Origin of the sequence: Telluribacter roseus, from assembly GCF_017355915.2 — a bacterium.
GTDB lineage: Bacteria > Bacteroidota > Bacteroidia > Cytophagales > Spirosomataceae > Telluribacter.
This window is the reverse complement of record NZ_JAFEUV020000007.1, coordinates 288,357-330,358: the sequence shown is the minus strand read 5'-3', so window position 1 is coordinate 330,358 and position 42,002 is coordinate 288,357. Positions and strand designations below refer to the sequence as shown.

Sequence of the window (42,002 nt, the reverse complement as noted above, 5' to 3'; positions counted from 1 at the left end):
CATCAAGGCATTAATAATATGACACCCATCCAAATGGCTCAAAAACAGCATCCGCTGTGGACAAATTTTGCCCTTGCAATAACCTAGTTAACCAATACACCTACTCTCTGGAAATCGCGTACAGCGACCGGGGGCTTATCCGCTAGTACTTGTAGAAAAAATTACCTATACCAGGTAGTTGGACTAGACACGGGTATACACATATCAGGTACTTCAGAGCAGATTGAGCGTATAGGTAAGCTGTATTTTTCGAAAATAGTAAAGCCGTGCCTCTCGTACCAGGGGAAATTTTAAATGCAGATGATTTCAGCAAGACAAGTCTGTTCATTTATCTGGCTTCCGGCAGGATTTCGTCCAGTAACCAGCCTCCTATGCATTTTCCCTGGTATTGCGGCAGTACGCCTAGAAACTACAGGTGGTAGCAGATAGTATCGGGATGGTGTACTGCCAGCAGATTTTCCCACTGAAAGGCTTAGCTGATATTTCTGAAGCCAATGGCTTGCAGGATAAGTCGTAGGGATAAGGCAGGCTGGTAAGGGTCGTCTTTTTCTGATCCGCTGGCTTCGTCTGTTGTCATGAGGTAGTTGACCCTTTCATTAGTACTAAACGCGGTGGCAAGAATATCTACTACCTACTGTTTGTCCTGAGGCGTAGCCACTATCATATTAGTACATAAGCCAAGAGAATCCCTTTTATATCGAGATTCCCTTGGCAGTAAGTGAATCAATATCAGGCTTCCTTTTTGCCGTCGAACGTGAAGCCCTGAGCGTCCAGAGTAAGGCCGGTTACCTTTTGGTCGGCGTCGCGGGTAAATGTCAGAGTGGCCTGTCCGCCCGCGTCGAATTTATCAGCCGCATCTTTAACAGGCGTGAGTTCACCCTCATCGGTACCGGTACTAATCATCAGTTTGCCATCTACAACCGATATCGTAATGTACTCAAAAGGTAATCCTTCAAATTTGTACTTGCCAGCATACTGGCTCAGATCCGCCTGATCAGCGACACATACCGGGGTAGCCATGGATGAAGCCACTTCAGCAACGGGGGCCGCATAACTGGCCGACAGGGAAATTACACAAGCAAAGATTAAAACATTCTTCTTCATTCCGTTGATTGGTTTTAGATTTACGATTACAAATAAGTATAAATTCATTCAAGCCATACTCTCTCTATTCTACCTATTGTACTGACCAGTGGAGGGCGTTCTCTACCAGCCGGACAAAATGTGGGTCCTGCCATACCTTTGCATCATGGCCCATTGACGTATAGAACGTCTTCCCCTGACCTACCGTGCGGTACCAGGCCGTAGGATGGTACTTGCCCATGCCGAAGTTCGGCAGCTCAGCTACCAGCCTATCGGCTATAACTTACTACCGGAGGAGTTTACCATGTCCGAGCTGCAGAGCCTTTACGAAACAATTCTGGGGCGTAGGCTGGACCGGCGTAATTTCTACAAGCAGATCATGAACTACAGGGTGCTGGAGCGCCTGGAGAAGAGGCCTACCATTCCGGCCAGCAAAGCACCCTACCTGTACCGGTTCAATAAGGAACGCTACGAGCAATTGCTTAACGACGAAGACCTGTCGGTTGGCTAAAAAGCGGACTAGGTAGTAGTCTATAACCTACCTTGTTGGTAGTACAAAGCAAAAGCCTACCGAATATCAGTAGGCTTTTGTGCTTTATAATCCACTGCTAGGAGGATACTAATTTTAATTGATCTATATATTAAATGGCGGCGGTTCCGGTCAGGATCTTTACATCCACTGTGAATGTATCGTAAATCAGCTTGTCACCCAGGTTCTCAAAGAACGAGCCTGAGCGGTACTGCAGGCCAAACTTGGTACGGTCCACGTCAAACTTGGCCTCAGCCGATACATTGCCCTTGGCGTCCACTTTGACCTTAGCCGGGAAAGTCACACTCTGCTTCACGCCTTTGATGGTCAGATCGCCGGTAATGTCGTAGTTCTCTCCACCCTTAGGTACGGCCTTGGTGATCTTGAAGGTAGAAGCAGGAAACTTCTCCACATCAAAGAAGTCCGCTGATTTCAGGTGCGTCACCAGCCGTTGGTTAGGAGCATCCTTGCCGTCGGTGTTGGTCAGCGAGTTCATCTCAATGGTAAAATCACCTCCGGTAAGCTTACCCTTGTCTACCATCAGGGTACCATCCTGGATGTTGATGGTGCCGTAGTGCTCACCCGTTACTTTCTTGGCCAGCCAGTTGAAGGTACTGGCCTTGGTGTTTACTTTTACCGGAGTAGGCTTGGCAATGGCCGCGGTGAGTCCTACTACAAACAGGAGCATGAGCAATAGATTCGTCTTTTTCATAGACATTGTGATTGATTGGATTATGGTTAGATTGATTGAAAATTACTAATTCATGTCGCCACCGCCGCTCTTAACGTCATCATTACGAACCCCCCGGGTCTTTCTCTTCTCCACGAAGCTCATCTTGCCCAGCTTATAGCTGAAGGTCAGCTTCACGTTCTGGTTGTAGATGTTGTTGACCATGCGCTGGTTAAACAGCGGTGAGTTGAGGGTGGTAGCCATACGTACTCCGCCCAGGAAGTTATCCGTCGCCAGACCAAAGCTTCCCTTCTTATTTGCCAGTTCCTTACGTACTCCAATGGAGTACATGTAGAAGCTCGACTGGCTTCCCTGCAGCAGCACCTGATTGCCACGGTAGCCCCCGAAGGCCTGGATGCCCCAGCCGCGCGGAAGCTGCACCTGCGACTGCAGGCGTCCTCCCACTACAAAGCCCGAGTTGCTTACGGGTTCGGAGGTACCACTCAGCGACTGCTGCCTACCTTCCAGATAACTGTAGTACATATCTACCCCCCCATTGATCGTCCACTTGGGCGTCAGGAATACATTACCAAAGATATTGGCCCCAGTAGCCTGTTCGCGACCGATGTTCTGCCAGGTGGTGATTACGGCTCCCGCCAGCGTGTCGGATGGTACGGTGAGGCGCGTAATGCTGTTGTTGGTAGAGCGGTTGAACAATGAGATATTCAGGTAGGTCTTCTTGATGCTGGTGCTCAGGCTCAGTTCTATGTTATCGGTCAGTTCAGGACGTAGCATTGGATTACCAATATTGATATTCTGAGGGTTGGCCGCGTTGAAGTTGGGGTTCAGCTGCTGCAGACCCGGACGCTGGATCCGGCGGTTGTAGGCTAGTTTCAGAGTGGAACTCTTACCCAGCGACTTCGAAATGTTCAGGCTGGGTACCAGGTTGGAGTAAGCGGGTATATTGATAGTACCCAACTGATCTACGGCATCGATGGTTGTATGTTCGTAGCGGGTACCGAGCTTGAAGCTGTACTTGTTAGAGGTAGTAAGCATATAGGAAACATATCCGGCCCCTATGTTCTGGTGGTAATTCAGATAACCGGATGGGCTTCTGACATCCGACGCAAACACGCCCGATGGTCCGGCGATCTGGTAGAGAAAGTCGGAATTCACTTCGCGGAAGATGCCTTTTATCCCAAACTCGATCTGCTGGTTTTTACCAATCGGATTGACGTAGTCGGTTTGTACGGTAAGCTCGCTGTTGGTGTTGCCGTTGATATTTTTCTGACGGCTATTCAGGCTGCCTGACTCGCTGAGGAGGTCAGCCGTAAAGTTGTTGGTCAGGTTGCTGGTACTGTACAGGGTTGACACCGACCACTCCTGCCCGGGCTTGAAGGTACGGATGTAGTCTATGTTGATATCTGTCGTATTGGATAGGTCGCGGCTGTCAACGTTACGGTTGAAGGTAGAGTCGATCAGGCCGTTGCGCAGGATGTTGGTCCGGTAGTCCTGATCCCGGATGAAGTTTCGCGTGCCGAAGCTAATCCCGGCCGCCAGGGACTGGTTCTTGCCCAGTTCGTAGTCGAAGCCCAGGTTATAGCGACCAAAGAGGCCGTTGTCGTAGGCGTCGGCCGACTGTTGGGTAAGTACCCGGGTACCATTCTGGATAGCACTCTGATCCAATGATATGAAAGATTTATTGTAGAAGGCGCGACCAAAGCCACCCAGCGTTACGCCCAGCTTGCCGGTACGCAGGCTACCGTTCAGGCCCAGGTTGGAGCCCCTGAGGCCAATACCCGAGTCAATGTTCAGCGTTATGCCCTGCAGCGTTGATTTCTTGGTAATGATGTTGATGATTCCCCCCGATCCTTCGGCGTCGTACTTGGCCGAGGGAGAGGTGATTACTTCTACGGATTTGATCAGCTCAGCAGGGATCATCTTCAGAGCGTCGGCAATGCTGCTGGCTACGATGGTAGAGGGCTTGTTGTTGATCAGTACGCGGATGTTGGAGCTACCCCGCAGGCTTACGTTACCATCCAGGTCTACCGACAGCATGGGTACCTTCTTGAGTACATCCGAAGCATCGCCCCCCTGGGCAGTCAGATCCTTTTCGGCGTTGTACACCAGGCGGTCTACCTTTTCCTCGATCAGGGCCCGTTCACCCGTCACGTTCACGGCGTCAAGTTCAACGGTATTTTCCGAGAGCTTGATTACCCCCAGGTCCAGATCCTTGCCTTTCTCTACCCTGATGTTGTCAACTACTTTCTCCTTGTAGCCAATAAAGGTGATCAGCAGGCGGTACTCTCCTTCGGCTACGCGGTTAAGGGTGAATTTTCCCTTCTCGTCAGCTACGGTACCATCAATGGGCTTTTTGGAGTCTTTGTCTAACAGGGCTACGGTAGCGTACTCAACAGCTTTAGTCACGGAGGAGTCTACCACGAAGCCACTTATTTTAGAGTTGCCGCGGGGTACGTTGGCATCCATGTTGAAAGTGGTAGGGCTGGTGGCTGGGCGGCTGCGACCATTACCATCGCCAGCGGGGCGTCCACCGGGACCGCCCGGGAACTGCGCCAGGGCCAGGCCACTGGCGAGTAGAAGGATGGTGGTCAGAGGTAGTATATTTTTCATAGCAGTAAATAGATTGAAGAGATGGATAATCCATTCAGGCAGATGCTGCTACAAAACAAAATCATCTTATTGATATTGATTCAGAAATTAGACCATTCGGCTATTTTATTCGACATTCGCCCCCTTTTGTACGCTATCAGGTGTAGTAGTCAGGTATGAACCAATTTTAGATAAAAATGGACAAATAGTCGGGCAAAAAAGGGAGAACATCGCCAGTACTTCCCTTAATTGATTATATAGCCTAAACTAAAAAAGAGCACGCAGGTAGCCATTCCGACACTGCGTGCTCTTACTGGTTAAGATTACTTTACCTGCTAGGCCAGCGCTTTCCGGGCTTCACGGTCGGGATCATTGACAAGGAGAGAGGTATCATCCAGGACCATGGTCTCTCCGTTCTGAGTGGTGTAGGGCTTCCAGGCCGGTAGCCCTCCTCCGTTGGGATTGCCGGTCCGGACAAAGTTGATGAATGACTTGGCCATCTTCTCCGACAGGGCCCGGGGGCGCTTACCGCCTCCGGTGTGGGTGAGCATCAGGTCCGTATTATAGAACCAGAAACAGATGTCATCGCAGTGGAAGGCCCGCATCCGGTTATCGAACAGGGGCGGCTGCCAGCCAAACCAGGCCAGGTACACGGGCGCTTTCTGCTGGGAAGCTTTAGCATCGGCGGCGGCTACGGCATTCTTCCGGTTGGAAAGGATCAGCGCCCAGATCTCCACGGGACGGGCCTTCGGGAAGTTCTTGGCGTAGGCATCCACAATTTCACCTGATTTATCACCGAAACGTGGCTTCACTTTTTCTTTCACGTCGGCCAGCGATATGTTTTCCAGAGCAGCATCCGTACGGCTGGGGCTGAACTCATGGAAGGTAGAGCTGATGATCAGGGGAATATCAGCCGAGAAATGGCTGGCATCCCTAAAGAAAGCTTCCCCGTTCATGGTTACACCGTCGGCTACGGGTGAGAATCCCCCGCGCTGCAGGTTGAGACGTTTGGCTTCGTCGGCCATTTTCTCCACCGCGCGGTTGGCGATGTCTATGTACTGCCGCCAGGGTATCTGCTGGAGCTTGTCTACCTCACCCGGCTTCAGGCCCGCCTCTTCCATTACCTTCAGTCCCAGCTTTTCGGCGTACTCTTTATTAACTCCTGACAGCGAGCTACCACTAAGCGCCACCGCCTTATGAAACAGGCCTTTGGCCGCGGGCATGTTCATCAGCGTAGTCACCTTGGCTCCTCCTCCCGATTGACCAATGATGGTCACGTTGGTGGGATCGCCTCCAAAGTGGGCAATGTTGTTTTTGACCCATTCAAGGGCAGCTACCATATCCAGGTTCCCCACGTTACCCGATGCCGCGTGACCACCGGCTGCTTTGAGGTGGGTATAGCCCAGGGGACCGAGGCGGTGATTGAGCGAGCAGAATACTACATTACCCAGTCGGGAGAGGTTTTCGCCGTGATAGCCATCCTGCTCAATGCCATTGCCGTTGGTAAATCCACCTCCGTGCAGCCAGACTACCACCGGCCGTTTCTGGGTATCCAGCGCCGGGGTCCAGACGTTTAGTTTCAGGCAATCTTCTGACACATCGTCGTAGTTCCAGTGGTCTACAAAGGAGGCGTAGGGATTGGCGTAGCGCTTCTCCATGATCTGGGGGGCCGAGTTGCCCCACCACAAGGCCGGACGTACATCAGACCAGGGCGTAGGTTTCTGGGGAGGCATGAAGCGATTCTTACCGGAGGTATCGGCTCCGTAAGGTATTCCCAGAAACTGATGGATACCCCGCAGGATAAATCCTCTGACCTTTCCGTACTCTGTATTGGCAACAGCAATGTTGTCACCTACGAATAGTACCTGATCGTCGGCTGCCGCCTTGGCCGTTTTGGGTGGTTGAAAGCTCATGGCAGTGGCCTGCTGAGCGGCTCCCAATCCGGCTACACCTACACCCAGTGATTGTAAGAAATTCCGTCTTGATGGTTTCATGGATTGATTGTGGGATAAAGGTTATAAGAAACAATGGCTGAGGTGCGGACATTCGGCACGCTCTGATTATCAGTAAGTAGAAAGGGCTGCTTTCTTAATGTATTTTTTACAATAATTTATCCTTAAAAAAATCTGTGGTGCGTTTCCAGGCCAGTTCGGCTGCCGCTTTGTCGTAGCGGGGGGTGGTATCGTTATGGAATCCGTGGTTGGCCTTGGGGTACATATAGGCCGTATACTGCTTGCCGTGCTCCTTGAGGGAAGCCTCGTAGGCCGGCCAGCCCTCATTGACCCGCGTATCCAGCTCGGCGTAGTGCAGCAGGAGCGGAGCCTTGATGGCAGGTACATCCTCTTTGGCGGGCTGACCGCCATAAAACGGAACGGATGCGGCAAGCGTCGGAATGCGTACGGCCATCATGTTGGCCACCCATCCGCCAAAACAAAAACCTACTACTCCTACTTTGCCATTGGAGGCATTGTGCGTTTTGAGATAGTCGTAAGCTGCTATGAAGTCTTCGAGCATTTCATCCCGGTTGCGTTTGCTCTGCAGGGTACGACCTTCGTCATCAGTACCCGGATAGCCACCCAGGGGTGTCAAGGCATCCGGAGCAATCGATACAAAACCGGCCAGGGCCGCCCGGCGGGCTACGTCTTCGATGTGCGGATTGAGCCCCCGGTTTTCGTGGACCACCACAATACCACCCAGCTTTTTACTGGCATCGGCGGGCATCGAAAGTAAAGCTTTTATCGTACCACCTCCTTTGGGAGAGGGGTAGTTGACGTAGTCGGACTTAATACGGGGATCATCGGCTTTGATCTGTACGCCCCCATTGTAGTCGGGCATCAGAAAACTCATCAGGGAGGCGACTGTGATACCTCCAACAGCGTAGGTAGATAGCTTCTGGGTAAACTCCCGGCGGTCGATGCGGTCGTGGGCGTAGTCGTCATACAAGTCAAATACTTCCTGCTTGATGTCTTCTTTTTTGATTTCGCTCATGTTGGTAAGTAGTATAGGGATGTAGAAGAATGGGTGATGTGGTTACTGGATATGCGGTATATCGCGATTTCGGGTATCCTACCCCAAAGTCAGGAACGCACAGCTTTTGACAAAGCCCATTGTGAGTACTCGTTCCTTCTGCTCGATGGGGATCTCTGGACCGTGATTCATAAGTCAGGTCAGGGGGCTATCTACTGTACCACCCGAATCAGTGTTAACCTGCTAAAAGTAATCAGGGGCCTCCTGAAGAATGATGGGTAGCTGAGCCCATAAGAGCGGATACTAATAAAGGAGCCCGTGATAAGCTATCACGGGCTCCTCCAGGTATGTTCAGGTTAACTTACAGGACTAGTAGTTAACCCGGCTGCTTGACCAGGCAATTACTTCGTAAGTACCAGACGCTGTACCAGTCGCCGGGTAGCGGTACTCCACTGCACCAGGTAGACTCCCGGTGTGAGCTGGCTCAGGTCGGGCGTGTACTCGTTCATACCGGCTTGTGCCTGTACAGGTTGGAAGTACACCGGCTGGCCTGTAGCGCTCAGCACTGTCAGGGTGGCTTCCTGTGCTTCACCAGTCCATACCTGTACCTTTACCGGTCCATCGGTCGGATTGGGGCTAACCAGCAGGCGGCTTTCGGCAGGAGCCTCCGCCGAGGGAGCCGCTAGGCGGGCAGCCTGGTTGCTGTTTGGCGTTTCCAGACGGACGTTGTCCAGGTAGATCAGGTTATCACCCGAAGCCTGCGACTGTACCGTGATGCGTTTGATGCGGGCCGGATTACCCAGTTGAGACATGGGTATGACTACCTCCTGCCAGGCATTGGGCGTCGGTACGAAGGCTGCCACCTGACTCTGCTGGCCGTCGTTTTCTGCGTTGGTATATACGCCTATCTTCTTGTTGGTAGTCGCATAGATCCAGAACCGGAGCGTCGACTGCGGGGTAGGTACGAAGTGGGCATTCCGGATAATGGACCAGCCACCCCAGCCGCCGTTGTACGTGATAGAGAGAGCCTTCTCTCCCGCTTTGACCTGACTGGTACTCGAGTAGTTGCGGTTAATACCCCACGACCATTCCTGCCAGGCCCCATTCAGGGCTTCATCGTAGACCATCTCGACGGTTGAAGTGTTTGGACAAGCTACGGTTTTTACATTCAGCGGTATGCTTCTCACAGTAGTGGTACTGGCCGCCTCTTTGGCTACCACCTCGAAGTAGTACGCCGTTCCGCAGGTAAGGCCCGCTACCTCGTAGGAGGTACCGGTCACATTTCCATTGAGTAGCGTACCATCCTGATATACCTCATAGGCTGAGGCCGTAATATCGGTAGGTGCCGTCCAGTCAAGACGCAGGCTGGTCGTTGTCACCTGGCTGGCGGTCAGGTTGATGGATGGCTCCAGACGAATGTTATCAACGTAGATCAGATTCGGGTCGGATGCCTGGGCCTGAATGATCATTCGCTTGATGCGGGCCGGGTTAGCTAGCTGCGGCATCGTAATGACTACCTCCTGCCACACGTTAGGCGTAGGCTGGAACGACACGTAAGGACTCTGACCCGTTTCGTTTTCGGAGAAGGTACATACGCCAATCGTCTTGTTGGTGGTGGCATAGATCCAGAAGCGAATGGTAGTCTGTGCGGTGGTGGTGAAATGGCTGTTGCGGATGATGGACCAGCCCCCCCAGCCACTCGTATAATTGATCGCCAGGGATTTCTGGCCTACTTTGACCGGACTAGCATTGGTATAGTTAGGATTAATGCCCCAGCCCCACTCCTGCCAGTTGGCGTGCAGGGCCTCGTCGTAGATTACCTCACGGCCGTTTGGCTCAGCGGGTGGACAGGCCAGGGTAGTCGCATTCAAGGCAGTACTCGATGCCGATTTATTACCAGCCGCATCTTTGGCCAGTACCGTATACGAGTAGGTTGTACCACAGGCCAGATTGCTCACGGCCAGTGAAGTACCTGTCACGTTACCATTCAGCAGGGTACCATTCTGATATACTTCGTAGGCCACAACTCCCACGTTATCCGCAGCCCCTGTCCAGGTAAGGGTCAGGCCCGAAGCCGTCACGTTGCTGGCGGACAGGCTGGTAGGAACACCCGGCGCCTGGCTATCTCCGCACTCGGGGGTAGTTATTGTAAGCGCAGGGCTTTGGGCTGATTTATTACCCGCTGCGTCTTTGGCCAATATGGTAAAGTTGTAAGCCGTGTTGCAGCTCAGGCCGGTAACAGGGAGTGAAGTACCTGTTACATTCCCGTTGATGAGGGTACCATTCCGGTAGACCTCATAGGCCGTGACCCGTACGTTGTCCGTTGAGGCTTCCCAGGTTAGGGTCAGGCCCGTGCCGGTCAGGTTGCTGGCTGTAAGGTTGGCAGGTACTTTAGGGGCTTGGCTATCCGAACAATACAGGGTATTGACATAAATGGTGTTGCTGCTGCCTGATACATTACCAGCCTCATCGCGGGCCTTCACCGTAAAGTTATAGTTGGTCGTGCAGCTCAGGCCCGTTACATCCAGCTGATTGGTGGTCACATTCCCATCCAGCAGCGTAGTGCCCCGGTATACTTCGTACGCTTTAACGCCAATGTTATCCGTCGAAGCCGTCCAGGTCAGGCGCAGGCTGTTACCTGTCACATTGGTAGCGGTAAGGTTGGACGGAGTACTGGGAGCCTGGGTATCGGGTGTAGATTGGCCCGCCACCAGCCGCACATCGTCAATAATAAAGCTCTGAAGCTCGCCCGAACCATCCATAAAATTGATGCGCTGTATCTGAGGCACATCTCCCCATTCACTCCAGGGAATCCGTACCAGCGTCCAGGTATTGGGTTCGGCGCTGATGCGGTAGGATGAGGAAGACTCCCCCGTCTCCGTCTGATTAACAGTTACGCGTACTGGCTTTTCGGTGCCGTAGAACCAGAACTGCACGCCACCGGGATAGTTGGAAGTGCGTAGAATCTCGCTGTTACGAAGGCTCAAAGCACCCCAGGCCGCGGTAGTAGTTACCTTCAGCGAACGCTCACCCGACTTAACGGGAGCCGTGTTGGCAAAGTCCTGGGTACTGTTCCACGACCAGTTCGTAAACGTACTCTTCAGGGCATCACCGTAGATGATGTAGTCGTTGGGGCTCGGAGCCGGTGTATTAACGGTTACAGCGTTGCTCGGATTGGAGCGGTTGGCCGAGAAGTCAATGGCCTTGATCGTAAACTCGTAGGTAGTGCCGGGTGACAGCGTCGTAAGATTAAAGTACGTCTGCGGCGTTTCGGCTACTTTAGTACCGTTCTGGTAGATCTCATAAGCCGTTACGGCCCGGTTATCCACGGATCCGTTCCAGGTCAGCTTTACCGAATAGGGTGAGAGATCCGAGGCTACCAGCTGGTTAGGTGCCGTAGGCGCCTCGGTATCGGTTGGGTCCGAGGTAGGCGTCATCAGGCGGCTAAGCAGGCTGATGTAGGGGGCTTGGTTGTAGATTGCCACCTCCGTAAAAATCCAGGAGTTTTCGGGAAAGCCGGTGTTCCAGTCTTTGTATCGTTTCTGCAGGGGCTCGTTACGGATGTCCCCCTGCGTGCCGTCGTACTGGTTCATGTTGTTGGGGCCGCCCGTCAGGTAGCCCGGCGCCGGACCCCGGGGCGAGGTCAGCGCGTTGTCCCACTCGGTACCATCCGCAAACCAGGTATGGTATATCTCATTCTGCGAGTTTTCGGCTCCGTAGGCGTACATGTTCGACAGCATTACTTTACCCTGCGCATTGACCCCGTGGAACCAGTGCAGGTACTGCTCCGCTACTTCCCGGTACAGCGCCTTGTTGGACCCGTTGATATTGAAGTCCACGAAATCCATATTGACAATACCGGCGTTACCGCGTACCTGGTTGCTGCCCCAGTGGTACTGGGCATCGGCCATGTGCGCCCGGTACAGGTCGGTGCGGGCGTTGTAGTCATTGATAGAGAGTACCCCGTTCTGCACGCTCTTCATGCTGCGGATCCGGGTAGCTACCGAGGGAGTAGCCGCTGGATTGGACGCGTAGCGCAGCAGGGCTATGTGCACGTGCATGAGGTAAGGCCCCCACCATTCGTTGGCGATGGGCTGGATCTGGGAGTAATACTGATCCACAAATACTTTGTACTCCGCTTTGCCGGTGGCCTCAAACAGGTAGATAGCGGCTACTACAGCCGACTGTTTCTGGATATCTGCGGGCTTATCCGAGTCACCGGACTTGATGTTGCCGTCGTCGCAGTTGGTCTCGAAGGTAGTGAAGTAGTTGGTCGTTACTTTGGCGCGGGCAAAAGCCTGTTCAGCACGGGCGATCAGGTCCTGCGCGTAAGTGTTCAGAGCCGGAATGGTACGAAATACCGCGCCAGACACGGCGAACATGGCCGCTCCCGACAGAGTAGACGATGTACATTCGGGCAGGTAGTAGCGGGGACGCTTGTCGGCGCTGGGCGGATTGGTTTCGTTGTAGTTGTCAACGCCCACTTTCAGGAACAAGCCCCCGGTACCGGTAGCATCCTGCATCCGCTTCATAAAGTCAAGCTCCCATTTTACTTCGTCCAGTACATCCGGAATACCGTTACCCGATTCGGGAATGTTGAAGTTATCGCCAAATACCGAAGGATTCAGCCGGTACGACTCCACCAGCAGGGCTACGGGTTCCTCCGCAAAGGTTACGTACTTGTTCATATCCCCGGCGTCCATCCAGCCCCCGTGCAGGTCGCGCACGGTGGCCATGTTGCCTTTGTCGTGCCGGCTGGTTACCTGGCGGTCCTGTCCCGGCCCTTCGTGGGTGGCGGCATCCGCCCATTTGGCATCAGTAAAAGGAGTCTTTTTTTCAAAATTGATACGCTGATAGAAGTAGGTACGTACAGCAGCTTTCAGGACCTCGTTGTAGACGTGGTCGCCAATCTCGAAGCGGTAGGAGCCTACGTTGTTGCCTACGTCAAAGATGTAGTACGAACCGGGGGTATTGACCACCGAAAAGTCAAACCACCAGCCCTGATCGCCGGATGAGGCCTGAACCGTGCCGTTTTTCCAGGATTGGATAGTACCGCTGAATACCACAGCATCGTCGGCCCAGCGGCGTACCTGGTACTGGTTTTCGCCGGTACTGGCGTTAAACTTCTGATCCGCATTGGAACCAACCTGTGGATTGATGATAACTGCTACTTTGCGGGAATTCTGCAGGTACCCAAACTGATCGACCCGGATCGAACCGGTTGTGGTGGAAGGTGAAGCTAAGCTCCGGAATGCCATAAGCACCCAGACGAAAGTCCATAAAAGTTTACGTTTCATAGAAAGCAATGCCCGCACCCCGCGCGGGTATTTTTTAGTGAAAAATTTTTGATGGCTAATGCGACTGCTAATCCGGGGACTAAAAGCAGACAAACTTATAGAGTCAGGAGCGGAGAAAAAGGTTGGTATGCTACCAACGGGGATATTTAGTGAATGAACCGTGAAGAATACTGATTGAGTGGTGGTAGCTGGTCAACTAATGTATGGGGGGCTGATTGGTAATGGTTGATTAGTAGGCTTCTTTGAAGAGCTCGGAGATACTTTTCCAGCAGCCTTTCGCTCATACAGGGGATGTGAGAAGAAGTAAAAAAATAATTAAGTTACATCCATTTTGGCTCCACTTCCGTAGGTTTTGGTAAACCTTGTTCCACATTTCAATCTACATTCACCATGAGTTACATTAAAGCAGGCACTGACGCCCTGGGCAATGACATCAACGTATATTATGCTGATCTCAGCCAGGGTACCTCTTCCCAAACGGTAGTACTGATTCACGGCTGGCCGCTGAGCCACGAAATGTGGGAGTACCAGCTGACCGAACTACCTAAGCATGGCCTGCGCGTGGTCGCCTATGACCGTCGGGGGTTCGGTAAGTCCTCCAAACCCTACGGCCCCTACGACTACGATGCCCTGGCTGATGATCTCAAAGCAGTACTTGACTACCTGGACCTAACTGATGTGACGCTGGTGGGTTTTTCGATGGGAGGAGGCGAAGTAGCCCGTTACATGAGCCGTCACAACGGCCAGCGGGTAGCCAAAGCCGTACTGGTCAGTGCCGTAACGCCCTATATGCTCAAGACAGAGGATAATCCGAGTGGTGTGGATAAGGAGGTATTCGATGAGATACTCGAAAACATTCAGAAAGACCGGGCTGATTTCCTGCAGACGTTCGGTAAGCAGTTCTACGGAGTAAACCTCCTGAACCATCCGGTGAGCCAGGCGCACCTGGACGGGGATTTCTTCAGGGCGTATCTGGCCTCGCCCGTTGCGACCATCGAATGCGCCAAGGCATTTGCCATGACGGATTTTCGGGCCGACCTGACATATATCAAGGTACCTACGCTGATCATCCACGGGGATGATGACAAAACCGTACCCATCGAAGCGTCGGGAGAACAAACGGCTAAGGCTATTCCGGGAGCACAGTACACTGTATACGGTGGTGCCCCGCACGGCTTGTTCTTTACGGAGAAGGACCGGCTGAATCAGGACCTGCTCACCTTTATCAAATCCGGCAGCACTACCTCCTATTAATTGGTTTGATTAGATTAGTTGATGTTTCCCGTAAAGTAGTACCAGGTACTTGTGACTCTCTGCGGAGAGCCGCAAGTACCTGGTCGTTTTTATCAGGTACCGTCACCCGGCTACATAGTCATTTTGAAAAAGATCAGTACACCATTACCGAGCCGCTTCCTTCGCTCTCGGCATAGTACAGCCTGAGGCGGATAACGTACTCCCGGCCTTTAAGCAGTCGGATCTGGATCCGGGAGTTCAGGTTGGTGCCGCTGTCATCATCCCCGGCCAGGTACAGTTCTTCGCCGTTACTTCGTTCAAAAAGTACCATCACGGTATCCATTGTACCAAAGGTTTCGATCTTATACCTTCTGGAAATAGTCGGCTTGAATACAAAGTTCTTTTGTTCCCCCGCCTTGATATTGAGTACTTCCGACTTCGCCAGTTTCAGTTCGATGTAGTCCTTCTTAGTCAGGGGCGGATAAAACTTCTTTACGAACTCAATATCCTTGGCCGAAAGCCCACCCGCTGGCTCGATTCCATTTCTGAACTCGACGGGTTCTTTGATCAGGCCCGGACCAAAGGGGTAGTGCATGACCGAATTGGGATCATGGGTGGAGCCCTCTACCTCGCTGACGGATAGCTTCCGGATAATGTTGTGGTAGGTGGTCTCGCGGGGCCAGTTGTTGGGTGGCGCAGCCAGGGCGGCGTATACCGCCTCTTCATCCCATACGATACCCGCAAACGGGTTCTGATGTTCGTGCGGTGCCCCAAGCGTATGACCTATTTCGTGAAGCGCGGTGTCCAGCTCATTGCTGATGTCCCAGCCAAAATTCATGGTCCGTTCGTTGGGAGAAGTTACAAAGTCAATCACATCCCGCCCCACGTACGACCAGGCCCCATCTCCTTTCAGAAACCCGATCCTTATTTCTGCCTCATTTTTATCGTTGGTTTCCTCAAACTCCAGACCAATTCCCTGGCTTTTCCAGACACCAAACGCCTGTCTTACCACATTTTTCTGTGCTTCTGCGCCTTTCCAGGCAGTAGGTGAACCATCGGACGGGCCGTTGAAGAAGTAGTACCTCAGCCTGGTTCCGTTGACCCACTTCTTTCGGGATAGGAGTATTAACCTCGCCCTTACCCCGGCTACATCGGGCGGTAGTGGAGTGGGTGGTGCCGTGACCAGTGAACAGTAACGTGGCGTTTCCATGGTGTGAAATAGGATAGGATAGAGTAATGGATTGAGCTACTTCAATTTAGTCAATAAAGGGATAAGACGAATTACCACTCACTAAAATGTAAAGGCAGCGACTCGAGCCTGCTTAAGCTATGGATGGCTAACAGCTGTATATCTACTCTATTCCCCACTACCTTGCCACTACTAATTATATTTACCTGACTTCTGGTTGTATTTTTTAAACAATTTATATGTAACCGATTGTCACACGAAATTTCGGATGTAATTTTACCAGATGAAGTCCGCCACTGCCCTTTTTCTAGGTATACTGATGTTTGCAGGCAGCCTGTTTCCCCAGACAGACGTGGAGGAGGTATTCAAGATACCGGGACTCATCGTACATTACCAGTTTCACAAGCGGCAGGCGGGAGCCAACTTTGACATCTGGCAGTTTCTGGACATGCACTATAGCTCCTCTTCAGAGCATGCCAAAACACCCCACGAAGACGTCAAGATTCCGCTCTATAATCATCTGTCGACCGGCTTTGTCTTTGTAGTCACTCATCCTCAGCGACTACCGGTTCAGGAAGTGCTTCTGGACCCCGAGGTCAAAGCCTGCTTTTCTTACCAGAACCTGTATTCTTTTCAGGCTACTTCGCCGTTGCTCCACCCTCCACAGGTTGGCTAACTACTCTTACTGGATCTATGTTGTCCGGGCTTAAGGTCTTTAAGCTCCTGGACCTCTATCTGTTTTATTTTCCTTAATCAGTAGTTAGTACGTACATGTTGCATAAACTCATTCAGTTTAGCATCAAACAAAAGCTGGTGGTGGTACTGGGTATTCTGGCATTGATTGCCTGGGGTACCTATGCGCTGCGGCAGCTTCCCATTGATGCGATCCCCGATATTACCAATAATCAGGTTCAGGTCATTACTCAGGTGCCGTCGCTGGCGGCTCAGGAAACCGAGCAGTTTATTACGTTTCCGCTGGAAACTACCCTGCGCAATGTACCCGGCGTTACCGAAATCCGCTCTATTTCGCGTTTTGGCCTGTCGGTCATAACCGTTGTTTTTGAAGAATCCACGCCTACCTTCCTGGCCCGGCAGCTGGTGGCCGAGCAGCTCAAAGCGGCCGAGGGAGAGATCATGGCCGGTTCCCCCCAGATGGCTCCGGTCACGACCGGACTGGGAGAGATCTACCAGTACGTAGTGCGCCCGAAGGAAGGTTTTGAAAGCCGCTACTCGGCCACCGAATTACGTACGGTACAGGACTGGATCGTGAAGCGGCAGCTGGCCGGCGTACCCGGCGTTGTGGAGGTAAGTAGCCTGGGCGGCTTTCTGAAAGAATACGAAGTACGGATAAATCCAGAGCGGCTACGGGGCATGAACACGACCCTGACCGAGGTAGTAGATGCCCTCACGGCCAGTAATGCCAACACCGGCGGTAGCTACATCGAAAAAGGCCCGGAGGCATTTTTTATCCGCGGGGAAGGCATGGTGAAAAACCGGGATGAAATCGGCCAGATTGTCGTCAAGAACGTAGGGGCTACTCCCATACTGGTCCGTGATGTGGCCGACGTGGGCCTGGGCCATGCCGTCCGTTACGGTGCCATGACCCGCAACGGCAAGGGTGAAGTGGTGGGTGGCATTGTGCTGATGCTCAAAGGGGCCAGCTCCGAGGCCACCATCGAGGCCGTGAAGCAGCGCATTGCGCAGATCCAGAAAACCCTGCCCCCGGGTATTGAGATTGAGCCCTTCCTGGACCGGAAAGAGCTTATTGACCGGGCCATTCATACGGTGGTCAAGAACCTGCTGGAAGGAGGGCTGATCGTGATGAGCGTGTTGCTGCTCCTGCTCGGAAACTGGCGGGCCGGTCTGGTGGTCGCCTCGGTCATCCCCCTCTGTATGCTGTTTGCCCTGGGTATGATGCACGTCTTTGGCGTCTCGGCCAACCTGATGAGCCTGGGGGCCATTGATTTTGGCCTGCTGGTCGACGGAGCCGTCATCATTGTAGAAAGCATGATATTCAGCATTGTGCACACCAAGGCTTCCCGCCTGGGTACGATGGATGAGATTGCGCTGGATTCGGCCAGTCGCCTGATGCGCTCCGCGCTGTTTGGGCAGCTGATCATCCTGATTGTATACGTCCCAATCCTGTCGCTGACGGGGATCGAAGGAAAAATGTTCCGGCCCATGGCTCTGACGGTCGGCTTTGCCATTATTGGCGCCATGCTGCTGTGCGTGACCTACGTACCCATGATGGCCGCCACCCTGCTGCGCAAAGATATCCAGGAAGAAGGTACCCTGGCCGACCGGATCATGAAGGGGCTCTACCGGGGCTACGCTCCCTTACTGGAGGGAGCCCTGCGCTGGCGCCGGATGGTACTGGTTACTTCGGGAGTACTGCTCGCTGGCGCCGTAGGTTTGTTCGCTACGATGGGTGGTGAATTTATCCCGAATCTGGACGAAGGGGATATTGCCATTAGCCTGACGCTCAAGCCGGGCTCCTCCCTCACCCAGACCATCGAGACCACCCGCCGCCTAGAAACCATCCTGAAAAATGGCTTTCCGGAGGTCAGGCAGGTGATATCAAAAATCGGTACGGCCGAAATTCCCACCGATCCCATGCCCATCGAAGCCGCTGACGTGATGGTACTGCTGAAAAATCCGGATGAATGGACTACGGCCTCAACCAAGGAAGAATTGATCCAGAAAATGGAGCGGGCACTGGGGGTACTCCCGGGGCTTAATCTGGAATTTACCCAACCGATTCAGCTACGCTTCAATGAACTAATGACGGGTGTTAAATCTGACATTGCGGTGAAAATCTATGGCGAAGACCTTGATACGCTCTACACCAAAGCCAACCAGGCCGCCGCTCAGCTCAAGGACATTGAAGGGGTGGCGGATCTGAAAGTGGAGCAGATCACGGGGCTCCCCCAAATGCTGGTGCAGTACAACCGCCCCCAACTGGCCCAGTACGGGGTTTCGGTGGCCTCCCTCAACCGGACGCTGAAGGCGGCCTTTGCCGGAGAGGCCGCGGGGGTCATCTTCGAGGGTGAAAAACGTTTTGATCTGGTGGTAAGGCTGGACAGCTCCTACCGGCAGAGCATCGAAAATATCCGTCAACTCTACGTGGATCTGCCCAATGGGCAGCAGGTGCCTCTTGAACAATTGGCTTCTATCCGCTACCAGAACGCCCCCATGCAGATTTCCCGCGACAACGCCCAGCGCCGGATCACGATTGGCATTAACGTACGGGGACGGGATGTGGAGAGCCTGGTGGCCGAGATGCAGGAGAGGCTGGATAAGAACGTCCCGCTACCACCGGGCTACCGCTATACCTTCGGAGGGCAGTTCGAAAATCTGGTGAAGGCAAAGGAACGCTTAGCCATTGCGGTTCCGCTGGCCCTGGCCCTGATCGGCATCCTCCTGTTCTTCACCTTTGGCTCCGTGGAGCAGGCCCTGATGATATTCTCCGCCATTCCCCTGTCGGCCATTGGAGGCATCCTGGCGCTGTGGTTGCGTGACATGCCGTTCAGCATATCGGCAGGCGTTGGCTTTATTGCCCTGTTCGGTATTGCCGTGCTCAACGGCATCGTCCTGATCAGCTATTTCAACCAGCTGAAAGCGGAGGGAGTGACGGATGTGTTTCAGCGGGTACGGGAAGGGACCGCCGTACGGTTCCGCCCCGTGGTGATGACCGCGGCAGTGGCCTCCCTGGGCTTTTTGCCCATGGCGCTGTCTACCTCGGCGGGAGCCGAAGTTCAGAAGCCCCTGGCTACCGTAGTGATCGGGGGACTGGTATCAGCAACCCTGCTCACGCTGGTCGTACTTCCGGTCTTGTATACGCTGGTGTCGGGTCGCAAGAGCCGTCCGCCCCGCCAGGCTTCCCCAACTACTCAGCCGGCCGTACTCCATACCCTTATCTGGTTGGTCCTGGCTATTAGCGGACTCAGCGCAGCCAAGGCGCAGCCAGCTTCCATGACCGTTGATCAGGCCATTGAGAAAGCGTTACAGAATAACGGCGCAATACAGGCCGCCGGCCTGGAAATTGAGGCAGCCCGGAAAATGCTCAAAACCGCCTGGGACATTCCGGCCACGACCCTGGATTACCAGCGGGGACAGCTGCAGTCATACCCCATCGACTATACCCTGACCGTGACGCAGTCCCTCTCCCTGCCCTCGGTATACGGAGCTCAGAAACGACTCCTGCAGGCCCAGCAGGGGCTTACCCAGCGGCAGGTAGCGGTTCAGAAAACCGAACTCATCCGCCAGATCAAGCTGGCCTTCTTTCAGCTCCGGATCAGCTACGAGCGCCTGCGGCTGCTGCAGGCCCAGGACACCCTGTACCAAAAAGCCGCCCACGCGGCCTCCGTACGCTACCGGACCGGCGAAACGAATCAGCTGGAAAAGGTAACCGCCGAAACCCGACAGCGGGACATTCAGAACAGACTAGCCATCCTGCAAACGGATATTGCCGTGGGGCGCCAGACGCTGGCCATACTGCTGCAGCAGTCCGAGCCGGTGATCATTGATACTACCATAGCCCTGAAAGCAGGGTTTCCGGCGATGCAACCTACCCTGGGTACCAATCCCCAATTGGCAGTGATGCGTCAGCAGGTGGAAGCCGCCCGCCGGCAAACCGATCTGGAACGGCAACGGTTTCTGCCCGACCTACGGCTGGGGTACCTGTCCCAGTCCATCGAACGGCGCAGTGGTTTCGGGGTGTACCAGATCGGACTATCAATGCCCCTGTTCCTGGCGCCTCTGCGGGCCAGGGTGGAGGTAGCCAGGCTACAGGGAGTCATCGCCGAGCGCCAGCTTAACTACCAGCAGCACCGGCTCGGGGGGGAGCTATCCATCCGGGAACAGCAGTATGCCCAGTCGCTGGCTACGCTCACGTACTACGAAACGTCGGCACTGCCGCAGGCCAGACTCATCCTGCAGACGGCCGAAAAGAGTTACCTGAGTGGTGATATTGAGTACCTGGAGTTCGTTCAGAGTACGGCTCAGGCCTGGCAGATCCGGGAACAGTACCTGGATGCCATTCAGCAGTATAATCAGACATTAATCGAGCAGGAAGCACTGACAGGTTTTGCCCCTGTTACACCCTAATTACTTACGTTTTATGAAAACTCGTCAAATTCACTACTGGCTGACCGCGCTCTGGTCCGCGGGTCTTTGCGGATTACTCGCCTGCTCCCCCTCGGCGGATCAGCCCGTGGAGGAGGCTCAGCCCACTCTTTCTTCAACACCTCAGTCTGTTACCATCAGTGAAGCGCAATTTCGCGAAACGGGTATTGTACTGGGAGCTCCCGATACGCTGATGCTCGGTGAAACCATTCAGGCGACGGGCAAGCTGGAGGCTCCGCCAGACCACCAGGCCAGTGTACATGCACCCCTGGGCGGCTTCGTCCGCTCTACCCGCCTGATCGAGGGAGATTATGTCCGAAAAGGACAGGTACTGGCTGTACTGGAGCATCCCGATTACATCAAACTCCAGCAGGAGTACCTGCAGGCCCTGGCCCAGAGCCGGTTTGAGCGTCAGGAACTGGACCGGCAAACGGAACTGAACCGGGAAGAAGTGGGGGCCCGGCGCAAGCTGCAGCAATCTACGGCAGATGTCGAAACGTCCAAGGCACTACTTACTTCTCTGGAGGCGCAGCTGACAGCCCTGCATATTCCCCTGGAACAGCTCCGCAAAGGTACCATCAGCCGAACCATCCCGCTGCTGGCTCCTATTAGCGGCTACGTCGACCGGGTCAATCTTCGCATTGGCCAGTACGTGGGGCCTACTGACGTTCTGGTCGAGATTGTGAATAAAGAGCATTTATACCTTGAGTTACGGGTATTTGAGAAAGATATTCGTAAGGTTAAGGAGGGGCAGATGGTACGCTTTGTGATTCCCCAGCAGCAGACGGGGGAGATGCAGGCCAAAGTCTATCGGGTGGGGCAAGCCTTTGATACCGAGACCAGAACGGTACTGGTGCATGCCAACCTCATAAGTAAGGAGTTTGGAAGGCTGTTTGCCGAATCCTACGTACGGGCAACCATACTGGCGGATCAGAAATCCGTCGTGGCCCTTCCGGAAGAGGCCGTAGTGACCGAAGGCGATCGGTCGTACGTCTACGTGCGGGAGACTGGCGGCCCGGCAGGTACCTACCAGTTCAGGTTGGTACCCGTTACCGTAGGGATCACCCAGAATCGTTCAACCGAGGTTCAGCTACCCACAGACCTTGATGCCAGGGAGATTGTACGCCAGGGGGCGTACTTCATCAGTGCCGAGCGCGCCAAGCAGGCCGGCTGATGGTGAGGTAACGGTTAAGGATCTGATTAGTATAGGCTACCGGGGGCAGGCATGTTTAAAAAACTGCTGTCTGTACCCGGTAGCTTATTTTGTTTTCTTGGTCTATAAGCACCTGTTTGACTTTGTATGCGTTACACATGCGCCTGTAAATTATTACATTAGAATCGCTTACTTTGCCGCTTCTTTTCAGGATGATGGACGTTCATTCTAAAAATCAGGTATCATAAATAAGCTGGCCTCCCATATGGATGATGTACAGGCTCTCGCCCGTTTGAAGGAGGGAGACCGGGAGGCTTTTGAGGAATTATACCGAAAGTACTGGCGCAGGCTGTATAATACGGCCTATCGGAGGCTCCTGTCCCGGGAGGACTCTGAAGAGGTCATTCAAGACCTTTTTGTGTACATCTGGTCTAAGAGAGACACGCTCGAGATTACTACCACCCTGGAAGCCTACCTGCAGGGAGCTCTGAAATTCAGTATCTATAATTTCATCCGTTCCCGAAAGGTCAAAGAAGCCTATCTGGATTCTCTGAATCATACCGCTACTCCTGAACAGAATTTCATCGAAGACACGATCTACTACGAGGAACTGGCGGCTGCCCTGGAAAAAAGCATTGAGCACCTTCCGGAAAAGCTGAAGAAGGTGTACCTCCTTAGCCGGAAAGAAAACTACACCTACAAGGAAATAGCCGATCAGTTAAATATACCGTTGGATACGGTTGAGAAACAAATGGGAAAAGCCCTGAAGCTACTCCGACAGAGCCTGAAAGACTTTGTAGCGGCCCTGCTGGTATGGGTACATACCCTTACCATTTAAACTTAATTTTGAATTTTTTGGCGGAGTAGGCTTCGTAACGTTACTAGTATATAACAACAAGCTATCCAATAGGTCCTGAAAGATCAATGACGAAAGAACGATTGAACTATTTACTGGAACGACAGAGTACCGGCCAGGCTACCGAGGAGGAGTCGGCGGAGTTGGATCAATGGTATGCCGCTCCGGCCGATCACCCCAACTTCACTGATCAACTGTCTGAGGCGGCCTTGTCAGCCCTGGAGGTGAAGCTATTGAGTAACATTACTACTTCCATTGATCTTTCGGAGCCCGCTGAGGAGTCTCAGGTGCCTGTTAAGCCTCTACCGGCGTCGGGTATATTTACCCGCTGGTATTGGGTAGCGGCGGTGTTTGTTGGTATACTACTCGGGTCAATAGGTATCTATCACTATTACCAGAGTAGTAGCCTTGTACAGGTGACGACGGACTTTGGCGAAATTAAAACGTTTGTTCTACCCGATGGGACGGAGGTAGTTCTGAACGGTAATTCTGAATTAGTATACGCCGCTGACTGGGAGGGGGATCTACTGCGGGAGGTACAGCTCAAAGGAGAAGCTTTCTTCAAAGTAGTTCATACCCGGGACCATCGGAAGTTCCGGGTTAATACGACCCCTGACTTTAGCGTGGATGTACTGGGTACCCAGTTTCTGGTCACCAACCGGGCGTCCGGCAAGCGGGTGGTACTGAACGAAGGGAAAGTACAGTGTAACCTGAAAAAAGATACGCTACTCCTTAAGCCGGGTGAGTTAGTCCAGTTTGCTTCTGAACCGTCCAGGTACGTGCATAAACAGGTAGATCCCTCTCTGTATTCGTCCTGGACGGATCACCGGCTGGTGCTGAAAAATACCTCCCTGAAAGAAATATCAGAAATGCTCGCCGAGACGTACGGCCTGGAAGTAGTAGCTGACAATCCTGCGCTGCTGCAGAGACAGGTATCCGGAGCCGTTCCCATGGATGATGTGAGTATTCTACTGGAAGGAATCGCTTCTACCTGTAATCTCACGATCAGGCAGGAAGAGAAGACAATTTATCTTACTGACAAACAACCCTGATTTTCTGTATAGGATTATTAAGCTCTTGTTGATGCTGTTACACCGGAACTGTTGTAACCTGTCTTACTGGTGGCGTATATATGCGAGCGTTTCATTCGATCTTCTGGCTGATAGACCCCGAAGCAGCTCTGTCTCGGTTCCTAATCTTAACTTCCCTACCCCTGTTGACCCGGCAAGTACCTTACTGATGCCAGATGCACCCTGGGTAAGTACCTGTCCTGGTGTCATTCATATACTTTAGTAATTTGCCTACTCTTACACTACGTGTAACATCAGCTACCTGATTATCAGCTTCAGCATTTATTAACTTCCTCTTCATTGACTTGGGTAAAGGTACTACTGCGATTACTTTATAAATGTATATATAAAGTAATGGCTTCTTTGTCATGGTTAATCTCAGAAGCTGAGGATGGGGTACTTCTTTATCAATAAAATACTGAAGTGTTCTGCGGATACTTCTTAAATATGAAGCATGCAGAAAAAAATTATTAAAAAGTTAACGTAAAGATGGCGGTAAGCAAAAGGAAAAGGTACTGTAGTACTAGAAGGCAGAATTGATTAGTACCAGCCGAGAAAACAAGCCACTTATTCCAAACCTTTATTGTAACCATTGCCTATGAAACGATTTATCTTTACGTTAAGCATTCTTATGCTTTGTTGTAATTGTATGATTACAGCAAGGGCAAAGCAGGCTTCTCCGTTGCAGGCCAACCGGGGAAGTCAAAACCAAAAGCTCCCCAAACAGCCGCTCGTCAGGTCCCTGGAGACCAAACTAAAAGAGCTGGAAAAGCAGTTTAACGTCTCCTTTCTGTACAATTCTACCCATGTACATGGTAAGACAGTCAAAGAGGCTGTCCGGAAATTATCCCTTGAGCAGTCGCTTAAGCACATGCTGGAGCCTAATAATCTTTCATTTAAGCAGCTTCGCGAAAACTTTTATGTGATCTATCATAAAGGAGAAGGTGCCGAAGAATCAGGCATCCAGCCCAAAACAGACCCTAAGGTACCCCAGGCTGTTCGTGTTGAAGAAAATGCCCTGGCCCGCCGAACCGGTGGTGCAACGCCTTTACTGCTGGCTACTACGGCTAAAGGTACTACAGCCCAGACAGCCCTGTCCATATCTGGTACGATTACGGATGCTGCTACCGGTGAGGCCCTGCCGGGTGCCAGTGTCGTGGTGAAGAATACGGGTAAAGGTACTACCACCGATAACGAGGGACGGTACTCACTGACAGAAGTACCTGAGAATGCTACCCTTGTGGTTTCATTCATCGGGTACCTGTCTACGGAAGTGCCGGTTAATAACCGCTCCATCATTGACATCAAACTATCCCTGGATTCCAAATCTCTTTCGGAAGTGGTGGTAGTGGGGTATGGAACGGTGACCAAGAAAGACGTGACGGGAGCCGTATCCTCCATTGAAGGAAGCGAGATTAGTAATATGCCCCTGCGTTCAGCCTCGGATGCCCTGCAGGGCAAAGCCGCGGGTGTGATGGTCACCCAAAGCAGCGGTAGCCCCGGCTCAATGGGGGTAGTCAGGATACGGGGTATTGGCTCGATCAACAACTCCAACGAACCCCTGTACATCGTGGATGGACTGCCGCAGAGTAGCATTGGCTGGCTAAACCCCAACGATATCGAAACCATGGACATCCATAAGGATGCTTCGGCGGCGGCTATTTACGGATCACGGGCTTCGAACGGTCTGGTGATGATCACGACCAAGAAGGGAGCCAAGCGGGAGGTTATGAACGTGTCTTTCGACAGCTACTACGGTTTTCAGTCGCCCTGGAAGCGCCCTTACATGCTCAACGCCGAAGAATTCATTACCTATAAGAACCGGGCCGCCCAGGCCGTAGGCGCCGCTTTACCCATAACGGATGCCATGAAGGCTGAGGCCCTGCGGTTTGTGGAAGCCAACACCGGTGCCGGTGGTACCGACTGGTGGAAGCACATCACCCAGTACAATGCCCCCATCCAGAACTACAATATCTCCGTGTCGGGTGGAAGCAAAAAGGTGGACTTTGCCTCCTCACTGGGTTACATGGATCAGAAAGGGATCGTACGCGGATCTGACTACAGCCGTATTTCCTGGCGCAACAACATAACCTCAGATATCAGTGATCGGGTAAGGCTGGGCTCTAACATGGCTGTCATCTACGAAAGCCGTCGCAACATTAACGAGAACAATCCCTTCTCGGGTACTATATTCAGTGCGATGACCGCCGACCCTATTACGCCGGTCTATCGTAACAACCTGACCAACATCCCTTCGTTCTACCAGACGATCATGAACGGGTACGACGCCAGTAACCCCTTCTCGCAGTACGCCGGTGTACTCTATACCAACAAGCCCAACCCGGTAGCGCAGATTGAGCGCATGCGCCAGAGCGTCTGGGAAGGGATAAGCCTGAAAGGGGGCGCCAACCTCGAAATCAAGATCATTGAGCCGCTGCGCTTCCGCAGCAACTTCGGTCTGGATATTCACCGGGGACTTTCCAAAGGCTTTACCCCCCAGTACCACCTCAACGGCTACGATTACAGCGTGTTCAATACCGTGAGCAACTACTCCTACTGGTCCAATTACTTCCTGTGGGAAAATACCCTGTCGTACAACCAGGTATGGGGGGATCATCACGTAACGGCTTTGGCCGGTACGTCAGCCGAGCAAACCAGGGGACTTGAGTATGGCGCTTCCAAGCAGGGGATCGTGAATAACGATGTCGATATGCGGATCATCAACGCGGCTACGATCAATCCCGGAGCATCGGGCTATACCTACTCCAACGCGCTCAACTCGTACTTTGGGCGGGTTACCTACAGCTACGCTGGTCGCTATGTCGTGGCGGCTAACATCCGTAGAGACGGTACTTCGCGCTTTGCCCAAGACTACCGCTGGGGCACCTTCCCGTCGGTATCGGCCGCCTGGAATTTCACCAACGAAAACTTTGTAAAAGACGCTGGGCTGAAGTGGCTGTCGGAGGGTAAGCTGAGAGCGAGCTATGGATTGATAGGTAACCAGAACGTGGGTAACGGAGCGTACCTGTCTACCTACGGCAACAACGGCCGCTACCTGTTTGGTAACAATACCACGGGCTACCTGGGAGCAGGAAGAACAAGCATCGGGAACCCCATCCTGCAGTGGGAAACGTCCAAGCAGACGGATGTGGGTCTGGATGTAGGGCTGTTTGAAAATAAGGTAAACCTGACGGTTGACTACTTCAATAAGGAGATCGACAACATGCTCCTGATCGTGCCCCTGCCTACTACGCTAGGCTACCCCAACTTCCCCTGGTCCAACGCGGGTAAGATGGTGAATAAAGGCTGGGAGTTTGCGCTGGGCTATGATAATTCCATCAGAGGCTTCACCTATGGTGTACGAGCTACGCTGTCTACCTTCCGGAACGAGGTACTTACCCTGGGAGGTGGCGAGCCCATCCATGCTACCGCCCACCTGGGTCAGGTCTTCACTAAAACCGAAGAGGGAATGCCCGTTGGCTACTACTACGGATGGCTCACGGATGGTATCTTTCAGACCCAGGATGAAGTAAATAGTAGTCCACAGAAAGGTCTTTCTACCCCCGGTGATATTCGCTTTAAGGATATCAATGGCGACAATGTACTGAATGCCGATGACCGTACCCTTATCGGTAATCCCTGGCCGGACTTTATCTACGGCCTGACCCTGAATGCCAGCTACAAAGGCTTTGATATCAGTGCCTTCCTGCAGGGCTCACAGGGCAATGATGTCATGAACATCCTGCGCTACGATACCGAAGCGGGTACCGGCTGGTACAATGCTCCCAAAGGCTTCCTCGAGAAAGCCTGGAATGGCCCAGGTACTACCAACGAGTACTATAAGATCTCGCAGAATGCCGCCCTGAACACCAATGTGTCTGACTACTTCATTGAGGACGGTTCCTATATGCGTATGAAGAATCTGCAGCTCGGGTACACCATACCGGCCAGCGTTCTGGACAAGGCTAAGATCCAGCGGGTAAGGGTGTATGTAGGGTCACAAAACCTGTTTACACTCACCAAGTACTCGGGCCTGGACCCGGAGATGGGATCCACTGATCCGAAGCTGATGGGGATTGATCAGGGGTACTTCCCGCAAGCCCGCACCTGGATGTTTGGTATCAACGCCAATTTCTAAGCCCGGCTATCAACGAATTGAGTCATTCTTAACTTGAAATAAGATTATGAAAAAATTATCAACCCTACTGTTCGTATCCTTCCTGACCCTGATGGGAACATCCTGTTCGGAAGATTTCCTGGACCATACGCCGCCGGGCAACCTTACCGACCAGACCTTTTATAACTCTCCTGATGCAGCTTTCAAATCACTGGTTACCTGTTACCGCGGCTTCTACAACTTCTGGGGGTACGAAGCTGCCCGGGCCGAACTGGGAAACATGGCCACCGACGATAGCGACAAAGGAGGCTCTGACGCCGGTGACCGTCCGTTCGTGACGGACCTGGGCTACGGAAGAGCCCTCTCCTCCAACGAAACCCTCTCCGGCTACTGGGCTGCCTGCTACGCTGCCATCGGGAACTGCAATGTGGCGCTGGAACGCTTGCCGGAGGCCAACCTGATTGATGCCAGTGGTGCTCCGCTTTCTGACAACCTCAGGAACCGGTACCTGGCCGAGATCCGTTTCCTGCGGGCTATGTTCTATTTTGAGCTGACTAAGGTATTTGGAGGCGTACCGCTGATCACCACGACGCTGACCGTGGATGATCGTACCAAGCTGAACCGGGCGACCAGCAGGGAAGTTTTTGAATTTGTGGAGAAGGAGCTCCTGGCCGTTGCCAATGATCCCGATATGCTTTCGGCGACCTCCATGCAACCTGCCGAACTGGGCCGAGCCACCAAAGAGGCTGCCTGGGCGCTACTGGCCCGTACCTATCTTTTCTTCGCCAAGGATGATACGGCTCTGTTTGCCAAGGCCAGAGATGCCGCTAAAAAGGTAATCGATTCCAATGCGTTTGCCCTGCACCCGGAGTACCAGGAAATTTTCCTGGAGCACGGCTACAAGACCAAGGAAGCTGTATTCTCAATCATCATGGGGGATGTACCTGCCGTACCCATCTACGGTAGTACTACGCCGGTCTACACCTCACCCCGGGGAGCCACCGGTGGCTGGGGCTTTGATATGCCTACGCAGGATCTGGTCAATGAGTTTGAGGAGGGGGATCCTCGTCTGCTGTTTACCATTATTGAGGAAGGGGATGTATTCCCCCGGCTGAATGGTACGACGGAAGTACTTGACTTCTCTACCTATGCTAACACGGGGTATCATAACAGAAAAAGTTACTTACCCGAATCCCGCCGGGGGCAGGGATGGGGCAATGACGCCTGGACGTACCATCCCATTCGCTACGCGGATGTACTGCTTATGTACGCGGAGGCTCTGATCGAGAGTGGTGGAAGCAAAGAGGAAGCTGCCAGCTACATCAACATGGTACGCCAGAGAGCGGCCAATTCGACTCCTAAAGACGTGGAGGCCGTGTCGCGCGTACTGAAGGTTGCGGATAAGGAACTTCCCGACGTGAAGCCCACCGATGACCTACGTAAGGCGGTACGTCACGAGCGCCGCGTGGAGCTGGCTATGGAGTACCACCGACTCTTTGATCTGATCCGCTGGAATACCCTGGTTGAAACCATGAACGCTTTCTCTAAACTTCCCTTCTCCAATGGTAAGGGGGCTAACTTTACCAAAGGGAAGAGCGAAGTATTCCCCGTTCCGCAGGTAGAGATCGACCGTTCGGGCGGTTCTATTGCTCAGAATCCCAATTATTAATCTTTCCTTCCAGGGCACCCCAGTCTACCATGGCTGGGGTGCTTTTTATTCTCGCCGGGGTAGTCGTAGCCCGGCTGTAAGTTAGTCGGATGTGCAGAAATGCCGGCTGGCAAAGTCCTTAACCCAGACCCGGTTGGAAGGCGATAGTGGCCGCCACTAAATCAATTTCAGGCTTTCATCACCTTTACCCTATATTCACAGATCCGGAGTCCGGACGGAGACTGTTCCATGTCGACTGGATGTACTCTGAAAAATAAAGTATTGTTAATTACTAACCCTTTTTTAATGAACAGACGTAGTTTTTTACAGACAGGGATCCTGGCCGGGACGGGCCTGAGCCTCATTACCCCCGAAACTGTCTTCGGCAATGATTATGCAGTCGCCGCGGGGAAAAGAGTAGGTGTCATAGGTCTGGATACCTCCCATAGCGAAGTTTTTACCAAGATGATCAACGCCGGGGGAGCCGATATGAGGGGCTATCAGGTAGTAGCTGCCTACCCGCACGGCAGTAAGGACATCGCCTCAGCCCTGAAGATGAAGCCCAATATCATCAAGGCGGTACAGGAACAGGGCGTAGAGATTGTGGATTCTATTGAGGATTTGCTGCAAAAGGTGGATGTAGTGCTGCTGGAAAGTAACGACGGCCGCCCCCATCTGGAGCAGGCCCTACCCGTATTTAAAGCCGGAAAACGTGTATTCATAGATAAGCCCATTGCGCCTTCTCTGGAAGCTACCAGGGCTATTTTCAGGGCGGCCGAACAGTACAATACCCCCTTATTCACTTCTTCCGCCCTGCGGTTTGATGCCAATGTGCAGAAGGTAGTGGGGGGATCCATTGGTACGGTGACCGGCGCTGATGTATACACTCCTGCCGAAATTGATAAAAATCACCTGGACCTGGCGTGGTATGCCATCCACGGGATCGAGATGCTCTATACCGTCATGGGGACAGGTTGTAAGAGCGTAGCTCGTACCTATACCGACGGTACGGATATGGTCGTAGGGGTATGGGATGGGGACCGTATCGGCACCGTACGCGCCATCCGGAAGGGAGCCTCCAGTATCGCCGGAACAGCCTTTGGTGAAAAAGGCATTGCTCCGCTTGGCCCCTTCTCGACCTACGAGCCACTCGTCAAGGAGATTGTCACGTTCTTCGAAACCGGCCAACCACCCGTTTCCCCCAAAGAGACCATTGAAATCTTTACTTTTATCAACGCCGCACAGGAAAGCAGGCGCTTAGGAGGTAAGGCTATCAAGCTCAGCTAATAACGTTGCCAGGTACTGCTTACAAGTCTTCATTCTGTCAGGGAGAAAGTCGTAATGGCTTTCTCCCTAATTTTTCAAGTACCTCCTCATCCAGGCTTAGCTCACAAAAAGTGCATCCATGGTCAGGTCATTCTGGACCAGTCCCGTAGAGTGGGGATTGGCTTTCAGGCCGAAGGTGGTAATCATTGTCAGAAATACGGATTTACGGGTACCGGTTTCCGCTTTGAACGCGCCTATTTTGTTGCGCAGCTCGGCGCTGTATTTCTTGTCGATGACAAAGGGACTGATGGAGAATTTCATTTCACATAGGTTGATCACCTGATCCCGCCGGTCTATTACCAGGTCGATCTGGGCGCCACCTTCTGCACTCGTACTCCGCCAGGAAGAGGTGGTGGTCTGTACGCCGCTGATGCCCAGGGCCTGCTTGATCTGGGGGAGGTGCCACAGGCAAACCTGCTCAAAGGCATAGCCCGACCAGGCCCGGTACTTTGGCGTATCCAGCATGGATATCCAGTTGTACTGCTCGTTCAGGGAAGTATCCTGTATAAACCGGAGGTAAAACAAGGTGTAAAAGTCCACCAGCTGGTACAGGCTGTTACGCGATTTTTTACCATAGGGGCTGTACTTTCTGATGAAGCCGCTTTCTTCCAGCTCATCGAGCAGGCGGGTAGTACTTCCGGCACTGGTCAGTTTCGCAGCCCGGATAATCTCATCCCGCGTTAGCCCTTTGGCCTTCATCGCCAACGCCTTCACGATGCTAAGGTGCCGCTCGTAGTTCTTAAAAAGGGACCGGTACAGGTTGGTAAACTCATTGCGCAGGAGTCCGTTTTCCGAAAAGGTGATGCGTTCAATGTTCTGCATGGCACTTTGACCGGTATCTATTTCCTCCCAGTAGTAGGGTACGCCACCCAGTACCATGTACAGCTGGATGATCTGGTACCGGTCCAGCACTGAGTGTCTGGACTGCAGCAACTGCTCGCATTCGTGCAGGGTAAAGGGTACTACCTTGATCCGCTTGGTTATCCGGTTATGCAGGCCGCCCCTGCTATTGATTAGGGTATGCAGCATCCAGGACGCCGCCGAGCCGCAGGTGACCAGCACGATATCAGTACGGGCGGAAGCCCAGCTATTCCAGAAATGCTCCAGCGCCTGCACAAAGCCCGACCCGTGGGTATCAAACCAGGGCAACTCATCAATGAATAGCACCTTTCGGGGCGTATCCAGCCGTTCCAGGTAGGCAATGAGCTGTTGAAAAGCCTCCAGCCAGGAACCCGCCGGGGCGTAGGTAGTGCTACTGTCGGCTTTCTGGAGCGCTAGGCAGAAGTTGGTAAGTTGCTGGCTCAGGGTAGCATTGGCCAGTCCGGTGGCTTCAAATGCAAACTTACCCCTGAAAGCATGCCGGATAAGAAACGTTTTCCCAACCCGCCGGCGGCCATATACAGCCACAAACTCGGATTTATCCGAATGCAGCACAGCCTGTAAAGTATCCAGTTCCTGCTGCCTTCCTATAAGTTTCTTCATATACTACTGCGGAATTTGGCCATAAGTATAGTTAGTTTACTACTTATGGCCAAATTTACTGACAAACTTGGCTTTAACCAAATAGTACAGCATAGGTAAAGCCAGAGTGGGAGTATATTGGGTAAAAGATGCAGTTGCTCACGGGCAGCCTGTAAAAGAAAAAGTCATGGGACCTATTTCAGAAACAATAAGCCTTTTGTAAATTGGGTAAGAGTAAAAGGTCTGAAAGTACTCACTCGACGGCCTTTCATAATGGTACTACCTCCACGGTAGTGAATCCTGATGAAACCCACTCTATTATTTTTCATTCAAACCAGGATGGGGCTATCGATCGAGGCAACTCTGTGTGGAACCGGCTGTACGGGCAACGGTCGAAAAAGGTAAATCGGCAACGAGGCCATGAATAGCATCAGCCCCTGCTCCTATGGATCGGAGCAGGGGCTGGTACCAACAGTTTATTTACACAGTACGGATCAGGCGGTTTCGAGTACTACGTCCTTCTTCTCTTCGCTAGCCCTTCCCTTGTCAATATCTCCCACCAGGAATATATACGAGCAGGCGCCTACCAATCCCAGAGCTCCGATGAATAGAAGGGCTGGTTTGAAATCTCCGTCCTGCGCCAGAAACCCGATTGCAATGGGAACGACAATGGAAGCCAGATTACCCATGAAGTTAAAGACTCCCCCGGTAAGGCCGATCAGGTGCTTGGGGGAAAGAAGGGATACGAATATCCAGGAGATCAGCGCCATACCCGCTCCAAAGAATGACAGGGCCATGAAGAAGATGATGGAAGCGGTATCATTACTGTAGTTAGCCCCTACTATACTTACCGAGATCAGCAAGCCGATGATGATCGGTACCTTGCGGGCCATACCGGCTGACCGGCCCTTTTGGACGAGGTAGTCCGAAACAAAACCAGACAGAAGCAAGCCAGCGCAGGCGGCCAGAAAAGGCACCGAAGCCAGGTACCCCGACTTAATAAAGTCTAATCCCCGGTACTGCACCAGGTAGGTGGGAAACCACGTTAGAAAAAACCAGAGGGTAGCATTAACCGCAAACTGTCCTATGTAGACGCCCCACAGGGTCCGGCGGGAGAACACCTGCTTGAGGTTGCTCCACTGCCACACCGAGGCCTGGCTCCCCCTACCGATTTCGTTCCGGAAGTGTCCGCCTCCCTCTTCAATGTAGTTTAGTTCAGCCTCGTTTACATTTTTGGAGTCAAGGGGGTCCCGGTACAGGATGTACCAGACTACTCCCCATACCAGCCCCACAAGACCTGTAATTACAAACAACCCTTTCCATCCGAAATGGTACTGGATGGTCATCAGAATGGGAGTCAGAAAAGCCAGGCCGATGAATTGCCCCGACACGTACATGGCAATGGCCGAGGCTCTTTCCTGCTGGGGAAACCAGCTGGTGACAATGCGGTTGTTAATAGGATAAGAAGGTGCCTCAAAAGCACCTGTTGCCAGGCGTAGGGCAAATAGCCCGGCAAAGCTGCTGACAAATCCCTGAAACAGCGTAGCCAGTGACCAGGTAACCAGGCAAAATCCGTACAGAATACGGGGCCCGAACCGATCAGCCACCAATCCTCCCGGTATCTGCAGAAAGGCGTAGGTCCAGCCGAAGGCGGAGAAGATCAAGCCCAGTTGTACCGGCGACAGCTCCAGATCTTTCCCAAGCGCGGCTCCGGCGACAGATATGTTGCTGCGGTCGAGGTAGTTGATGACCACATTGATAAATACAAGAGCCAGCATACTGTACCGTACGCGGGTTCTTTTGCTACTGCTACTCGTTTGTTTCATAAGGGTTGAATGGGCTGAAGTGAAATTGTGATGTACGGGTAGAAAAGGCACTGAATGCGCATAGGAAGCTGACCCTGCTACCAGGGGCGGCAGTCGGCAGCATTAGCCAAAAGCTCAGGTGAACAGGTATTTACTATGCGGTAGGGAAGCTGAGATTTGGGAACTGCGAAAAGCCGTTCCAATAGTAATTCAGCACCGGATGCAGGTATCTATTTTGGTGGATCGGGAAGCAGGCGCCTGCTGTGTTACCAGACTATGTAGAAGCCTTAGGATGTACCTGAAGTGTATAAATTATTTTCCAGAAAATAGTAAAGTAGAATAATTGTGTACTTTTAACATAAAGATAACACTTATACCAAATTCTATTCCATTCTCTATGAGAAACTACTACCTACTGCTGGTCTGTCTGCTTGCCCCATTTCTGGCCCAGTCACAAACGGCGCCAGCCAAAAAGCGGTTACCCATTATTGATGTACACGTACACGCGATGAAGGTGAATCCAAACTTTTCCATGGAACTGTGCCCCTGGTTTCTGAGGGATATGCCGGGTGGTGATCCCAATGGAGCCGCCCCTTCTTTTCTGAGCCAGGACTGTGTGGATCCCCTACAGCCGGCTAAGACGGATCAGGAAATGCAGACGGCCCTGCTGAACACCATGGAACGCCTCAACATGACCATCGTAGCCTATGGAGATGCTGAGATCCTGCACAAGTGGAAAAAGGCCGCTCCCAACCGGGTAATCGCCGGTATTGGTGTCAGCTCACCCAGCGACATGACTGTGAAAGCCTTTACCGACTCCCTATCGTCAGGCTTTTATCAGGTCATGGCCGAGGTAGCGCCGCAATACCAGGGTATGTCCCCCAGCGATATGTCACTGGATGCCTATTTTGCCGCCGCAGAGAAGCTCAACATTCCCGTGGGTATCCATATGGGAACGGGTGGTAACGGAATGGCGAACCTGACGCAGCCCAAGTACCGGGCTTCGCTGGGAAGGCCCTTCCTTCTGGAGGATGTACTGGCGCGTCACCCCAAGATGAAGATATGGGTTATGCACGCCGGCTACCCCATGGCCGATGAAATGATTGCGCTGATGGGAGCCAATGCGTACGTATACGTGGATCTGGCAGGATTTATCTGGAGCTACCCGCAGGCGGAAATCCACGCGTACATCAAGCGCCTGGTGCAGGCGGGTTTTGGGAAGCGTATCCTGTACGGCACGGATCTGATGATCTGGCCTAAGCTCATCGAGACTTCCATTGGCATCATTGAAAATGCTGATTATCTTTCGTTCGAGCAGAAGCGTGACATCCTCTTTAACAATGCCGTCCGCTTCTTCCGCCTGGATGCCAGTAAATTTCAATAGATAGGTTTGTACCCCTATGCAACCGGGATAGCTGGTGATACATAAGCAGCTATCCCGGTTGCATTCTTTTTTGAATTCTCTTCCCACTCATACCTTCCCAAATTCTTCATCCAGGCATAATACTGGAATAATACGCTGACTATTCCTTTGGGGTTTCAGTTAACTATTTATCCTAATCTAATGCATCTGGTTGTAAGAGTACTATTTCTCCTATTTCTCCCTTTCCTTTCCTATTCCCAAACCAAAGGTCCGGATCCAGCCTACAAACTACTCAGAGGAAATTCGATCATCCAGAGCAAAAATGTCTACCTGCTCACCCTGATGGAGCAGCTGCCTGATGTCAGAAGGCTGCTTGAAAAGGATGAGGTACTAAAGAAGCTGGCAGAAACCAAGAAGGAACACCTGTCCCGCGCATTAAAGGACTGCGGCAACCAAGTTCCCTGCTACACGGCCCCAATGAAGTTTACACCCGAGGAAATCCAGCTGGTCAGTGAACGCCTCTCCACCCTGTACGCCCCCACCAACGAACTGGGTACACTGGTCGGGCAGCACCTGATCCCTTCGGGTACCTATATCCTGCACGCAAAGGCTTTGCCAGCCGAAGAGCTGCTGATCAAAGCCTGGGAGCAGGATGCCAATGCCGTCAATCACATACTGGAAGTATATGCCGAGGGCAAAAAGCCCAACTATCCCGCCATTGACTCCATCGCATTCAAGGTACATTCGAAGAGCTTTAGCACCCTGGTTTGGGACGTCACCGAGATGGTCCGACAGGAGGAAAAGGGGGCACTATTTTTTCGTCCTTCGCTGGCCTTTGCCCTCCGCATCCTGGAAGTGAATGACCGCAGCGAAGCCGCCGACTATGAACCCATGGAAACAACGGTGAATGGGGCTGCTTTCAGCAAAGCCAGAAAGGTAGACTGGAAAACCTACACGTACTCGCTCATACTGATACCGGGGGCTGGTCCCTCCAATCCCGACGAAGCACTAAGCCCGGGCGGTAAGCTCCGGTGCCGTGTAGGCGCACTCCGGTACTTCGATGGAGTGGCTCCGTTTATTGTGGTCTCGGGAGGGCGGGTACATCCCTACAAGACCAAATACAGCGAGGCTTACGAAATGAAGAAGTACCTCATCAACGAGCTGAAAGTACCCGAACATGCCATCATCATGGACCCGCACGCCCGCCATACCACCACCAACCTACGTAACTGTGTACGCCTGCTGTACCGCGCAGGCATGCCGGTAGATAAGCCGTGCCTGGTCTCCACCATGCGTCAACAGAGCTACTACATCACCAGGGATCTTTTTGAGCAGCGGTGCCTTAAGGAGATCGGCCACATCCCTTACCGCCTGGGAAACCGGCTCAGCGATACTGACTTTGAATTCTATCCCGTACTGGATGCCTTACAGATTGACAATGACGAACCCCTTGACCCCTAGCCACATGAAACAACTACTCAAAGGGGCACTGGTACCCGCCATACTTGGCCTGCTGGCTGTTAGTTCACAGCTTCCTTTTAAAGCAACCATACATAAATCGCTGTCAGTAGACTCTCTGGGAGCCTGCCAGGGAGTGAGCTACTTCCAGAACAAGCTATTCCTCTACGGAGACCGTGAAGTAGGAATGATTCGTGAGTATAAACTGACTCCTGATTCGCTGAATTATACGGGGCAGGAGTATCGCCTGACTATGGAGGGGAAAGATGTGATCAATCATCCTACGGGTATTGCCTACCGTGGCGATGGTCCCGTATTCATCGGCAACAGCATCCGACTCAACAAGGAAGGTACCTTGTGGAAGGCCCTGATCTACCACGTAGACTGGGAGGGGCTGAGGAAGAACAAAACACTGGATGGCAACCTGATCCGAACCATTGAGGATGACGCCTGTATACAGGGTACCTGCCCGGAGTACGTACAGTACGAGGGAAAATGGTACGTAGCCACCGCCGACTATGGCGACAAACGGAATGAGGTAAGGCTATATGATCCTGAAAGGTTGAAAACGGCCGAAAAAACCTCTGAACCCGGTGTACTATACAAAAAGTTCTCCTGCGGCCCCTGGGTACAGAACCTCCACTGGATACCGGAGAAGGGAATACTAGTGCTCATCCAGAATCAAATTGAAGGGCGGAGATGGCGACTCACTTTTCTGGATTTAAACAAATCGTTACGTAGTGGTCAGCAGCATGTACTCGGCATCCAGGATTTTGACAAAGCCGATGAACTGGAAGGCTTTACGCTGTTGGAAGGGGGACAAAAAGGTATGGCCGTGACCTCTTCCCGCAAAGAAAACGTACATTTCCTGAATCTTCAACTCTAACCCCCTTCCTTCAAAACATCATATTCTGGTAATAAACCCTACCCATTGGGGTAACATTGAGGAAATACATTTGTGGCTTGCCAAGGGCTTTTTGACAAAGCACCAGAAACAAGTCCGGATGTATTTTTTTATTGCTTCAGTACCATTTTTTAAAGACGTTACGTCAGTATGAAAAAACAATTTTTACCAATCATTCCCATCGCGCTGGCAGGGGCACTCCTGGTAGGGTCAGCCGGCCGAAGTTATGCTGTGCCGATGAAAGGATTCCCTCACCTCGTAGGAAAGAGTACTCCGCAGAAGGCTGTCGTCAGAGTGACGGGCAAAGTAGTGGATGAAAGTGGGGAGCCACTCCTGGGAGTAACGGTTCTGGAAAAAGGACGTAATAAAGGTACCGTTACGGATGTAGAGGGCACCTTTTCACTGGAAACAGAAATAGGAGCAACTTTAGTATTTTCTTTTGTAGGTTATACGGCTCAGGAAGTTACCGTTACGGATACGAAAAATCTCACTATTACCCTGAGGCAGGATGCCCTGATGCTCAATGAGGTAGTGGCCGTCGGCTACCAGACGCTACGGAAAAGCGACCTGACCGGTGCAGTAGCGAGTGTAAAAGCCAAAGAACTTAACCTGACTGCCCCTACGGTAGGCCAGGCGCTGGTAGGTAAGGTAGCCGGGGTACAGATATCGCAGGTAAGTGGTGCTCCCTATGTATCTACCAAGATACGAGTACGGGGTGTGGGGTCGGTTAACGCCAGCTCTGACCCCCTTTACGTGATTGATGGCTATCCGGCGGGTAATGATGTGTTCATCAACCCCAATGATATTGAATCTATTGATATTCTGAAAGATGCCGCCTCCGCGGCTATTTACGGATCCCGGGCGGCAGGCGGGGTAGTACTTATCACCACTAAGCGAGGTAAGGAAGGCAAAGGGCGCCTGGAGTATGACTATCAGTTTGGGGTAAATCAGTTGAGCAAAAAAGTCGATCTGCTCAATTCCACGGAATTTACTCAACTTCTGATCGATGCCCGCAACGGTACCTACCGTGACCTGATGGTGAACTCCGGCAAATCATGGTCGGACGAGATGTACTCGCACGACAATGCCACCCGGATTCGGAATGTAGGCAATGCGGGTAGTGTCAGTATCCCTACGGATCTGTACGATCTGGCCACCCAATCCATGATCCAGCCGAAGTATAATACCGACTGGCAGGACGAGCTATACCAGAATGCCCTGGTGCAGCGGCATAATGTATCGTTTACGGGCGGAAAGAACGGCGTACGCTATGCTCTGAGCGGTGGGTATCTGGATCAGCCCGGCATTATCCTGAGCACCGGTCATAAGCGGGTTAACTTCCGGTCGAACCTCGATGCGGAGCTCACCCGTAAGCTTAAGGTAGGAGCTAACGTGGCCGTGACCTCTAACACCAACCGGGAGGTTCAGGAAGGTCGTTTCCACCAGGGACCTATTCTGGGAGCTCTCATTTACATGCCTATCTTCCGCGCTTACAATGAGGATGGTTCACTGGCCAAGAATGAAGCGGCGGCTTTGAGCTCGGGATTTGGATATCAATCTATTGAAAACCCGGTGGCTCTGGCTACCGAAACCCACATCAACCGCCGGGGACTACGAGGTACCTATAATGGCTTCGCTACCTACGAGATCATCCGGGATCTTACCTTTAAGGTAAACCTGGGTATGCAGACCTACAACGAGAAGTACGAATTCTATAAGCCTACCAGCCTGAGTAGCGGGGCCAACCCACCCGGCTCACCCCAGGCTATCGCGGCGGCCTATGCCGAATCCCAGATGCTCACCCAGATGGACCAGCTGGCGGAATTTACTCTCAACTATCGGAAACAGTTCGGTAAGCATAGTCTGGATGGTCTGGCCGGGTATACCGCTCAAAAAAACATACGTGATGTAGTAGCGGTACGGGGCAATGGCTTCCAGAACGACCGGATCGAAGAGATTACCGCGAAGGGAGCCGATGCGACAAACTTTTCAATGTTGTCGGGTACCGGCAAAACCGAATGGTCACTCCTGTCGTACCTGGCACGGGCCGTGTATAACTACGACAACCGCTACTACCTGACGGCTTCCTTCCGTACGGATGGTTCCTCACGCTTCGGCCCTAACAACCGCTGGGGTAGCTTCCCCTCTGTTTCGGCGGGCTGGAATATCTCCAACGAATCCTTCTACGGCGACTGGCTGGGCGCGGCTTCCACCCTGAAGCTTCGTGGTAGCTGGGGATTGAGCGGTAACAACAACATTGGTAACTACAACTTCCTCCAGACTATGGCAACCCCGGGTGGAGTCGTATTTGGTAATGGTACCGTACACACCGCTATGTGGGCCGAAGGCATCAAAGACCTGAACCTGGGTTGGGAGACCACGTCGCAGTTCAACGTGGGAGCTGACCTGGGTTTATTCAACGACCGGCTTTCCATCATTGCCAACTACTACCACAGCCGCTCGTACAACCTGCTCTTCAACCAGCCCCTGTCGGCTATTTCAGGAACATCGACCATTCTTACCAACCTGCGCAATTCGAAGGTGGAGAACAAAGGCTTTGAGATACAGGCCGACGCCCGGGTTTTATCAGGCCGCGATTTCAACCTGAACCTGAGCGGAAATATCTCCGTTAACCGCAACAAGGTATTGGATATGGGTGGTGCCAGCACCATCATTACCAACGGGGCCGAGCGCTCGTACCTGACCCACATTACCACGGAGGGACAACCCATCGGTATGTTCTACGGCTTTAAGGTGAAAGGCATGGTACGCCAATCCGATATGGAAAACCTGGCCATTGACGATGCGAACTACAACGCCGCTACCCAGTCATTCCCCGAAGGGTACGTACTGAAAGGACCGGCCCGCTCCACGGCTTCTTCCAATCCGCTACGCCCCGGCGACCTGTATTTTGAGGATGTGAATGGGGATGGTGTGGTCAATGATGCGGACAAGGCTGTGATCGGAAACCCTCACCCCAAGTTTACCTTCGGCTTTAACATCACGGCCAGCTACCGCAACTTTGACTTTACGTCTTCCTTCAACGGTACCTATGGCAACAAAGTACTGGACGGTCAGGACTACTACCTGTTCAACATGGAGGCCTCCGGCAACCAGTACAGTAAGGTGCTCAACCGCTACCGCTCTGAAACTGAACCCGGCGATGGCGTAGTGTACCGGGCTGCCCGCGGAGGTACCCAGAGCAACAGTACCCGTTTATCTACCTTCTATGTACGTGATGGTTCATTCCTCCGTTGTACCAACCTCACCCTTGGCTATAACGTCCCGGCCATCTCGGCTCTTACCCACAATGCCATCAGCAACCTCCGGCTGTTTGTAAGTGCTGATAATGCCTTTACCCTAACAAAGTACCTGGGTTATAACCCTGAGGTGGACTACAACAACGGTTCCAACCTGACACCCGGCGTAGATTACGGTAAATACCCACTGGCTCGTGCGTACACAGTAGGAGCAAGAGTTACTTTTTAAGAATTAGCAATCATGAATTATACAACCAATACCCTACGTACCCTGGTAGTAGCCGTGAGCCTGGCCTTTTTGAGCTCCTGCTCTACTGACTTTATTGATCTACAGGACCCTAACGCGGTGGCCGCCACTACCTACTACCGCACTGAAAATGATGTTCAGTTAGCCGTAAATGGTATCTACCAATCGCTGCGGAGTGGTAACTCCATCGGGGAATCCAGCGGACTGTTCAACGAGGAGCGCTCGGACAATACCGGGCGGAACGATAACCAGTCGAATGCCGGTGAGCCCTTCCAGTTCAACGACTTCTCCCTACTGCCCAGCAATACCTACCTAAAAAGCCACTGGCTGGGCCTGTACCAGAGCATCTCGCGCTCCAATCAGGTACTTGACGGCATTGAAAGGGTTACTTTTACAGACAATTCCCTTAAAGAACAGTACAAGGCAGAAGCCAAATTTATCCGGGCGCTGATCTATTTCCACCTGGTGCGCAAATGGGGGGATGTACCTCTGGTTACGAAACAGCTGACCACCGCAGATGAAGTAAATGCCAGTACCTACCGGGAGAAACAGGAGGTAGTGTACCAGCAAATCGTAGCGGATCTGAAAGATGTGGTGGCTAGTCCGCTGCCTAATCTGCCTACGGCTGCCAA

26 protein-coding genes (1 of these 26 only partly in view) are annotated in these 42,002 nt (G+C 52.6%); 16 read left to right on the top strand and 10 right to left on the bottom strand.

What is annotated here, in order from left to right; genetic code table 11:
- Window positions 1-729 precede the first annotated feature (729 nt).
- Both JTN23_RS15285 and JTN23_RS15280 read right to left on the bottom strand, forming a co-directional pair.
- Window positions 730-1,104, bottom strand: a complete 375-nt coding sequence (locus JTN23_RS15285) for a DUF3471 domain-containing protein (RefSeq protein WP_247235725.1) — start codon at window positions 1,102-1,104, stop codon at window positions 730-732.
- A 73-nt stretch (window positions 1,105-1,177) separates the two neighbouring features.
- Complete coding sequence (locus tag JTN23_RS15280) at window positions 1,178-1,324, bottom strand: ThuA domain-containing protein (protein WP_247235724.1); 147 nt, start codon at window positions 1,322-1,324, stop codon at window positions 1,178-1,180.
- Here JTN23_RS15280 and JTN23_RS15275 point away from each other — a divergent pair.
- Window positions 1,310-1,594 carry an NrtR DNA-binding winged helix domain-containing protein gene (locus JTN23_RS15275; RefSeq protein WP_247235723.1) on the top strand — a complete coding sequence of 95 codons (285 nt, stop codon included), beginning with the start codon at window positions 1,310-1,312 and terminating at the stop codon, window positions 1,592-1,594. The genes JTN23_RS15280 and JTN23_RS15275 overlap by 15 nt on opposite strands.
- A 130-nt stretch (window positions 1,595-1,724) precedes the next feature.
- Here the strand turns inward: JTN23_RS15275 and JTN23_RS15270 are convergent, their stop codons facing one another.
- The 4 genes from JTN23_RS15270 to JTN23_RS15255 all read right to left on the bottom strand — a co-directional run bounded on the left by JTN23_RS15270 (window position 1,725) and on the right by JTN23_RS15255 (window position 7,880).
- Window positions 1,725-2,324, bottom strand: coding sequence for a YceI family protein (locus tag JTN23_RS15270; RefSeq protein WP_247235722.1), 600 nt, complete (start codon window positions 2,322-2,324; stop codon window positions 1,725-1,727).
- 45 nt (window positions 2,325-2,369) lie between these two features.
- A complete protein-coding gene (locus tag JTN23_RS15265; protein WP_247235721.1) occupies window positions 2,370-4,913 on the bottom strand; it encodes a TonB-dependent receptor in 2,544 nt (847 codons plus the stop codon).
- Window positions 4,914-5,227: 314 nt separating this feature from the next.
- Window positions 5,228-6,886 carry a carboxylesterase/lipase family protein gene (locus tag JTN23_RS15260; RefSeq protein ID WP_247235720.1) on the bottom strand — a complete coding sequence of 553 codons (1,659 nt, stop codon included), beginning with the start codon at window positions 6,884-6,886 and terminating at the stop codon, window positions 5,228-5,230.
- A 106-nt stretch (window positions 6,887-6,992) separates the two neighbouring features.
- Window positions 6,993-7,880 carry a dienelactone hydrolase family protein gene (locus tag JTN23_RS15255; RefSeq protein ID WP_247235719.1) on the bottom strand — a complete coding sequence of 296 codons (888 nt, stop codon included), beginning with the start codon at window positions 7,878-7,880 and terminating at the stop codon, window positions 6,993-6,995.
- A 36-nt stretch (window positions 7,881-7,916) separates the two neighbouring features.
- Here JTN23_RS15255 and JTN23_RS15250 point away from each other — a divergent pair, with 36 nt between their 5' ends.
- Window positions 7,917-8,141: a hypothetical protein gene (locus tag JTN23_RS15250; RefSeq protein WP_247235718.1), complete on the top strand. Its 225-nt coding sequence runs from the start codon at window positions 7,917-7,919 to the stop codon at window positions 8,139-8,141.
- Window positions 8,142-8,260: 119 nt separating this feature from the next.
- Here JTN23_RS15250 and JTN23_RS15245 read toward each other — a convergent pair whose 3' ends face one another.
- Window positions 8,261-13,156: a glycoside hydrolase family 9 protein gene (locus tag JTN23_RS15245; RefSeq protein WP_247235717.1), complete on the bottom strand. Its 4,896-nt coding sequence runs from the start codon at window positions 13,154-13,156 to the stop codon at window positions 8,261-8,263.
- A 390-nt stretch (window positions 13,157-13,546) separates the two neighbouring features.
- Here JTN23_RS15245 and JTN23_RS15240 point away from each other — a divergent pair, with 390 nt between their 5' ends.
- Complete coding sequence (locus tag JTN23_RS15240; protein ID WP_247235716.1) at window positions 13,547-14,410, top strand: alpha/beta fold hydrolase; 864 nt, start codon at window positions 13,547-13,549, stop codon at window positions 14,408-14,410.
- 133 nt (window positions 14,411-14,543) lie between these two features.
- Here the strand turns inward: JTN23_RS15240 and JTN23_RS15235 are convergent, their stop codons facing one another.
- Window positions 14,544-15,599, bottom strand: coding sequence for a M12 family metallopeptidase (locus tag JTN23_RS15235; protein ID WP_247235715.1), 1,056 nt, complete (start codon window positions 15,597-15,599; stop codon window positions 14,544-14,546).
- A gap of 262 nt (window positions 15,600-15,861) precedes the next feature.
- On the opposite strand from JTN23_RS15235, the gene JTN23_RS15230 reads away from it, so the two are divergent.
- From JTN23_RS15230 to JTN23_RS15195, 8 genes are all read left to right on the top strand, one after another.
- On the top strand, window positions 15,862-16,254 hold the full coding sequence (locus tag JTN23_RS15230) for a hypothetical protein (protein WP_247235714.1): 393 nt from the start codon (window positions 15,862-15,864) through the stop codon (window positions 16,252-16,254).
- A 95-nt stretch (window positions 16,255-16,349) separates the two neighbouring features.
- A complete protein-coding gene (locus JTN23_RS15225; protein ID WP_247235713.1) occupies window positions 16,350-20,684 on the top strand; it encodes a CusA/CzcA family heavy metal efflux RND transporter in 4,335 nt (1,444 codons plus the stop codon).
- 13 nt (window positions 20,685-20,697) lie between these two features.
- A complete protein-coding gene (locus JTN23_RS15220; RefSeq protein ID WP_247235712.1) occupies window positions 20,698-21,876 on the top strand; it encodes an efflux RND transporter periplasmic adaptor subunit in 1,179 nt (392 codons plus the stop codon).
- Between the two features lie 244 nt (window positions 21,877-22,120).
- Complete coding sequence (locus tag JTN23_RS15215) at window positions 22,121-22,693, top strand: RNA polymerase sigma factor (protein WP_247235711.1); 573 nt, start codon at window positions 22,121-22,123, stop codon at window positions 22,691-22,693.
- A gap of 101 nt (window positions 22,694-22,794) precedes the next feature.
- Window positions 22,795-23,763, top strand: coding sequence for a FecR family protein (locus JTN23_RS15210; protein WP_247235710.1), 969 nt, complete (start codon window positions 22,795-22,797; stop codon window positions 23,761-23,763).
- A 667-nt stretch (window positions 23,764-24,430) separates the two neighbouring features.
- The gene (locus JTN23_RS15205) at window positions 24,431-27,919 is read left to right on the top strand and encodes a SusC/RagA family TonB-linked outer membrane protein (RefSeq protein WP_247235709.1); all 3,489 of its coding nucleotides are present in this window, start codon (window positions 24,431-24,433) and stop codon (window positions 27,917-27,919) included.
- Between the two features lie 46 nt (window positions 27,920-27,965).
- Window positions 27,966-29,567, top strand: coding sequence for a RagB/SusD family nutrient uptake outer membrane protein (locus tag JTN23_RS15200; RefSeq protein WP_247235708.1), 1,602 nt, complete (start codon window positions 27,966-27,968; stop codon window positions 29,565-29,567).
- 285 nt (window positions 29,568-29,852) lie between these two features.
- Window positions 29,853-30,833 carry a Gfo/Idh/MocA family protein gene (locus JTN23_RS15195; RefSeq protein ID WP_247235707.1) on the top strand — a complete coding sequence of 327 codons (981 nt, stop codon included), beginning with the start codon at window positions 29,853-29,855 and terminating at the stop codon, window positions 30,831-30,833.
- Window positions 30,834-30,929: 96 nt separating this feature from the next.
- On the opposite strand, the gene JTN23_RS15190 is transcribed toward JTN23_RS15195, so the two are convergent.
- Together JTN23_RS15190 and JTN23_RS15185 are read right to left on the bottom strand one after the other, a co-directional pair.
- Window positions 30,930-32,354 (bottom strand): AAA family ATPase, encoded by a 1,425-nt coding sequence (locus JTN23_RS15190; protein ID WP_247235706.1) that lies wholly within the window; start codon window positions 32,352-32,354, stop codon window positions 30,930-30,932.
- Window positions 32,355-32,827: 473 nt separating this feature from the next.
- Entirely contained in the window at window positions 32,828-34,159 is a 1,332-nt protein-coding gene (locus JTN23_RS15185) for an MFS transporter (protein WP_247235705.1), read from the bottom strand.
- Between the two features lie 376 nt (window positions 34,160-34,535).
- Here JTN23_RS15185 and JTN23_RS15180 point away from each other — a divergent pair, with 376 nt between their 5' ends.
- The 5 genes from JTN23_RS15180 to JTN23_RS15160 form a co-directional block, all read left to right on the top strand.
- The gene (locus JTN23_RS15180; RefSeq protein ID WP_247235704.1) at window positions 34,536-35,522 is read left to right on the top strand and encodes an amidohydrolase family protein; all 987 of its coding nucleotides are present in this window, start codon (window positions 34,536-34,538) and stop codon (window positions 35,520-35,522) included.
- 321 nt (window positions 35,523-35,843) lie between these two features.
- A complete protein-coding gene (locus tag JTN23_RS15175; protein ID WP_247235703.1) occupies window positions 35,844-36,962 on the top strand; it encodes a YdcF family protein in 1,119 nt (372 codons plus the stop codon).
- A gap of 4 nt (window positions 36,963-36,966) precedes the next feature.
- Window positions 36,967-37,845, top strand: a complete 879-nt coding sequence (locus JTN23_RS15170; RefSeq protein ID WP_247235702.1) for a hypothetical protein — start codon at window positions 36,967-36,969, stop codon at window positions 37,843-37,845.
- Between the two features lie 168 nt (window positions 37,846-38,013).
- Window positions 38,014-41,352: a SusC/RagA family TonB-linked outer membrane protein gene (locus JTN23_RS15165; RefSeq protein WP_247235701.1), complete on the top strand. Its 3,339-nt coding sequence runs from the start codon at window positions 38,014-38,016 to the stop codon at window positions 41,350-41,352.
- A gap of 12 nt (window positions 41,353-41,364) precedes the next feature.
- On the top strand, window positions 41,365-42,002 hold the 5' portion of the coding sequence (locus tag JTN23_RS15160; RefSeq protein WP_247235700.1) for a RagB/SusD family nutrient uptake outer membrane protein. The gene runs 904 nt beyond the window's last position; only the first 638 of its 1,542 coding nucleotides appear in the window; its start codon is at window positions 41,365-41,367; the stop codon falls past the right edge of the window.

What these genes read in the sequence shown, in the direction of transcription:
- JTN23_RS15285 (WP_247235725.1), bottom strand. Translation starts at nt 1,104, where the DNA reads ATGAAGAAGAATGTTTTAATCTTTGCTTGTGTAATTTCCCTGTCGGCC.
- JTN23_RS15275 (WP_247235723.1), top strand. Translation starts at nt 1,310, where the DNA reads ATGGTACTTGCCCATGCCGAAGTTCGGCAGCTCAGCTACCAGCCTATC.
- JTN23_RS15280 (WP_247235724.1), bottom strand. Translation starts at nt 1,324, where the DNA reads ATGGGCAAGTACCATCCTACGGCCTGGTACCGCACGGTAGGTCAGGGG.
- JTN23_RS15270 (WP_247235722.1), bottom strand. Translation starts at nt 2,324, where the DNA reads ATGAAAAAGACGAATCTATTGCTCATGCTCCTGTTTGTAGTAGGACTC.
- JTN23_RS15265 (WP_247235721.1), bottom strand. Translation starts at nt 4,913, where the DNA reads ATGAAAAATATACTACCTCTGACCACCATCCTTCTACTCGCCAGTGGC.
- JTN23_RS15260 (WP_247235720.1), bottom strand. Translation starts at nt 6,886, where the DNA reads ATGAAACCATCAAGACGGAATTTCTTACAATCACTGGGTGTAGGTGTA.
- JTN23_RS15255 (WP_247235719.1), bottom strand. Translation starts at nt 7,880, where the DNA reads ATGAGCGAAATCAAAAAAGAAGACATCAAGCAGGAAGTATTTGACTTG.
- JTN23_RS15250 (WP_247235718.1), top strand. Translation starts at nt 7,917, where the DNA reads ATGTGGTTACTGGATATGCGGTATATCGCGATTTCGGGTATCCTACCC.
- JTN23_RS15245 (WP_247235717.1), bottom strand. Translation starts at nt 13,156, where the DNA reads ATGAAACGTAAACTTTTATGGACTTTCGTCTGGGTGCTTATGGCATTC.
- JTN23_RS15240 (WP_247235716.1), top strand. Translation starts at nt 13,547, where the DNA reads ATGAGTTACATTAAAGCAGGCACTGACGCCCTGGGCAATGACATCAAC.
- JTN23_RS15235 (WP_247235715.1), bottom strand. Translation starts at nt 15,599, where the DNA reads ATGGAAACGCCACGTTACTGTTCACTGGTCACGGCACCACCCACTCCA.
- JTN23_RS15230 (WP_247235714.1), top strand. Translation starts at nt 15,862, where the DNA reads ATGAAGTCCGCCACTGCCCTTTTTCTAGGTATACTGATGTTTGCAGGC.
- JTN23_RS15225 (WP_247235713.1), top strand. Translation starts at nt 16,350, where the DNA reads ATGTTGCATAAACTCATTCAGTTTAGCATCAAACAAAAGCTGGTGGTG.
- JTN23_RS15220 (WP_247235712.1), top strand. Translation starts at nt 20,698, where the DNA reads ATGAAAACTCGTCAAATTCACTACTGGCTGACCGCGCTCTGGTCCGCG.
- JTN23_RS15215 (WP_247235711.1), top strand. Translation starts at nt 22,121, where the DNA reads ATGGATGATGTACAGGCTCTCGCCCGTTTGAAGGAGGGAGACCGGGAG.
- JTN23_RS15205 (WP_247235709.1), top strand. Translation starts at nt 24,431, where the DNA reads ATGATTACAGCAAGGGCAAAGCAGGCTTCTCCGTTGCAGGCCAACCGG.
- JTN23_RS15200 (WP_247235708.1), top strand. Translation starts at nt 27,966, where the DNA reads ATGAAAAAATTATCAACCCTACTGTTCGTATCCTTCCTGACCCTGATG.
- JTN23_RS15195 (WP_247235707.1), top strand. Translation starts at nt 29,853, where the DNA reads ATGAACAGACGTAGTTTTTTACAGACAGGGATCCTGGCCGGGACGGGC.
- JTN23_RS15190 (WP_247235706.1), bottom strand. Translation starts at nt 32,354, where the DNA reads ATGAAGAAACTTATAGGAAGGCAGCAGGAACTGGATACTTTACAGGCT.
- JTN23_RS15185 (WP_247235705.1), bottom strand. Translation starts at nt 34,159, where the DNA reads ATGAAACAAACGAGTAGCAGTAGCAAAAGAACCCGCGTACGGTACAGT.
- JTN23_RS15180 (WP_247235704.1), top strand. Translation starts at nt 34,536, where the DNA reads ATGAGAAACTACTACCTACTGCTGGTCTGTCTGCTTGCCCCATTTCTG.
- JTN23_RS15175 (WP_247235703.1), top strand. Translation starts at nt 35,844, where the DNA reads ATGGAGCAGCTGCCTGATGTCAGAAGGCTGCTTGAAAAGGATGAGGTA.
- JTN23_RS15170 (WP_247235702.1), top strand. Translation starts at nt 36,967, where the DNA reads ATGAAACAACTACTCAAAGGGGCACTGGTACCCGCCATACTTGGCCTG.
- JTN23_RS15165 (WP_247235701.1), top strand. Translation starts at nt 38,014, where the DNA reads ATGAAAAAACAATTTTTACCAATCATTCCCATCGCGCTGGCAGGGGCA.